Raw genomic sequence first — 43279 nt, forward strand, 5'->3', positions numbered from 1 at the left:
CGTGCCGGGCGCCGGGTTGCCGTAAGGCTAGGCGGCCGGTGCTGTTGCTGCCAGGGAGTCGAAGATGCCCTTGATCTGCTCCACGACCTCGGCGTCGTCCTTGGGGTGCACTTCAGCGAAACGCACCATTGAGCCGGGGACGGCAAGCTTGACGTCCTCGAGGACCCGGGCGCCGGCGATCCCGACTGCCTTGCGGGCCTCGTCCTGGGCCCAGACGCCACCGTACTGGCCGAAGGCGGTGCCGACGACGGCCGTGGGCTTGCCCGCCAGGGCACCTGCGCCGAACGGACGGGAAAGCCAGTCAATGGCATTCTTCAGGGCGGCGGGAACGGTGCCGTTGTGTTCAGGCGTGACCAGCAGGAGGGTGTCAGCCTCTTCGGCTGCCGCGCGGAGGGCTGCCGCAGCCGCCGGGACCTGGCCTTCGACGTCGATGTCTTCGTTGTAGAACGGGATGTTGCCCAGGCTCTCGTGGATCACCACGTCCACCTGCTCGGGGGCGTTGAGCTGGATGGCTTCGGCCAGCTTCTGGTTGGTGGATTCAGCGCGAAGGCTGCCGACGAGGGTAAGGACGGTGTTCTTGGTCATGGAAACTCCTGGCTAGGGGCGCGGCGGGGGCCGCGTTCGGTCAGACGTCAGGCTCATCAAGCCTTCACCAGACTAAACGGACCGCAGTCCGGTTCTATTCCCCGAGGCTACACTGTCGTTGTGAGTTCCATCCCAGTGCGGCCGGACATGACACCGGGGACGGCCGCCGAGCGCAGCGACGCCGCCCGGAACCGGGAACGCCTCCTGGTGGCTGCCCGCGAATTGATCGAACAGGGCGGGGCCGCTGCCCTGACCATGGACCGGCTGGCCGAGCAGGCCGGTGTGGGCAAGGGCACCGTCTTCCGCCGCTTCGGCAGCCGGGCCGGCCTTATGCTCAACCTCCTGAACGACTCGGAGGCAGTCTTCCAGGCCCGTTTCCTGTCCGGACCCCCGCCGCTGGGGCCCGGCGCCCCGCCGCTGGACCGGCTGATCGCCTTCGGTGCCGCGCGCATCGCCTACGTGGTGGAGTACGGTGACCTGGTCCTCGCAGCCGGACATTCCTCCCGGAGTAGGTTCGAAGTCCCCGCGGCGGCGCTGTGGACCCGGCACGTGGAGATGCTGCTGCGCGCGGCCGGTTCCGAGTCCCCGGAGCCATGGCTTCTGGCGGAATCCCTGACCGCCACCCTGGACCCCGAGCGACTGCTGCACCTCATCCGGATCCGCGGAGTCACCCCCCGGCGCCTGGCGGATTCATGGCAGGAACTTGTCACACGGGTGGTGGCGGCGGCATAGATTACGCGGTTCGCTGGCTCTCCGTCCAGTCACACCAACTTCACAGAACTATTCATAACGATCTGATACGGCGCGCCGGTTTTCGGTGGAAACGCGCCCTTTTCGCGTGGGGGCTTGTGATAGTTTCCTCTGGAATGTGACCCGCGACATAGTTCCACCAGGACCTGCCCTTGGGGCCGCGGGAGGCCAGCTACCCGCTGGTGCAGGACCCCGGTGGGGCGGGCACAATCCGTGCTTGGCCGGGGCAGACGGAAGGATCCAGCAGTGATGGTTGATGTGGCCAGCAGCATGGCGCTCCAGTGGACACCGACGTGTTCTCCCGCCCACCTCCCGGCGGCACTGCCGAAGAACTAGCCTCCATGCTCAAGTACCTCGCCAAGCGCGGCATCACTTACCTGGTGATGATCTTCCTCACCACATCTGCCGGCTACTTCCTGGCGGTCAGTTCGCTGAAGCCGGCTCTGCTGGAACAGGAACGCATCCCCCGTCCCACCCCGGAGCAGGTTGCCAACTCCATGCGGCTCAAGGGACTGGACCCTGACCTGAGCCCATGGGAACGCTACGTTAACTGGCTGACGGGCATCGTCACCCGCTGGGACTGGGGCCGGAGCCCCAACGGCGCCTACATCAACGCCGAGTTCGGTGACCGGGTGTGGATCTCCTCCCGGCTCTTCCTGGCGTCCATCATCCTCACCCTCGTCATTGGAGTGGCTCTGGGCGTCTACTCGGCTGCCCGGCAGTACAAGTTCCAGGACCGCGTAATCACGTCCTACAGCTACCTGGCTTACATCGTGCCCGCACCAATTGCCTACTTCCTGGTGCAGTTGGCGGCCATCAACATCAACGAATCGGTGGGGGACCGGATCTTCTTCGTTACGGGCATCACCACCCCCGGAGTCGCGGGCGGATGGCCCCAGTTCCTCGACCTGCTGGCGCACTACGTGGTCCCCACCGTCGCCATCACGCTCGTGGGCTGGGGTGCCTACCAGATTGCCCAGCGGCAGTACCTGCTGGACAACGTGAACGCCGACTTTGTCCGCACCGCCAGGGCCAAGGGACTGAGCCGGAACCAGGCCATCGCCCGGCACGCGCTTCGTGTCTCCTTCATTCCGGTGGCCCAAAGCATCGCGTTCACCATCCCCGCCATCTTCGCCGGCGGATTCTTCGCCGAAAAGATCTTCGCCTGGCCCGGCGTCGGCTCCTGGAGCATCGACGCCATCTCGCTCCAGGACGTTAATGCCGCCACGGCCACCCTGGCCTACGGCTCCGTGATCTTCGCCCTCGGCGCCATCCTGGCGGACTTCGCCACCACGCTTGTCGACCCGAGAGTGCGGGTGCAGTAGCAATGACCAACCTGAACGCTGTCGACCCGGCAGCCGTGGCGCAGGACGCGCACCTGGAAAGCGCGGACGTCGTCATTGGCAAGACCACCATCATCTTCCGCCGTTTCCTGCGGAACAAGACCGCAGTGGCGGGCCTGGCCATCTTCCTGGCCCTGACTGTCTTCTCCTGCATCGGCGGGTTCTTCGCCCAGTGGGACAAGGAAACCATCGACCCCTTTAACATTGGGATGCCGCCCTCCGCCGAGCACTACCTCGGCACGTCCCAGGCGGGAATCGACCTCTACGCCATGACGGTGGAGGGCACCAGGATCTCCATCCTGATCGGCCTGGTGGTGGGCCTCGTGTCCGTCCTGATCGCCGCCGTCTACGGCTGCACCATGGCGTACTTCGGCGGCAAGGTGGACAAGGTCATGCTGTTCGTCCTGGAAGCGCTGATCATGATGCCCGCCCTCCTGGTGGTGGCCGTCGCAACCAGCGGCGGAGGCGCCGGACTGAAACGCGACCTCCCTTCGTGGCTGCTGCTCATTATCGTGCTGCTGGTCTTCGGCTGGATGGGCACTGCCCGCCTGATCCGCTCCATGTCCATGTCGCTCATGCAGCGCGACTTCGTCAAAGCGGCCCAGTACATGGGGGTTCCTCCGCGCCGGATCGTCTGGCGGCACCTGGTGCCAAACATCGGCTCGCTGCTGATCCTGGACATCACCCGCGGCGTCACCGCCGCTGTCCTGGCCGAGGTGGCCTTTTCCTTCATCGGAATCGGCATCAAGGTTCCGGATGTGAGCCTGGGCGTGCTGATCGGCGGCGCCACATCCCAGGTACAGACGTTCCCCTGGATGTTCTGGGTTCCCCTGGCCGTCATGTTCCTGCTGACGGGGTCCCTGGCCATGATGAACGACGGGCTGCGGGATGCCTTCGACCCCAGTTCCAGCTCCACCGGCAAAGCCAGGAAATCCAAAGCCCGGACCCTCCGCGCGGAAAAGAAGACGGCATGAGCAGCGAAATCACCACCGGAGCAGCCGGGCCGGCACGGACCGATGCAGAGCGCCTGCACGTGGCAGGCCTGCACACGCCCGCCGATGCGGTCCTGTCCGTCCGTGACCTGAACGTCCGCTTCAACTCTGAAAACGGCGTGGTACACGCCGTCCGGGGCGTGGACTTCGACCTCATGCCCGGGAAGACCCTTGGCATCGTGGGAGAGTCCGGTTCCGGCAAGTCCGTCACGTCCCTGGCCATCATGGGGCTCCTGCCGCCCACGGCGCAGGTTTCCGGTTCCGTCCGGCTCAAGGGGCAGGAACTACTGGGACTCAGTGACAGGGCCATGTGCGGGTACCGCGGAAACGACCTCGCCATGGTGTTCCAGGATCCTCTCTCCTCCCTGACGCCCGTGTTTACCGTTGGCACCCAAATCATCGAAGCGTTGACCATCCATAACCCCTCCATGAGCAAAAGAGCCAAAGAAGTCCGCGCCGTCGAACTTCTGGCCATGGTGGGGATCCCCAGCCCCAAGGAACGGCTGAAGGCCTTTCCGCACGAATTCTCCGGCGGCATGCGCCAGCGCGTCATGATCGCCATCGCCATCGCCAACAATCCGCGCGTCCTGATCGCGGATGAACCCACCACCGCCCTGGACGTCACCATCCAGGCACAGGTGCTGGAGGTGCTGCATACGGCGCAGGAGGAAACCGGTGCCGCCGTCGTCATGATCACGCACGACCTGGGCGTCGTGGCGGGCATGGCGGACGACATCATGGTCATGTATGCCGGCAGGCCCGTGGAAACCGGGGCAGTCGACGATATCTACTACAACCCACGGATGCCCTACACCATGGGCCTGCTCGGCGCCGTCCCGCGAGTCGACGTCGCGGAAAAGTCCTCGCTCGTGCCCATCGAGGGCATGCCGCCCAACCTGCTCACCGCCCCCACCGGCTGCTCGTTCGCGCCCCGCTGCCCCTTGGCGTCGGATGCCTGCCTGGACGGCGAGCCGGCCCTGGCCCCGGTGGACCGCGGGTCGGGCCACCGGGCCGCCTGCATCAAATCCGAGTCATTGGGCGGAACCGTGGATGTCCGCGACGTGTTCGCCGCCCCGCCGGTCCCGGTCTCCCGCTTCGACGCGGTTCCCCGCACCGAGCGGACAACGGTGCTGCAGCTCAAAGACGTCCGGAAGCACTTCCCGCTGACCCGCGGCGCCCTGATCAAGCGCCGGATCGGAACCGTCAAGGCCGTCGACGGCCTGAGCTTCGACATCCGCGAGGGCGAGTGCTTCTCCATCGTGGGCGAGTCAGGATCAGGCAAGACCACTACGCTCCTGGAAATCATGGAGTTCCATCCCGACCAGGATGGCGAGGTGGTGATCGGCGGGCTCAGCAACAAGCAGGCCGCCGATGCAAAGACCAAGGGCAGGATGCGCCGGGAACTCCAGATGGTGTTCCAGGACCCCACCGGCGCCTTGGACCCACGGTTCACTGTGTACGAAGTCCTCGCCGAACCCCTGGAAAACGCGGGCATGGACAGGCAAGCGGTCAAAAAGCGGATCATGGAGCTGATGAAGCTCGTGGGCCTTCAGCCGGACCACGTCAACCGCTTCCCCAACCAGTTCTCCGGCGGCCAGCGGCAGCGCATCGGCATTGCGCGCGCCTTGGCCGTCAACCCCAAGCTGGTGGTCCTGGACGAGCCGGTCTCCGCCCTCGACGTGTCGGTCCAGGCCGGTGTCATCAACCTCCTGGACCACCTGCGCGCCGAACTGGGCCTGAGCTACCTGCTGGTGGCCCATGACCTTTCCGTGGTGCGCCACATCTCCAACCGCGTTGCGGTCATGTACCTGGGCAAGATCGTGGAAATCGGTGAGGTTGACAGGGTCTTTGACAATCCCCGCCACCCCTACACCCGGGCATTGCTCTCCGCCATCCCGGTGCCGGACCCGCATCTGGAACGCACCCGCGAACGCATCATCCTCCAGGGTGACCTGCCCTCGCCGCTGCAGGCGCCCAAAGGCTGCAATTTCGCCACCCGTTGTCCTGTCTTCGCGGCGCTGCCGCCGGCCAAGCAGGAAAAGTGCCTCACCCTGGAACCGCCCCTGGAAACCGCGGCATCCGCCACGGACCAGCAGTTCGCGTGCTTCTTCCCGGACGGTGAACTGGATGAGGACATGCTGGTGGTCCACGAAACGGCGGACCATGCCCCCTAGGATTTTTCGACCCCACAAGCACCACCACTCGCATCACAATGAAGGGAAAACCATGAGGAATCTGAACAGGATCGGCGGAGCTGCAGCCATCGCTGCTGCCCTGGCGCTGACGGCCTGCGGCGGTGGCGGTGCCAGTGGCCCCGAAACTGCCAAGGGACAGGAATCGGGAAGCGACCTGTCCAAGCTGATCAGCATCAACGAGAAGCCGGCCTCCGACCTCCAGCAGGGCGGCAAAGTCACCCTTCCGCTTGGCAATATCGGCCCGGACTTCAATGGGTTCTCCAACAACGGCAACAGCGCTGACAACTCCGCCCTGCAGATCCCCATGAACCCTGTCGCCATGAACAGCGGCGGCATCGGCGGCTGCTGGAAGGTTGACTTCAAGGGCAAGGTCACACCCAACACGGACTTCTGCGAGTCTGTGGACAGCGTGGTCAAGGACGGCAAGCAGACCATCACCATCAAGGTGAACCCCAAGGCCACCTACAACGACGGCACCCCCATTGACGTCAAGGCCTTCAAGAACACGTGGAACATCCTCAAGAGCGCCGACGCCGGTTACGACATCGTGAGCTCGGGAGCCTACGAGTTTGTGGACTCCGTTGAGGCCGGCAGCAGCGACAAGGAAGTCATCGTCAAGACTTCCCGTCCTGTCTTCCCGGTGGATTCGCTCTTCTTCGGACTCATCCACCCCGCCGTCAACACCCCCGAGATCTTCAACGAGGGCTTCAACGGCAACCTGCACCCCGAATGGATGGCCGGCCCCTTCAAGCTGGACCAGTACGACACCGCAGCCAAGACCGTCACCATGGTGCCGAACGACAAGTGGTGGGGCCAGAAGCCGGTACTGGCCAATGTGACCTTCCGCCAGCTGGAAACCAGCGCCCAGATCGCCGCGTTCAAGAACGGCGAGATTGATGCCATGTCCGCCAACACCATCTCGCTCTACAAGCAGCTGGACGGCACCAAGGACTCCGACATCCGCCGCGGGCAGCGCCTCTTCGCCGGCGGACTTAACCTGAATGCCCAGCGGATCACCGACGTCAACGTTCGCAAGGCCATTTTCGCCGCGGTCGACCGCGAAGCCCTGCGCAAGGTCCGCTTCAATGGCCTGAACTGGGAAGAGCCGAGCTCCGGCTCCATGATGCTCCTGCCGTTCTCGGACTACTACCAGGACAACTACCCGGTCAAGGAGACGGGTCCCGACGCGGCCAAGAAGGTCCTAACGGACGCCGGCTACACGGCCAACGCCAACGGCATCATGGAGAAGGACGGCAAGCCCGCCGCCTTCAAGATCAGCAACTTCGGTGACGATCCCACCACCCTGGCGGTAGCCCAGACCCTGCAGAAGCAGCTCCAGGCCGGCGGGATGGATGTGGGGATCGACCAGCGCGCCTCCGCCGACTTCGGCAAGGTCCTGGGCAGCCGTGAGTTCGACCTGAGCATCTCCGGCTACACCGTTGGCGCCGACGCCACCGATGCTGTCAAGCAGTACTACGACTCCAAGGTCAACGAGAACAAGCTGGGCGACGCCGAGCTGGACAAGAAGATCGCCGACCTCGCCTCCATCGAGGACAATGCTGCCCGCAACAAGGCGGCCATGGACGTGGAGAAGGAGCACATGGCCAAGTACTACTCCATGGGCGTGGTCTTCAACGGACCGCAGATTTCCTTCGTCCGCACCGGCCTGGCCAACTACGGCCCGTCCCTGTTCAAGAGCACCTCGCAGGTTCCGGACTGGACCACCATCGGCTGGGAAAAGAAGTAGCAACACCACCAGCGGCCTTGCCCGCGTAGCGGGGAGCCGGCACCACTGGATTACCAGCGGTGCCGGCTTCTTTAACCACGCGGGGACCGGCGGTAGCGTAGCTTCCATGACCGGAACCGAAGACAAAGCCCGGACCATCCGCACCGCCGTCGTGGGCTACGGGCTCGCCGGCAGCGTCTTTCACGCGCCGTTGCTGGCGGCGAACGCCAGCTACTCCCTGGACATGGTGGCTACGTCCGACGCCGGGCGGCAGGCGGCTGCCTCGTCCCGGCTTCCGGGAGTGGAGGTGGTGCGCGACGGCGCCGCGGTCCTTGGGCGGGCAACGGACCTTGACCTCGTGGTCCTGGCGACGCCGCCCATGACCCACTACCCGGTGGCAAAGGCTGCGCTGGAGGCGGGGCTGGACGTGGTGGTGGACAAGCCGTTCGCGGTCACCAGCGCCGAAGGGCGTGAGCTGGTTGACCTGGCGCAGCGGCTGGGCCGGGTGCTGACTGTGTTCCACAACCGGCGGTGGGACGGGGACTTCCTGACGCTGCGGAAGTTGCTGGCGGCCCAGGCGCTGGGCAGGGTGACGAGGTTCGAATCACGCTTCGAGCGCTGGTCCCCGGCCATCAGCAAGGTATGGAAGGCGCGGGCCACGGCCGACGACGGGGGCGGCGTGCTGTTTGACCTTGGCAGCCACCTGATCGACCAGGCTGTGCAGTTGTTCGGTCCGGCCACCGTGCTGCACGCAGAGCTGGCGGCACGCCGGTCCGACGAACGGGCGGACGATGACGTCTTCCTGGCCCTGGGGCACGAGTCCGGGGTGACCAGCCACCTTGCGATGAACGCGCTGTGCCCGCAGCAGGCGCCTCGCTTCCGGGTACTGGGCTCCATCGGCGGATTCACGAAGAACGGAGTGGACCCGCAGGAGCCCTATCTCGCGGCCGGGGGTAGCCCTCTGGACGGGGAGTACGGTGTGGAGGCACCTGAATGGGCCGGCCTCCTGGGCCGCGACGGCCACCTGGACCGGCTCCCCACAGAACGAGGGAACTACCCCGAGTTCTACCGCCTGCTGGCAGCCAAGATCCTGGACGGCGGGGCCAGTTCACCGTTGCCAATTCCCGTAGATCCCGAGGACGCGGTCGAGGTCCTGAGAATCATTGAGAGTGCAAGGGAAAAGGCCACGTTAGGGCCTTAACGCCGGAACGGCAGCCATCCAGAAAGCGTGCGTCAAAGCGACGAAGGAGCAGCACGCGTTGGATGACTGCCGTTCAGGCGGCAACAGGGCCTAGGCCGAAACCAGTTCGTGCCAGTCTGAAACGAGGGGCAGGCCGTGGGCCTCGGACACGGAGTGGTGTGCCACGTGGCCGGCAGCGATGTTGAGCCCGGCCGCGAGGGCGGGGTCGCGGTCGAAGGCGGCCTTGACGCCCAGGTTGGCCAGGGACACCGCGTAGCGCAGGGTGACGTTGGTCAGTGCGTAGGTGGAGGTGTTGGGCACGGCGCCGGGCATGTTGGCGACGCAGTAGAAGATGGTGTTGTGCACCTTGTAGGTGGGTTCCTGGTGGGTGGTGGGGTGGGTGTCCTCGAAGCAGCCGCCCTGGTCCACCGCGATGTCCACCAGGACCGAGCCGGGCTTCATCCGGGCCACGAGGTCGTTGGTGACCAGCTTGGGGGCCTTGGCGCCGGGGATTAGCACGGAACCGATCACCAGGTCGGCGTCCACTACGGATTTTTCGATTTCGTACTTGTTGGAGGCAACCGTCTTCAGCCGGCCCTGGTACTGGGCGTCCAGTTCGCGCAGGCGGTTGATGTTGATGTCCATGATGGTGACGTCGGCTCCGAGCCCCAGTGCCATGGCTGCTGCGTTGGTGCCTGCAACGCCGGCACCCAGGACCACAACTTTGGCGGGGCGGACGCCGGGCACGCCGCCCAGCAGGACGCCCTTGCCGCCGGCCGGGGCCATCAGCGAGGTGGCGCCCACCTGGACGGAGAGGCGGCCGGCAACTTCGGACATCGGGGCCAGCAGCGGCAGGGAGCGGCCCTCCTGCACGGTTTCGTAGGCGATGGCGGTGACGCCGGAATTAATGAGCTCCTTGGTCAGCTCCGGCTCGGCGGCCAGGTGCAGGTAGGTGAAGAGGATCAGGTCCTTGCGGAAGCGGTGGTACTCGGACTTGATAGGTTCCTTGACCTTCATGACCATGTCGGCCCGGGCCCAGACGTCATCGGCTTCGTTGACGATTTCGGCGCCTGCGATGGAGTATTCCTCGTCGGTAATACCTGAGCCGAGCCCGGCCCCGCGCTCCACCAGGACGGTGTGCCCGTGGGTGAGGAATTCGTGGACACCGGCGGCGGTGATGGCCACGCGGAATTCGTTGTTCTTGATTTCTTTGGGGACGCCGATGATCATCGTCTGCTCCAGTTTTAGGGGCCGGTGGGCCGGTAATGCGGAAGGGCTTTCGTGTTTCAACGATAAATCCGGCTGTGAGCCAGCTGACAGGATCCGCCGTTCCGGCCCAGGCAGGAACCGCGGAATTACGCGGATTTCTCCGACGACGGTTCGACAGCTGTCGAGCTATGGGGCGTCAGGTGTCGCCTCATGTCCGTTCGTCCTCCGCCGCACCCAGGCAGTAGTGTGGGCGCATGCAGCAGCAGGACGTGGAACAGCTCGTCGAGCAGGTGGCCCAGAAGCTCGGGCGCGGCCTCTCCCTTGAGGATTTGGACGGCCTGCTGCTCGCCTACAGCTCCAACCAGTCCCACGCCGACCGGGTGCGGGTAAATTTCCTGTTGAGCAAGAAAGTTCCGGCGGACGTGAGCGCGTGGCAGCTCTCGCATGGGATTGCCACCGCGGTGCGTCCCGTGGTGGTCCCCGCGAACCCGGACCTGGGCATGCTGGGCCGGGTATGCGTTCCGCTGATGGTGCGCGGCTTCCGGGTGGGGTACCTCTGGGTGCAGCAGGACTCCGTGGAGGAAAGCCCGACGGCGATCCTCACCCAGCTGCCCGGCGTCACCCATGAGCTTGAGCTGCTGTCCGGGCTCCTGCTCGACTCGAACACGGCCGAATCCGAATTCCGCCGGAGCCGGGAGCGCGAGTTCCTCTCCGCCTGCGCCGGCGAACCGAACGCCGTGGCGGCCGTCGCGGGCTGGAAGGAAGTCCAGGGCAGGGGGCCGTGGCAGATGGTCACTGTGCTTGACGCGGATGGCTGGGCCGGCGGGCCGGACCCTATCGCTTCCACCCTGATCCACCGGTCAACGGCCCTGCAGGCAACGGTGGGCATGGACGCCGCACTGTTCAGCGCCGGAACGGAAACCCATTCGGTGGTGCTGTTCCGTGATTCCACCGGCAGGGCCAACCATGCCCAGCTCCTGGTGCACTACCAGCTGGAGCTGGCCAAGCGCTCCGGCCGGCCGGTCCAGCGGATCATCCTTGGCATCAGCGAAGGCTTCGCAAAGACGCGCCAACTCTCCGAGGCGTACCGCCAGTCAAGGGTCGCGGCGCAGGCGGCCGCGGTGGATCCGCAGCTCGGCGAGCTGGTGGACTGCCGGGCCACGGGCGTGTACCAGCTGCTGGCCTCCGCCGGGGGAGGAGTGGGGGCATGGGCCGATTCGGGATCGGTGTACTTCCGCAAGCTTGAGGACCATGACCGCAACGGCGAGCTGATCCCGGTCCTGGAGCTGCTGTACGACAACGACGGGTCGGTCCAGGACGTGGCCGGCAAGCTCCATCTGCACCGCAGCAGCATCTATAACAGGCTGGGCCGGATCCGGCAGCTGCTGGGCGTGGACCCGTTGAAGGGGATGCCACGCTTGGAACTTCACGCGGCGCTCAAGATGCGCCGGTGGGCGGGCCGGCCCCGGATCTAGGGCAGGGCGGACGGGGCTGTTGTGAAGGACCTGATGGCATCCGCGACGGCGGCGGGGCGCAGGTGCTGGGCCACGTGGCCGGTCCTGGAAATTTCCACGAAGGTCCCCTGGGACGCAGCGCGGGAGAGCCGAAGCGACCAGTCCGGTCCGGCCACGGGGTCGTGGCTGCCGCGCAGGACCAGCACGGGGACATCGATGCCGGGCAGCCTCTTCTCCGTGGGGTAGGCCATCATGACGGGCAGCTCGGTGAAGTACCAGCGCGGCCCGCACCGGAAGTAGTCGGTAAGGACGATCCAGTTGGACGACGGGCTCTCGCGGAGGAGGAAGTCAACGAACAACGCCAGGCCCTGGCGCTGCACGCTGCGGTGGCGGGGGTCCACCACCGGGCCCATGAGGACGAGTTTCTGCATTTGGGCGGGCGCGTAGAGGGCGGCTTCGATGGCGAATTGCACGCCCATGGAATGTCCCACCAGGACATACGTGCGGATCCCGCTGACCTTTAATGCCTGGGCGATGAAGGCACCGTAGTCCTCGACGGACAGCTGCCGCCCGGGCTTGGGCGTACCTGCGAAGCCGGGCAGGTCCAGGGAGTACACGTGGGCCCCGCGGGCCAGTTCATGGTGCAGGCGCCGCAGGTAGCGGTGGGACACGCCGATCCCGTGGACCAGGATAAACGCGGGGACCTCAGCCGTTGCTCCCGTGCCGCTGCCCGGCGTCGGCGTTCCGTCGGCCCAGAGGATCCGGCCCGTCATCCCGTTGGCGTCCACGGCGGCTGACTGCAGTCGCGGGTCTTGGCGGGACCGCGCGCGCCCTCGGATCCGCACTAGGTGCCCGCGCCGGTGTCGCCATTGCCCGCGGCCTCCGTGGCGCGTTTCTGTGTCTGCGCCTCAAGCCAGGCCATGATGGCGGCCTGGCGGATCCGGCGGTGCGACCCCCGGTACTCCACGGGGATCTCGCCGCGGTCCGTCATATTGCGCAGGTAGGTGTGCGAGATTCCGGCGAGCTCGGCGGCCTGGGAGGTGGTGAGCATTTCCTCCACGCTGCTGACCGTCACGGTTTCGCCGCGGCTGAGCCGGGCCAGGAGGTCCACGACGGCGTCCCTCGCCTGGGCGGGCAGGCGGTGGACCGTGCCGTCCACGAAGACGGTGATGTCTGTGCCGCCGGTCAGGGCACGCGCAAGGCCGAGGGCCTCGTCCTCGGGCAGGCCGGCCGTAACGCGGGGTGCTACCAATGCCATGAAGGTAGCCTATCCCGCCCGCGCCGGCCTGCCCGGAAAGGCGTCAGAGGCCCAGCTCGTCCAGGACCGGCAGCTTCTCCCGCACCCACGCGCGCGCCTCGGTGGCACTCGGAGCGGACAGGGCCAGCTTGGCCAGTTCCTGCGCCTCCGAGAGGGTCACGGTCTTGAGCACCGCCGCCACGGCCGCGAGGGACCGCGCCGTCATGGACAGCGTGCTGACGCCAAGGCCGGTCAGGACGACGGCGAGGGCGGGGTCGGCCGCTGCCTCGCCGCAGACGCCCACCGGCTTGTTGTGGCCTTCCGCGCGGGATCCTTCCACGGTCAGCCCCACGAGCCGCAGGACGGCCGGCTGCCAGGGGGTGTTCAGGTTGGCGAGCGGGCCGAGCTGGCGGTCCGCGGCCATGGCGTACTGGGTGAGGTCATTGGTGCCCAGGCTGGCGAACCCAACCTCGCGCAGGATGGCTTCGGCGGTCAGGGCCGCGGACGGGACCTCCACCATCACGCCGGGGGTCTTAATGCCGGCGTCCGCGCACATCGATGCGAAGCGGGAGGCTTCCTCGGCCGTGGAGATCATCGGGGCCATGACCCAGACGTCCGCCTGGGACTGCTGCTGGGCCAGGGCGATGGCTTCCAGCTGGCGGTCCAGGACGCCGGGCGTGGTGAAGTCGGTGCGGTAGCCGCGTACGCCGAGGGCCGGATTGGGCTCGGTGGAGTCGGTCAGGAAGGGGAGGGGCTTGTCCGCACCGGCATCGAGCGTCCGGAGGACCACCTTCTTGCCGGGGAATGCGTCGAACACGCTCTTGTAGGCAGCGGCCTGCTCCTCCACGGAGGGCTCGGTGTCCCTTTCCAGGAAGCAGAACTCGGTGCGGAAGAGGCCTACGCCCTGGGCGCCCAGCTTTGCTGCCGCTTCGGCATCCTTGCCGCCGCCCACGTTGGCGAGCAGGGGCACTTCATGGCCGTCCGCCGTCGTACCCGTGCCACTGAACTCGGCCAGCAGCGATGCCGTGGCAGCCCAGGCCTCCGCTGTTGCGCGGAGGGATTCATCGGGATCGGCGGTGATGAGGCCTCCCGCGCCGTCCACGTACACTTCGGTGCCATCGGGCAGGTCGTCAACGCCAACGGCGGCAACCACTGCCGGCAGGCCCAGGGACCGGGCAATGATGGCGGTATGGGACTGGGGGCCGCCGCCTGCGGTGACCAGTGCCAGGACCTTGTTCGGGTCAAGGGTTGCCGTGTCCGCGGGGGCAAGGTCCTCTGCCACCAACACGAACGGGGTGTTGGAGGCGGGGATGCCGGGCGCGGGCACGCCCCGGAGCGCGGCGACAATTCGGGCGCGGACGTCCAGCACGTCGGTGGCGCGTTCGGCCATGTATCCGCCCAGGTTGTGCAGCATTTCCGACACGGAGGAGCCCGATTCCCAGATGGCGCGTTCGGCAGAAACGCCACGGGCCACCAGCTTGGCCGCCCCCTTGATCAGCATGGTGTCCTTGGCCATCAGTGCGGTGGCCTCCAGGACGGCCTTGCCGTCACCGATGGCGTGGGCGGCGCGCTCCTTCAACTCGTCGTGCACCGACTGCGCTGCCGCCTTCAAGGCTGCGGTGGCTTCCTCGGCAGTGGTGTCCGGAGCCAGCTGTTCACCGGCGGGAGGTTCACTGATGGGTTTGGGCATCTGCCGGATGGTGCCGATGACGCGGCCTGGGCTGACGCCTACTCCTGGGAAGTTCTGCACTGAAGGTCCTCATTCTCTGCCGGTAGACAGGCCCGCCAAGTTCTCCGGCGCCGTGCCGGGTCCGCCGGAGGACTGCTACGTCCAGGGGCGGGAAACGTGCCTGAAAAAATTGTATGTGATTCAGTTCATATAGCAACGCTATAGGTGCTAGGGTAGCGGTTATGAGTTTGGATGGCCAGCTTCCCCCAAAATTGCGACTGCTTCGTGCTGCCGCGGAACTGCTGGCAAAATCCGCGGGAGCTCCGGTCTCCACCCGCCAGATCACCCAGCTGGCAGGGGTTTCTGCTCCCACGCTGTACCACCACTTCGGTGACAAGGAAGGTCTGTTCGACGCCGTCGTCGCCGCAGGGTTTGAAGAATATGTCGCGGGCGAAAGGGATTTCGCCCCCTCCGGCCAGCCTCTTGAGGACATCCGGAGAATGTGGGACAACCACGTCCAGTTCGGACTGAACCAGCCTGAGCTGTACTTGGTGATGTTCGGCAACATCCGCCCGGAAAGCCGACCGGCCATTGTGGCCGACGCCGAGGCATTGATGGAGGAAATGCTGAACAAGGCAGCGGCGGCGGGCCAGCTGAACGTCCAGCCCCGGGAAGCGGCCAGGTCCATCCTGGCGGCCAACGTGGGCGTGACGCTGATGCTGATTGCGGAGCCCGCCTCCGAACGGAACCTCGAACTGTCCACCATGACCCGGGACGCCATGATCTTCGCGGTGTCAGCCGAGCCCGCCAGCGGCCCGGCGCCGGGCGGCACCGGGAAGTCCTCGGTGGTGGTGGCAGCGATTGCCCTGAACGCCGCACTTCAGGCCTCGCATTCTGACCAGCTTTCCAGCTCGGAACTCAAGCTTTTCCTCGAATGGCTCCACCGGATCTCCACCAGCCCCGCCGGCTAAGCCAGCAACCCGCACCACCCAGCACTACGTCGTCGTAATCATCAAACCAATCCTGCGGAGCAGCAGGAATGACGGTTAGGAAATCACCATGGCAACAGAGACAGTTGCGAAACCCCGCACCAGCGCGCGCGTGCACGTCCAAAAGTTCGGGACATTCCTGTCCGGCATGATCATGCCCAATATCGGTGCGTTCATCGCCTGGGGCATCATCACCGCCCTCTTCATCGAGAAGGGCTGGCTGCCCGTTCCGCAGCTCGGTGGTTTCGGTGAGACTGGCGGGAAGCCCAACATCGGCCTGGTTGGTCCCATGATCACCTACCTCCTGCCGCTTTTGATCGGCTACACCGGCGGCAAGATGGTCTATGACGTCCGCGGCGGCGTGGTGGGGGCCATCGGCACCATGGGCGTGATCGTTGGTGCCGGCATCCCTATGTTCATCGGCGCGATGATCATGGGCCCGCTGGGCGGCTGGACCATGAAGAAGATCGACTCGATCTGGGACGGCAAGATCCGCCCCGGCTTCGAGATGCTGGTCAACAACTTCTCCGCCGGCATCTGGGGTGCGCTCCTGGCCCTGGTGGGCTTCTATGGCATATCCCCCCTGGTGACTGCCTTCAGCACGGCCGCCGGCAACTTCGTCCAGTTCCTGGTGCAGAACGGTCTCCTGCCGCTGACCAGCATCTTCATCGAACCCGCCAAGGTCCTCTTCCTGAACAACGCCATCAACCACGGCGTCCTCACCCCGCTGGGCGTGCAGCAGTCCCTGGAGCAGGGGAAGTCCATCCTGTTCCTGCTGGAAGCCAACCCCGGACCCGGCCTGGGCCTCCTGCTTGCGTACACGTTCTTTGGCCGCGGCGCCGCCAAGGCATCGGCTCCCGGCGCAGCCCTCATCCAGTTCCTCGGCGGCATCCACGAGATCTACTTCCCGTACGTCCTGATGCGCCCGCTGCTGATCCTGGGTACGATCGCGGGCGGTATGACCGGCATCGCCACCCTGGCCATCACCAACTCCGGCCTTGTGGCACCGGCTGCTCCTGGTTCCATCTTCGCCGTGCTGGCCCAGACGTCCCGGGACAGCTACTTCGGGGTGATCCTCTCCGTGGTGCTCGCCGCGACGGTCTCCTTCCTGGTGTCCTCGGTCATCCTGCGCACCACCAAGCACAGTGATGAGGCGGACCTGGGCGACGCCACTGCCCGCATGGAGGCCATGAAGGGCAAGAAGAGCTCGGTTGCTTCCACCCTGACCGGTGCCGGGACTGCCGGTGCCGCTGCCGCAGGACGCGGCGGAGTGGGCGTGCTGGCCGGCCCGGTACGGAACATCGTATTCGCGTGCGACGCCGGCATGGGCTCCAGCGCCATGGGCGCCTCGGTGCTGCGGAACAAGATCAAGGCTGCCGGCTTCCCGGAGGTCAAGGTCACCAATGCCTCCATCGCCAACCTCAGCGACTCCTACGACGTCGTGGTCACCCACCAGGACCTCACCGAGCGCGCCAAGCCGGCCACCTCCAGCGCGGTCCACTACTCCGTGGACAACTTCATGAACAGCCCGCGCTATGACGAGATCGTGGAACTGGTCCGGGAAAGCAACACCGAAGGTGGAACGTCCGACGCCGGCAGCACCCATGGTGCCCACGCCGCCGACGCCCCGGTGGATGCAACGCCCGCTGCCGCCGGCACCGGAACTTCCGAGATCCTGGCCCGCGAAAGCGTGGTCCTGACCGGTACCGCCACCACCCGTGACGCCGCCATCGACGAGGCCGGGCGGCTCCTGCTGGCCCGGGGCGCGGTGGACGAGGGCTACATCGCCGCCATGCACGAACGCGAGGAATCGGTGTCCACCTACATGGGCAGCTTCCTGGCCATCCCGCACGGCACCAACGCCGCCAAGGACCACATCCGCAAGTCGGCGGTTTCGGTCATCCGCTACCCGGAAGGCATCGACTGGAACGGCAAGCAGGTCAAGTTCGTGGTGGGCGTGGCAGGCATCAACAACGAACACCTGCACATCCTGTCCTCCATCGCAAAGGTGTTCACCAACAAGGAGCAGGTGGCCCGGCTCGAGGCTGCCACCTCCGAGGACGAGCTCCTGGATCTCTTCGGAAAGGTCAACGCATAGTGAAGGCAGTACATTTCGGTGCGGGCAACATCGGCCGCGGCTTCGTGGGCCTGCTGCTGCACGACGCAGGCTACGAGGTGGTGTTCGCGGACGTGGCCGAGGAATTGATCAACCGGCTCAAGGAAGCGGACAGCTACGCGGTGCACGAGGTGGGCGAGAACCCGGCCGTGCGCACCGTGGACAACTTCCGCGCGTTGAACTCCAACGCCCAGGAAGCGGAGCTGGTCCAGGAAATCTCGACGGCGGACATCGTCACCACCGCGGTGGGCCCGCACATCCTGAAGTTCGTGGCGCCCGTGATCGCCAAGGGGATTGTCACCAGGGAGCCCGGCCTGGCGCCCCTGCAGGTGATGGCCTGCGAGAACGCGATCAACGCCACGGACATCCTGGCCAGGGAGGTGGCCTCCCAGCCCGGCGTCACGGCGGCCGTGCTCGATGGCAAGGCGGTGTTCGCCAACACCGCCGTGGACCGGATCGTGCCCAACCAGGAGGCCGGACAGGGCCTGGATGTCACCGTGGAAACTTTCTACGAGTGGGTCATCGACCGTACCGCTTTCGCGGATGCTGCTCCCGTGATCCCCGGGGCCACGTTCGTGGACGACCTCTCGCCGTACATCGAGCGGAAGCTTTTCACCGTGAATACCGGGCATGCCTCGGCGGCCTACTTCGGTTTCGAAGCGGGGCTGGAGAAGATCTCCGACGCCATGGCAGACCAGGATGTGGCCGAGGACGTCCGGTCGGTGCTCGAGGAGACCAAGCAGCTCCTGGTGGGCAAGCACGGCTTCAGCAATGACGAGCAGGAAGCCTACGTCCAGAAGATCCTGGTCCGGTTCTCCAACCCCTACCTGCCGGACACGGTGAACCGGGTGGGCCGTGCTCCGCTGCGGAAACTGGGCCGCCACGAGCGCTTCATCGGTCCTGCGGCGGAGCTGGCGGAGCGCGGTGTGGTGCCGGAGGCCCTGCTGGGTGCCATCGCGGCCGCCCTGCGCTTCAACGATCCCGCCGACGCCGAAGCCACCGAGCTGGCAGCCATCCTCGGATCCGACAGCCCTGCCGATGCCACGGCCAGGATCACAGGACTCGAACCGGACCATCCTCTCTTCAACGCCGTTGCCACCCTGGTGGAGGAGCGGCAGGCGGAGATGGCCGGAACCCCCGCCTGACCGGGCCCTGGCTCACTACGACGCCGGCACTTACCCAAGTGCCGGCGTCGTGGTGTTCCTGTGCAAAGCTGGGCGTGTGATCCCTGCCCAAGATGCCGCCGCTGCTTTGTTCACTGCCGACGTCGACGGCGGGACGTTCCGCCTCCGCCGCGCAACGCGTGCCGACCTGCCCGCCATGGTGCGGCTGCTCGCCGATGATGCGCTGGGCGCCGGGCGCGAAACCGCGCAGGACATGGAGCCGTACCAGCGGGCATTCGAAGCGATTGCGGCGGACCCAAACCACCTGCTGGTGGTGGGCGGGCTGGTGCCGCACGGCGACGCCGAGGGTGCGGCAGTTGCCACCTTCCAGCTGAGTTTCCTCCCCGGCATCTCCAGGCAGGGTGCCTGGCGCTCGCAGCTGGAGGGGGTCCGGGTGGATGCGTCGCTCCGCGGCCAGGGGCTCGGAAAGCTGATGGTGGAATGGGCCATCGCCGAGTCACGGCGCCGCGGCTGCAGCCTGATGCAGCTCACCACCCACGTCAGCCGCACCGCAGCCCACCGGTTCTACGAACGCCTGGGCTTCGAGGCCAGCCACGTGGGGATGAAACTCCCCCTTCAAGACTGAGGCAGCACGCTCGAGCTTGACCGTTAGGGCGCCTAAATGTTAGGCTACCTAACGATGAATGCGACAGAAGCCCAGCTGCAGGAACTCGCCAGTGGATTCCGCGAAGCCCTCCGCCACAGCGTCTATCTCGTCCGCCGCCTGGACGCCGACGGCGAACTCAGTGCCGCCCAGCTCAGCACCCTCAAGATGCTGCTCGAGAACGGCCAGCGGGTGGGCGAAATTGCGCGGAACCTCGGCGTCAGGGTTCCCAGCGCCACCGAGCAGATCATCAAGCTCGAACGGGCAGGGCTGGCCCGCCGCGAACCGGATCCCACCGACTCCCGTGCAGTCCGCGTCATCCTGACGCCCGAAGGCCGTGCCGCCGTCGACTCCGCCAATGCCCGGCGGAACCAGGTGATGGCCGGAATCCTCGGCACCCTCAGCGACCAGGACCGGGACGCGCTGGCCGCAGCCCTGCCGGTCATCGACAAGATCATCAATGCAGCCCAGAACAACTAATTACCCCACGACCTTAGGAGCACCCTCCATGGACGGCCAGCTCGCAGAAACCCTGCCGGCACCAGAATCAACCCTGCAGGCCGAAAAGGCCTCCTTCCTGAAGCAGCCAAAGGCGGTGTGGGCCACAGCCCTCGCCGCCGTTTTCGCTTTCATGGGCATCGGCCTGGTGGACCCCATCCTCCCCGCCATCGCCGCAAACCTGGATGCAAGCCCCAGCCAGGTCTCCCTGCTCTTCACCAGCTACTTCCTGGTCACCGCGCTGGCCATGCTGATCACCGGGTTCGTGTCGTCCCGGATCGGCGGCAAGAAGACCCTGCTGATCGGCCTTGCCGTCATCGTCGTCTTCTCCTCGCTGTCCGGCCTGTCCGGCAGCGTGGCTGAACTCGTCGGCTTCCGCGCCGGCTGGGGGCTGGGCAACGCCCTGTTCGTGGCCACCGCGCTCGCCGTGATCGTCGGCGTGGCCAGCGGCGGTGCCGGAACCGCCATCATCCTCTATGAGGCAGCACTGGGCCTCGGCATTTCCCTTGGCCCCCTGCTTGGCGCCCTCCTGGGCGGATGGCAGTGGAGGGCGCCGTTCTTCGGCACCGCCGTCCTGATGGCTGCCGCCTTCGTCGCCCTGATCGCCCTGCTGCCCAAAACCCCGCTGCCGGAGCGCAAGGTACGGCTGCGCGATCCCCTCCTGGCGCTGGGCCACAAGGGACTGCGGACGACGGCGGCCAGCGGCCTGTTCTACAACTACGGCTTCTTCACCATCCTGGCTTTCACCCCGTTCATCCTGGGCATGGACGCCTACGGCATTGGCGGCGTCTTCTTCGGATGGGGTGTGGCCGTGGCTGTGTTCTCCGTCTTCGTGGCGCCACCGCTGCAGGCCCGCTTCGGCGCCGTCAAGGTGCTCACCGGCACGCTGTTCCTGCTGATGCTGGACCTGGCCGGGCTGGGACTGGCAGCCGGGCACTCCGTTCCTGCCGTCGTCGTCCTGGTGATCGTTGCCGGCGCGCTGCTGGGCGTCAACAACACCATCTACACCGAACTGGCCATGGGCGTTTCGGACTCACCCCGCCCGGTGGCGTCCTCCGGCTACAACTTTGTCCGCTGGATGGGCGGCGCGCTTGCACCGTTCGCGGCGGCGCAGCTGGGCGAGCACTTCGGCCCGCAGGTGCCCTTCTTCGCCGGGGCGGTGGCCATGGTGGTGGCAATCCTGATTGCCGTGGGCGGCCGCAGCTACCTGTCCTCCCACGAACCGCACGTGGTCTAAACAGCCGCACAAAACAACAAACCCTCCATCACCCCAGGTGATGGAGGGTTTCTTGTTGTCCGGCGAATGCTGATGGGGCGCCGCTGAAGAACAGCGGGAGCCGATGGGGCGTCAGTTCGCCTTGACGGACCCCTTGGGCACGAACAGCGTCTCCGCCTGCTCCAGGGACATCCCGTTGGTCTCGGGCACCTTGAACATCACAAAGAAGAAGGATGCCGCCGCGAACAGGGCGTACATTGCGTAGGTCAGCGGCAGCGATCCGGCGGCCATCACCGGGAAGCTGAGCGTGATGGCGAAGTTGGCCACCCACTGGGCGGCCGCGGCCAGGCCCAGCGCCCGGGCGCGGATCCTGGACGGGAAGATCTCGCCCAGCAGGACCCATACCAGCGGGCCCCAGGACGCGCCGAAGCTGACCACGAACAGGTTGGCGGCCACCAGGGCCACCGGGCCCCAGGCGCCGGGCAGGGTGATGTCCTCGCCGCTGCCCGCCGCCGAGGAGAATGCAAGCGCCATGGCGCCCAGTGACACGGCCATTCCCACGGACCCGGTGAGGAGGATGGGGCGCCGGCCAACACGGTCCACCAGGGCGATGGCCACCAGGGTGACCAGGATGTTGGTGATGGACGTGGCCACCGAGATGGCCAGCGAGTCCTTTTCCTGGAAGCCGACGGCTTTCCACAGGGTGGTGGAGTAGTAGAAGATCACGTTGATGCCCACGAACTGTTGCAGCACGGACAGGATGATGCCCACCCAGACCACTGCCTGCAGCCCGAACGCCTTCCCGCGCAGGGAGCCCTTCTGCCCGGCCAGCTTGTCTTCCTCGATGGCTTCGCGGATGTCGCGGATGTGGCGGTCCGTATCCTCGGCAGGAGCAATCGAGTCGAAGACCTTCCGGGCCTCGTCCTCCTTGCCCTGGAACACCAGGAACCGCGGCGATTCGGGCAGCGTGAAGGCCACCCATCCGTAGACGACGGCGGGTATGGCCGCGGCAAGGAACATCCAGCGCCATGCCTCGATACCGAGCCAGAACGACTGGTCCGCGCCGCCGGCAGTGGTGGCCAGCAGAGCGTCCGACAGCAGTGCGGCAAAGATGCCCGTGGTGATGGCAAGCTGCTGCAGGGACGCCAGCCGGCCACGGACCTTGCGCGGCGAAATCTCGGAGATGTATGCCGGGGCGATCACGGAGGCCAGCCCGATGCCCAGGCCGCCCACCAGCCGCCAGAAGACCAGGTCCCACACGCCGAAGCAAAAGCCGGTGCCAACGGCGCTGACCAGGAAGAGCAGGGCCCCGAGCTTCATGGCAGGGATGCGGCCGTAGCGGTCTGCCACCTTTCCGGCGAGGAAGGCCCCGGCGGCGCAGCCCAGCAGGGCGATGGCAACGGCGAAACCGGTAACGGCCTCGGAAAGGGCAAATTCTTCCTTCATCGCGTCCACGGCACCATTGACGACCGATGAGTCAAAGCCAAAGAGGAATCCGCCCACCGCCCCCGCGAGGGCCAGCCAGATCACCCGCCGCGGTATGCCGGTTGTGGTCTGCTCCTGTGCAGTGGGCATGGTTCTCCCTGGGTTTGGGGGTTTATGGATGCGGTGCGGACGTCGTCGGCTGCGGTACCGGCCGGAAGGGCCGGCGCACACGCGCTAAACAGTGTGGCACGTCACCGCCGCAGGTTCCACTTGGCACCTTCCGCCCCCTTAACGCCGGATGACGACGGCGGGACGTGCCGCCGTCGTCATCCGTTCCCTGCGCTCCGCTTGGTTGTTCGGGGCTAGTGCGCCGGGATTTGCATGCCGTCCTTGTCCTGCGGGGACGCCTTCTGGTCCGTCAGCTTCTTCCGCGGGAGGGCGAAGCTGATCAGGAACGCCAGGCCGGTCAGCACCGCAGCCGTCAGCATCACCGCGTCGATTGAGGAGGCGAAACCTTCGGTGATGGGCCGGGTCAGGGTGCTGTTGGCGGTGTGCAGCCAGCTGGTGTCGTTAAGGGAATCGTTGGAGGCGCCGTTCTTGAAGAAGTCGTACAGCTTGGCGTTGGCGGGGTCAGAGGCGACCGCCGGGTCCTTCAGGACGGCGAGGTAGGCGGGGTCGGCAGCGGCGGTCTTCATGCCGTCGGCAATCTTGTCAGCGGCCAGGCTGAACAGCATGGAGATGAAGACGGCGGTTCCCACGGCACCGCCCATGGAGCGGAAGAACGCGGCCGAGGAGGTTCCCACACCCATATCCCGCGGCGGCACCGAGGTCTGCATGGCCAGGGTAAGCGGCTGCATGCAGAAGCCCAGGCCCACACCAAAGAACACCGCAATCAGGCCCGGAACCCAGAGTGCCGTGTCCACCTGGAGGGAAAAGCCCATGACCAGGGCGGCCGCAGTCAGGATGCCGGTGCCCATGATGGGGAAGATGCGGAATGTGCCCGACGCCGAGATGGTGCGGCCGGCGGTGATGGATCCGAACAGGATGCCCACGGTGAACGTGATCATCATCAGGCCCGCCTGGGTGGGGGTGAGGCCCTTGACCAGCTGGAGATACATCGGGAGCATGGCGATGGCGCCGAACATGCCGATGCCGATGATGAAGTTCAGCAGCGAGGACAGTCCGAACGTGACGTTATGGAAGAGCCGCAGCGGGATGAGGGCGTAGTCGCCGGCACGCTTTTCCGCCAGCAGGAACCAGGCAATGCCCACCACGCCCAGGCCGTAGCAGAGGAAGGAGTTCGTTGAGGTCCAGCCCCAGCTGCGGCCCTGTTCAGCCACCAGGAGGAGCGGGACGATGGCCACGGTGATGGCGGCGGCACCCCAGTAGTCGATCTTTTGCTTCAGGTGCTTGGCAGGGAGGTGCAGGAACAGGAACACCACGGTCAGCGCTGCCAGGCCGATGGGGATGTTGATGAAGAAGACCCAGCGCCAGCCGTCAAAGCCCAGGATGTTCGCGGAACCTGCGAACGCGCCGCCCACCACCGGGCCCAGCACCGAGGAGATGCCGAAGACGGACATGAAGTAGCCCTGGAACTTGGCCCGGTCCTTGAGGGAGACGATGTCGCCGATGATGGTCAGCGCCAGGGCCAGCAGGCCACCGGCACCCAGGCCCTGGATGCCGCGGGCAATGGCCAGTTCGGTCATGGAGTGCACCGATCCCGCGTAGAGCGACCCCACCAGGAAGATGGCGATGGCTGTCAGGTACAGGGGGCGGCGGCCAAAGATGTCGCTCAGCTTGCCGTAAAGCGGCGTGCTGACGGTGGAGGTGATCAGGTAGGCGGTGGTGGCCCACGCCTGCAGGGAGAGCCCATCCAGGTCATTGGCGATGGTGTAGATGGACGTGGACACAATGGTCTGGTCAAGGGATGCCAGGAACATGCCCAGCATCAGGCCCACCATTACGGTGACGATCTGGCGTTGCGTCAGGGTTTCTCCGACGCCGGGCGCGGCAGCGGCTTTGGACATGGGTGCTCCAAGGGGAAGAAAAGGATATAAGCAGCGATAGTTGCTTTCAGTAACTATCTTACCCGCACTTCTATTCCCCGCCCAGCAACGTTTCCCCCGCCCGGCAAAGCTGGCCCGGCCAGGTTGTCCGCTACGGCTCCACGAGGATGCCGTCCGGATCGCACCAGATCGTGGCTCCGGGCCGGAACGTTACGCCGTCGATCACCACGTCCACGTCAACTTCGCCAGCTCCGGCCTTCAGGCTCTTCTTCGGGTTGCTGCCCAGGGCTTTCACGCCAAGATCCAGTTCGGCAACCGCGGCGCGGTCGCGGATGGCGCCGTTGATCACGACGCCGGCCCAGCCGTTTGCCACGGCGCTTTCGGCAATCATGTCCCCCATCAGGGCCGTCCCCAGCGAGCCGCCGCCGTCCACCACCAGGACCGCCCCGTTGCCCGGCGACCCGAGCGTGGACTTGACCAGGGCGTTGTCCTGGAAGCAGCGGATGGTCCGGACCGGGCCGCTGAAGTGGGAGCGTCCGCCCAGGGACTGGAACTGCAGGGACACCGAGGCCAGTTCGTCGCCGCGCTCATCGTAGAGATCGGCGGTGTTTACGGCTGGAGCGGATCCGTTTCCTGCTGTTGTTGCCACGTGGCTCTCCTCGCGTAGTGGTGGATTGTGCACATCCTGCGCCTGCCGCGGGGCGGCGCGTTACCGCCCACGATAGTCTGATCCAACCGCCAACCGGCCGCACCAGGGGGAGCATGCCATGAGTCTGTCCAACACGCCTGCCCCGGACGGCGCTGCCGCAGGTGAGGGTACGGCGGCGGCGCTCGCCGAGCCGGTGGAAAAGGTTACTGCCCGCTGGGTGACAGGCCTGGTGCTGGTGAACGTGGGCATCAACGCCGCGTTCTTCGGCCCCATCAACGTCTTCATCGGCCAGCAGGCCATCAGCATCGACGCGCCCGCCAAGGAAGCCATCCTGTCCCTGGTCACGGCCTGCGGCGCGGCGGTGTCCCTGGTGGCCAACCCCCTCTTCGGCGCCTTGTCGGACCGGACCACGTCACGCTTCGGCCGGCGGGCGCCGTGGGTTCTGGCCGGGGCAGTCCTGGCCACTGCAGCGCTGGTGGCCATGTCCTTTTCGGCCGCGGTGGCACTGATGGTGCTCTTCTGGTGCCTGGTGCAGCTCGGCGCCAACGCTGCCTACGCGGCCATTACCGCCGCCGTCCCGGACCGGGTGCCCGTCATCCAGCGCGGGGGAGTGGGCGGGCTGGCGGCAATGGGCCAGACCCTCGGCATCCTCACCGGGGCGGTCTTCGGAGCCGTGGTCTCAGGAAACTTCATGGTGGGTTACTGGCTCTGCGCGGCCGCGCTGCTGCTGTCCGTGCTGCCGTACCTCTTCCACCCGGACGACCCCGCCCTGTCCAGGAATGAACTCGAGGCCTTCAGGCCGCTCACGTTCATCCGCGGCTTCTACATCAGTCCGCGGATCTACCCCGACTTCGCCTGGGCCTGGCTCACCCGCTTCCTGGTCAACGTGGGCAACCAGCTCACCATCGTCTATCTGCTCTTCTTCCTGCGGGACATCATCCACCATGAGGATCCCGCGGCCGGGGTGCTGGTCCTGACCGGCATCTACGCGGTCATGGTGATGGTCACCGCCGTGCTGGCCGGTCCCTGGAGCGACAGGGTGGGCCGCCGTAAGCCCTTCGTCATCGCTTCGTCCGCCACCATCGCCATGGCCGGGGCCATTATGGCGTTCTTTCCCGTCTGGCCGGGCGCGCTGGCAGGCGCCGCCGTGCTGGGCATCGGCTTCGGCGCCTACCTGGCCGTGGACTTTGCCCTGCTGACCCAGGTCCTGCCGTTCGCCGTCAACCGGGGCAAGGACATGGGGGTCATCAACGTGGCCAACTCCCTGCCGCAGGTGGTCGCTCCGGCCCTGGCTCTGCTCGCCGTCACCCACGGGGGCGGCTACCGGACCCTGTTCCTTACCGCGGCCGTGATCGGGCTGCTCGGCGCCGTCTTCGTGGTGAAGATCAAGGGCGTTGACTGACTCCGGGGGCCGGTTGATAAGGCCGCTGACTAATTAGGGCACGTGCCTGTGCCGTATAGTTGAACCGGACTGCAGGGCGGTATGGAAATGGGGGCGCTCCTGGCCGCAGTTCCTCAAATCCAACCCCGGAATGCTGATGACCGAGACATTTTCAGACCATCCGCCCATGGCCGCCCGGCCTTCCGCTCCCCGCCAGCGCCTCCGCTATGCGCGGATCCTCGATACCGCCGCCGGCTTCGCCCGCACCGGCCTGGATGCCGTCGAGCTGCCGCAGGTGGCAGAAAAAGCGGACGTTCCCCTCGGCACGCTCTACCGCTACTTCCCGTCCCCCACCCACTTGATGCTCGCGCTCTACAGGCAGCAGCTGGACGAACTGCAGGCAGGCGCGCGCGGCTCGTCTCCCCGCTTCCGGGGCCGGGCCCTCTCCGGACTGCTCATGGAGATCTTCCACATGCGCGTCATGCAGCCGGCCGTGGAGCAGTGCCTGAGCCGGGGCGTATACCAGCCCGGAAAAGACACCACGGACCTCCTTCGTGAGATTGACGTGCTCAGCGAGAAACTGGTATCCGGCGCCTGCGGCGATGCCGTGGGAGCCCGTGTGCTCCTCCTCACCGTCACTGGTCTGGTCCAGTCCGTCAGGAACCGCCGGCTCTCCCTCTTCGAAGCCGAAGAGGACCTCAAAAAGGCCTGCGGGCGGCTCTCACCGCAGGTGGAGTCCAGCTTCACAGTCGGCAAGTCAGCGTAACTGGCCTAGACCAATAGCCAATTAAATACGCCATAATGCCGTGACGTGGATCACTAAACGGTGTGATTAACCGTTTTGGCACCCGAACATCCTGTCAAGGCGGGCCTCGGGGCGCTTTCCGGGCTGCCTACCATGGGGGCACAGGAGCGGCAGGGCGGAAACATCCCCGGCGTTCCCCGCGGACCCGCCACCCCTGGGTTTCCTGTCGCACTACCTTCCACGCCCGCCCGGCAGGGCCGGGTTCCGATGTGCCGTGTGCCCACGGCCAGCACCAGGAGACAACGACGTGTCCATTGACGCAATCACCGCCACCGACGATTCAGCAGCCACTGCCCTGACCGAAGAGGAAATCTTCAGCGCCCACCAGGGCGGCAAGCTCTCCGTAACCAGCACCGTTCCGCTGTCCAACAAGAGGGACCTGTCCATCGCCTACACCCCCGGTGTCGCCGAGGTCAGCCGGGCCATCCATGCCAAGCCGGAGCTGGCCCGGACCCTGACCTGGGCCGAGCGGCTTGTGGTCGTCGTCAGTGACGGTACCGCGGTCCTGGGCCTGGGCAACATCGGTGCCAGCGCCTCCCTGCCGGTCATGGAGGGCAAGTCCGCCCTCTTCAAGACCTTCGGTGATCTCGACTCCATTCCGCTGGTCCTGAACACCACGGACGTGGACGAGATCGTGGAAACCCTGGTCCGCCTGCGCCCCAGCTTCGGTGCCGTGAACCTGGAGGACGTCTCCGCGCCGCGCTGCTTTGAGCTCGAAGAAAAGCTGATCGAAGCCCTCGACTGCCCGGTCATGCACGACGACCAGCACGGAACCGCCGTGGTGGCCCTGGCCGCCCTGACCAACGCCGCCAAGGTGACCGGCCGCGGCCTCGAGGGACTGAAGGTGGTGGTGTCCGGCGCAGGCGCGGCCGGCATCGCCGTCGCCGAAATCCTCCTCGCAGCCGGCATCACCGACGTGGTCCTGCTGGACTCCCGCGGCATCATCACCGGCGGCCGCGCCGACCTCGCAGCCGACCCCGCCAGCAAGAAGGCGGACATCGCCGCCCGCAGCAACCCCCGCGGCCTCACCGGCGGCCCCGCGGAAGCGCTTGCCGGCGCCGACGTCTTCATCGGCGTCTCCTCCTCCAAGCTGGACGAGGCGCACCTGGCCACGATGAACCAGGATGCCATCGTGTTCGCCCTGTCCAACCCGGATCCCGAAGTCCTGCCCCAGGTGGCCGTGAAGTACGCCGCAGTGGTCGCCACCGGCCGAAGCGACTTCCCCAACCAGATCAACAACGTCCTGGCGTTCCCGGGCATCTTCCGCGGCGCCCTTGATGCAGGGGCCCGGCGCATCACGCCGGCCATGAAGCTGGCAGCGGCGAGGGCCATCGCCGAACTCGCGGCAGAGGACCTGTCCGCCGACTACATCGTGCCGAGCCCGCTGGATCCGCGGGTGGCCCCGGCGGTCACCGCCGCGGTCGCCGCAGCGGTAGAGGCCGAGTAGGGACTCTTTCCCCGGAGGCCATGACCTTCGGAAACCGCGACGGCGGTGCCTCCTTGCGCTCAAGGAGGTACCGCCGTCGGGCTCTAAGCACCGGCCCTAGACTGGGGCCATGAGCTCGGAGACCGTGGTGACCATCCTGTGCGGCCTGGCGATCCTGGTGGGGGTGGCGGGCACCATCATCCCTGTGCTGCCCGGCAGTATCCTGATCGGCGTCAGTTTGTTGGCGTGGGCCATCTGGGGCGGAGCCGGGACCGCGGGGTGGGTTGTCTTTGCGGTGGCCATGGTTTTTGTCGCCGCGGGGATGGCTGCCGGTGCGGTCCTTACCGGCCGGAAACTCAAGCAACATGCCATTCCCAGCCGCAGTATCGTGGTGGCGCTCATCGCGGGCGTGGCGGGCATGTTCATCATCCCGGTCGTGGGCCTCTTCGTCGGCTTCGCCGCCGGCCTGCTGGCCAGCGAGTTCCTCCGGACACGGAACCTCTCAACCGCTGCCAGGTCCAGCTGGGCCGCCCTGAAGGCTACGGGCCTGGGAATGCTTGCCGAATTCGGGCTCGCCTGCCTGGCCGCCAGCACCTGGGTCATCGGGGTGTGGATAGCTGCCGCGAACGGCTGAACCCGTTGCGCCAGCGCGTTCCTGCGGATACAACCGGGGTATGACCCAGCCAGCTTCAAACCAGGACCCCGCCCCGGCAAAAGACCTCGTCCACGCCTGGATGGAAAAATACCAGGCCGCCTGGACCACCAACAGCGCAGAGGACATCAGGGCCCTGTTCACCCCCGACGCCCTGTACGAGACGCGCCCCCGCGATCCTGACCCGTGGAGGGGCCAAGACGGGATCGTGGCAGGGTGGCTCGCGGCCCGCGACGAGCCGGCCGACTGGTCGTTCAGCTGGACACTGCTCGGCTGCGACGGCGGCACCGCCTTTGTCCAGGGCGTCACCGCCTACTCGGGCGGCCGGCCCACGTACGACAATCTTTGGGTCATTACCTTCGACGGGTCCGGCCGCGCCAGCTCCTTCACCGAATGGTTCATGGCACGCGCTGACTGACCGCGGTCCGGGTCCTCCTGGGGTCCCTGTTCCTAGAGGCCCAGTCCGCCCAGCTTGTCGCCCAGGCCGCCCGGCAGTTTGTCCCCGAGTCCGCCGGGAAGCCTGGAGAGCAGTTCGGCCGGGTTGATGCCGAGTTGGGACAGCAGACCGGCGTGCTGTTCGGTGTCCACCTGGTCCGGCAGCTCCTTGTCCGCCTGCGAGGCCTTTTCGTGGTCTCCCTGGGACCGGAGGAGTTCAAGGATCTGGTTCTTGTCGATCTGCATGGCGTTCTCCTTGCCGGGATTTATTTACTAAGGATGCTTACTACCTTTCCTGAAAATGATGTTCGGGACAAGGCCTTCGGCATGGCTCTGCCCAGTAATGCAGCGCAGCGAGCAGGTAACAGCCGCCGGTTAGCATTTAAGGATGAGCGCCGGGGAGACTGCACCGATTTACTGGGACAGCCGCGACCTCACTCCTTTCGGGCAGGCCCAGCTGCGCACTCCTGTCCATGATCTTGCCGGGGGAGTGGGTGGCCTGCTGACCGGCGTCCTGGGCGGACGCAACCCCGCACTGCTGTCCATCGACGGCGAAGTGCCCCGGCTCAAGCGGCTGCCTTCCAAGCCCGCCAGGGCCGTCCACGAAGCCGTCTTCACCAGCCGGGAGCCGGAACGCCTGATCACCCTGGCCCGCGCCTACCCCGGATGGGCCGGCCTCTGCTACCTGATGGCCGGGCTGCTGGCGTACAAGCACGGCGGCTATCTCCGTGCTTCCGAGCTCCTCCAGCGTGGGCTCACCACCAGGAACGACGATGAAGCCAACCGCTACTCATCTACGTACCTCACCAGGATCGTCACCCGGATCGAGCTGGCCGAGCGGGTGGAAATCCCCGTGCTGTTCAGCGAGGAATCGGTGTTCCTTGCCCTGGCCCATTCGCTGCGTGAGACCGGCCGCACGGAAGCGGCGCTCGATGCGCTGACGGGGCTGCCGCCGTCGCTCCCCATGGCCCTGGCACGTTGCTCCCTGGCCCTCAGCCTGGGCCGAAGCCGCACGGTCATCGACTGGACGGAGGGACTGCTGAACGCGGACGACCTCTCCGCTGCCCTGCTGCTGGTCCGTGCCCGCGCGCTGCGCAGGGAAGGCCGGCTGGACGCGGCGCACCAGGCGATCGCCGAGGTCCTGCGCCGCCGCAAGACGCACCTTGCCCTGCGCAATGACGCGTTGACGGACCGGGCGCTGCTGGTCCTGGAATCGAGCCGCCGCTCACTGAATCCGCGGGACTGGGGACGCCGGCGCGGGGACCCGGAACCCCAGCGGGAACTGGAGGCTCCGGCGCCCATCCGTAAGGACGAGGAAATGCGCCGGATTTGGGAGCAGGACTGGAAGGAACTCAGCGGGGATTAGGGCCCTGTTTGCCTACGAGTGGCCGGCCAGGAACGGCAGCAGTTGCTCGCCGAGCAGCACAGTCCCCAGCACCACCATGATGATGCCGCTGGCCAGGGTCACCGCCCGCGCTGCGCCGGGCCTGCTCTGCAGCAGCGTGCGCGACAGCAGGGCCACTACCGTATAGACCAGGCCCGCCAGCGCCACGAACGTCATCCCCAGGAGGCCCGACTGCAGCGGTACGGGCAGGGACGCATCGGCGCTGACGAACTGCGGAATGAGGGCCACGTAGAAGAGCAGGCCCTTGGGATTGATGCCGCTGGTGCCCATGCCCTGCAGGAAGGTGCGCAGCTGCGTTCCGGGACCGACGGCGGCATCCGCGCTGAAACTCGCGCCCCGCCAGGACCGAAGGGTTCCCACCCCAAGCCAGAGCAGGTAGCCGGCCCCGGCCAGGGTGATCCAGCCCAGGACCCCGGGCATTCCGGCCAGCACCGCAGCCAGGCCTGCGACCAGCAGGAGCGTGTGGAGGACGTAGCCGCCGCAGAGCCCTGCGACCGCGGGGACAAAACTGCGCTGCCGGAGACCGGCCGCGATGGTGTAGGCCCAGTCCACTCCCGGCGTGCAGGCCAGGGCGGCGGCCACCACCAAAAAGGCCAGGAACAGCTGCGGATTCATCGGTTTCTCCTGTCGAACGGCTTTCAAGAGCAACCATAGGGAGAATCACACCAAAAGTGCTGTCCTGTTTTCGCCCGCCCCGCGGCAAGGGCAGTATATTTATTGCGTGCTGGATCGAATCGACAGAAATATTTTGCGCCACCTTCAGGAGGATGGCCGGATGACTGCCACCGCCCTCGCCGCGAAGGTAGGCCTCACGGTGGCCCCGTGCCACCGGCGGCTCCGTGACCTGGAGCAGTCCGGAGTCATCCGCGGGTATAAGGCGGACGTCGACCCGGCTGCCGTGGGACTGGGATTCGAGGCGATCGTGTTTGTCACGCTCCGCCAGGTGGACCGGCCCACCATGGAGATCTTTGAGAACCGGGTGGCGGAGAATCCCAACATCATCGAGGCGCAGCGGCTGTTTGGGTCACCGGACTACCTGCTGAAGATCATTGCGGCAGACCTGCCGGCCTACCAGCGCTTCTACGACACCGAGCTCACATCCCTGCCCGGTGTGGAGCGGCTGACCTCAACGCTGGTCATGAAGAACCTGAAGTCCAACGCCGGGCCGCCAGTTTAGAAAAAGTTGGACCTTCCTACGTCAGCGGGTGGACGTGGACGATGATGACCTGGACGTCCTTCGAGCCGTCATAACGGAGGTCGTAGTTCACTTCCAGCCCGGTGCTGGTGCCGGACGTGATGGAGAAATCGCTCTTGCTGCCGGGATTGCCCTCTACGCTGCTGATCCAGCGCTCGGCGGACGCTGAATCCACCCCATACTTCTCCACGCCGTCCCGGATCAGTCCGATATATTCGCCCAGCGACGTGGCGGTGAGGAAGTAAGTGACCTCCCGGAAGTCCGGCCGCGACTGGGTGGTGTTGAAGCGGATGCGGTCCGTTTCGCCTTGGATGTCTCCGGACGGACCGGCGATGGTCAGGGATATCTTCCCGGTGTCCCGCGTGTTGATCTCCGGGCCGAAGCTGTCCTCGGTCAGCCGCACTGATGCTTTTTGCAGCGTTCCGGACCGCATGTCCAGCCGCGCGGTCCTTCTTTCCCGGATGGCGTCCACGCCGGCGGCGTCGAGGGTGGAGAATTCGTAGGTTTTCACGGTGCTCCCTGCGGAAGGTTGAAGGGCGGACGTTGGGCTGGCCGGTGTGGGGGCGGCAGGCGCGCAGCCGGCCAGGGCAAGGCCTGCGAGAAGGGCAAGGCCTGCACCATGGGCAATGGCGACGGCGGGACGCTGCCTGCATGTCCGGGCGGGGACAGGACGGGGCGCCGTCACTGGTGGACCTCGGCGTCGAATCCGTCAAGGAACCGGTCCATGATGTGGGGGATGTTGTTGGTGGGCCGGTACTGGTCCACCCTGCCGTCAAAGTCCGAGCCGATGATCTGCGCGGCGCGGGCCGGATCGGAAGCCAGCAGCTGTTGGTAGGCCGGGAGCGTGTCCTGCCGGATCAGTTCCCACCGCTGGTCTGCGTTGGCGATGTTGCCGTCGGGGAACCCGGTGGTGAAGTCGGTGCGGAACTGCGCGGGGTTGTCCCATGAGGTGAAGGGAATGTTCTCCGGGCCGGGGCTTTCGACGCTGAAGCTGTATGGGAACACCTCCGGGTAGCTCCTTGCCCCGGGGATGGAGGGTTCGCCCGCGAGCGTCACCATGTACGTGACCGCTTCGCCGCCGGGGTGCGCGCGCATGTTGTCGTAGTCGTCCGCGATGATGTCGTTCTGCTCCCGGTACAGCAGTGCGGTGTTGCCCTCCTGCACGCGGCCAGGGTCCCCGGAGTCGATGTCGGCCCAGGCCCGTGCGGTATCCGGATCAATGGCACCGGAGTCGCGGAGCCGGTTGATCTGGTCGATGCCGCCAGTGAGGTAGGCCTGGTGCTGGCGGGCCTGGTCAAGGAATATCTCCTTGTTCATGTCCAGCATGCTGGTTTCGTAGAAGCGGATTTCCTGGTCGGACATGCCGGCAAGCTGTTCCAGCTGGTCCAGGACGGGCAGGGGGACATCTGCGGCGGGGTTGTTGGTGATTTGTTGCGCAAGGTCGCGAAGCATGGCCATGTCGCGGAAGCCGCCGGCGAAGGACGGGCCGATCATGTTGGCCATTCCCGCCCACTGCAGGTCCGGGTTGGCGAGGTAGGCCTGGCCATAGAAGTCGTAGACGCTGCGGATGGTGTCCCAGTTGTATTCCGTGCCCTTGGCCGTGTCCCAGTCCGAGGGGTCAATGCCCAGCTGCTGCATGGCCTGGTTGTTCCAGTAGGAACTGAGGAAATCGGCGTATTCCGGGGATTTCTTATCGATCAGCCCCGAGTCGGCGGCAGCATCCATGGCCGCCTTGGCTGCAGCCGGGTTCTGGAGTGCCCATTGTCTGAATGCGTCGCTCTGCAGATATTGGCGCCGCTCCGCGGGTGTCATGGAGGTGAGCAGGTCTGTCAGGTACTGGGACGTCCCTCCACCGGAGCCGGCTGTTCCCGCACCTCCGGAGCCGCCAGCGCCGCCGGATCCGCCGCTGCTGGCCCTTTCCTGTTCATCGGCATTGGCCAGCAGGGCCTTCGCCGCCGATTCGAGCCCTGCAGTGGCCGACTTCAGCAGCTTCGCATGCGAGGAGGTCCACTCATTGCGGAACCTGTCGCCGTCCCGCCCCTTCCAGAGCCCGGAACCAATGCTGCTGCCGAGCTGCTGGCCCAAGGCGTTGAGCCTGTTGGCGCCGGCGCCAAGGTCTTTGGCGAGCTGCCGGAGCTGCGCTACATCGCCGCCGTAAAAGTTCCCCGCCATATTTCCCCCCGTTAGGATCTCCTGGGCCAGCCTAGCCCGCCTTCCACGGAGGGGCGATGGGTAGGGCTATCCCTCGAGCAAGCCGGTGGTGCGGTACGGGATGACCTCGCGCAGGAACATGCTGGTGGACGTCCGGACAATGCCGGGGCAGAGCCGTATTTCCTCGGAGACGCGGTAGAGGTCGTCGGGGCTTTTAGCCACCACGCGGATGAGGAGGTCGGTATCACCGGCCGGCGCGTGGCACTCCAGGACTTCGGGGATCTTGCGCAGCGCTGCGATGGCCTCGTTGAGGTGGCTCTGGTCCAGTTCCGCGCTGACGGCGGCCGCCACGCCTCGGCCGAGGGCCGCCGGGAGTACCCTGCTGCTGTTGGGCCGGAGGGCCCCGGACGCCGTCATTCGCTCCAGCCGCGACTGTACGGTGCCGCGTGCCAGGCTGAGCTTCTGTGCCAGCACCATGATCGGGACGCGCGGGTCTTCGTCCAAAGCGTTCAGGATGCGCTTGTCCGTGGCGTCCAGTTCCTGCAATCTGATCACTCCCTGCCTGCTTCATCGTCAGGACTTGATCAGAATGACTAATCCAACTCCTGCTTGTTGTTCCAACTGTATGAGGTCTGCTCAAATAGTGGCAACAAGGGAAAAGCTACCGCTGCAACCCCCAGGCTTACAGGTTTCCCGGCACACCACCCGGCGCCCTGGACACCGCTTCCCGCAAGGAGGCCGCCGCTGAATGAGGCTTGTTCACACCATGCTCACTCTGCAAACACGGCAAGAGCCCCTGAGCTACCGACGTCGGATTTCCGCAGTCATCGGTAGCTGAGGGGCTCTTGTGTTGTTCGGTCTAGGGTTGCTTTATGACCTCCGCCGGCCGCTTTGCCCCCAGCCCCTCCGGTGAACTGCATGTGGGAAACCTGCGGACGGCCATCCTCGCCTGGCTCTTCGCCCGCTCCACCGGACGCCGTTTCCTGCTGCGGGTGGAGGACCTGGACCGCGCCCGCGCCGGCGCGGAGGCGGTGCAGCTGCGTGACCTCGCGGCCGTGGGTGTCACCTGGGACGGCGAGGTGGTGCGGCAGACGGAGCGCGGGCCTGTCTACGCCGGGGCGCTCAGCCGGCTTGAGGAGGCGGGCCTCACGTATGAATGCTTCTGTACCCGCCGGGAAATCCAGGAGGCGCCATCCGCCCCGCACGCTCCACTGGGGGCCTACCCTGGCACCTGCCGCAACTTGGACCGGGCGGAACTCGACTACAAACGGTCCACCCGGCCTGCCGCCATCCGGTTGCGGGCGGACGTTCATGAATACACCGTGGAGGACGTCCTTCACGGGACGTTCACTGGCGTCGTGGACGATTTCGTGCTGCGCAGGAATGACGGAGTAACCGCCTACAACCTGGCCGTTGTGGTCGATGATGCCGCGCAGGGCATTGACCAGGTGGTCCGCGGCGACGACCTGCTCCCGTCCACTCCCCGGCAGGCCTACCTGGCCTCCCTCCTGAACATTCCCACACCGGAATATGTTCATGTTCCCTTAGTGGTGAACCGCGACGGCGTGAGGCTGGCAAAGCGTGACGGAGCGGTCACGCTGGCCGACCTCGCCCAAGCCGGCGTAACAGCCCCGGAGGTGCGGAACCGGCTGCTGGGGTCCCTGGGATTGCCCGCCGGAACGCTGGACCAGGCCATGCACGCCCTCGACCCGGCACAGTTGCCACGCGAACCCTGGGTGTGGCCGGGGATGGAGCGTCCGCCCGCTGGGTAAGCTGGGTAGATGTCAGACGAGCAGGTTCCCGCCCAGGGCGGGACGCCAACATTCACGGTGGAGACCGCCAAAGTCCTCGCCGAGGTGGCCCACAACCGGCAAAAGGACAAGCTGAAGCGGCCCTACCGGGACCATGTCCTGGCCGTCGGAGATGCCCTGGCGGACTTCGACGACGAGATCCGGATCGCGGGCTACCTCCACGACATCGCCGAGGACACACCGATGACACGGCAGGCCCTGCTGGAGATGGGTGTTCCTGAGCGCTCCGTGGACATCATCGAGCGTGTCACCAACCGGCTGCACAGCAACCCCGACGATTACCAGTCCAGCATCCGTGAGATCGCCGAGGACCATGACGCGGCCTTGGTCAAGATCGCCGACAACGCGCATAACTCGCTGCCGGAGCGTGTCGAGGCGCTGGCGGCGAAGTGGCCGGAGAAGCCTCCGGTGACCAAGTACCGGGATGCCCGGCCAGTGCTCTATGCCGCCGTGGAGGTGGACGAGGTCCGCAAGATCCTGGCGCGGGTCAATCCCTGGCTGCTGGATGAATTCGACGCGCAGCTGGACGAGGCGGACGACACTGACTACGAGAACCTCCGCTACGACACCGGACCCGGATTCCGCTCCACGTAGACCAGGAACTCCTCGGCGAACCGCCGGACGCCGTCCCATTCCGTATAGATGTAGTCGCGGCCGGTGTCGGTGTCCTGGCTGCCGTGGCCGCTGACGATCTTCTTCATCATCGTGCGCTTCAGGAACCCGTACTGGGTGTACAGGAGGGCGCCGCCGAACATTGCCACCTTGTCCGGCCGCCATCCGGTGCTGTCCTCGAATTCCGCGACGTATTTTTCCGCGTCCCCGGGGTCGCCGTGGGCTGCGAGGCTGACCGAGAACAGGGCGGCCGGCAGGTTCTGCAGGGCGGGCAGGTTCCTGCGGACAAAATCGGCCACGTATCCTTCGTGTTTTCCGGCATGGACGGAGGCGCCCACAATGACGGCGGCGTAGCCGTCCGGAAGGTCGTGGTCTGCGTGCTTGAGGTCCAGGGTGTCGGCCTGGTGGCCGTGGGCCTGCAGCACGTCGGAGATGTAATCGGCGATTCGGGCCGTCTGGCCCTCCGAGGTTCCGTACGGGATCAGGATCTTTGCCATGGCCCCACTTTGGCGTGGCCCAGGAGCCGGGCAAAGAGGCAAAGGTCCCGCCATGCCCCGGGCGGAAAGCCGGCTGGCTACACCCGCCCCAGGGCCTCGATGTCCTCCAGGAAGTCGGCCTGCACCTCGGGGCTTACGGTGGTCCGGGTCTCCCCGATGGCGTCCAGGTAGTCCTGGGTGGAAGGCCCCTTCCTGACCGCCTCACGGACCGAGACCTGGCCCCCTGACGCCAGCCCGCCGTCGTCGTACACCGCCTTTTCCAGCGCCCGCTGCGAGGCGCTGCGGGCCGCGTACTCGATGTCCGCGGGCGAAAACCCTTCGGTGCGCTCCACGAGGAGTTCCACGTCCACGCCGTCCACCACGGCCGCCGGGATGAAGCGCTGCCACATGGCCTCGCGGGCCTGCCGGTCCGGCAAGCCGATGGGGATGACGTAGTCGAACCGGCCGTGGCGCAGGAAGGCCGAGTCCAGGGCCCGGATGAAGTTCGTGGCACATACCAGGAGCCGGCCGGGCTGCTCGCGGAACGCCGGGATGATCTTCAGCAGTTCGTTGGTGACGCCCTGCAGGGGCGACGGTGGGTCCCCGGCGCGCTGCGAGGCGATCTCCTCCACCTCGTCAATGAACACCACGGCGTGTTCCAGTTCCGAGATCTCCAGGAAGGTTTCCCGCAGCGCGCCGGCCAGGCCCTTCGGATCCCCGGCGAGCCGGGATGGGAACACCTCCACGAACGGCCATTCGAGCCGGGAGGCGATGGCCTTGGCGAAGGTGGTCTTGCCGGTGCCGGGAGGGCCAAAGAGGACGACGGCGCGCGGCGGCACCACCCCGAACTCATCGGCCAGGTCTGCCTCGGCCAGCGGCAGAACCAGGCGGCGTTCGAGCAGTTCCTTTTCCTTGCGCATGCCCGCCACGTTCTCCCACAGGTCGCGGGCCAGCACGCGGCCGCCCAGTTGCCCCAGGGCGCCCAGTTCCTGGCGCTGCACGGGGATGGTGCGTTCGAAGTAGCGCAGGTTCTTCTTCAGCGCGAAGCCCCGGCCCAGGAACGCCTCGACGCGGGTTTCCGATTCGGGCATCAGGGCGGAAAGCTTGTTCAGGCCATGCGGGGCCATGCGGTTTTCGACGGCGGCCAGCAGCGAGGTGCCGATGCCCCTGCCGCGGTACTCGGGAAGGGTGGCCAGGAACACGATCCAGCCCTGGTCATGGGCGGCACGCCCGACGGCGGCACCCACCACCTGCTCGCCCAGCACCGCCACCACGGCGTGGTCCTTCTCGCACGAGGCAAGCACCTCGGACAGGGCGTAAACCGGCTCCACGTTGTTCGCCTTCAGGGTTTCCCACAAATGCAGGATCCCGTCCAGGTCCGCCGAATGGAAATCCCTGATCCGCCAAGTGGTCATAAGTTGCTCCTGTTGGTTCCGCATTGAGCCAGCGTGGATGTCTCAGGTGAGCATATGTGAACCAGGTGCCGGAGAGGGTTGCAGCGGCGTTGCATGACGCCGGCTCAAACCCCTAGCTTTGCCATGGTGGTCCGCAGGGTCTCCGCCGAATGCTGCAAAGCTGCCAGCTCGCCGTCGTCCATGGGCGTTTCCAGGACCCGGTGCACCCCGCCTTTACCCACCACGCTGGGCAGGGAGAGGGCCACCCCGGAAATCCCGTAAAGCCCCGACATTACGGTGGATACGGGAAGGACGGCGTTGTCGTCGCGGAGCAGCGCCTCGACAATGCGCGCGCCTGACAGGCCAATGGCATAGTTTGTGGCGCCCTTGCCGGCGATCACCTTGTAGGCAGCCTGGACCACCTCCCGCGCGGTCTCATCCAGGTATTCGGATGTGAAGATGCGTTTCCCGCCGGAGGTCCAGTCCCGGATGGGGACGGGGCCGATTGTTGCGCCGGACCACAGGGGGAATTCCGTGTCCCCGTGCTCGCCCACCATGCTGGCGTGGACGCTGGTGACTGAAACGCCCGCCCGCCGGGCCAGCAGCCAGCGCAGCCGGGAGGTGTCCAGCACCGTCCCCGAAGAGAAGATGCGTTCCGGCGGCAGCCCCGAAATGCGCTGGGCAGCGACCGTCAGGACGTCACAGGGGTTGGTCACCAGCACATAGACGGCGTCAGGCGCCCGTTCAAGCAGCGGCGGCATCAGCTGTTCCAGGATGCGCACGTTGGTGCCGGCAAGGTCCAGGCGGCTTTGGCCCGGGTTCTGCTTGGCCCCCGCCGTGATAACCACGACGTCGGCGCCTTCAGTTACGGCGATGTCCCCGCCTCCCGTGACGGTGGCCGAGGCCGCGGCGAACTGGCTGCCATGGGCCAGGTCCAGGGCTTCGGCCTCCGCTTTGGGGGTGTTGACGTCATACAGCGCGATGCTGCTGGCTGAGCCGCGGATCAGCGCGGCGTAGGCCAGCGACGTCCCGACACTGCCGGCGCCCACTACTGCGAGCTTGGATCCTGCCATGGTGCACTCTCCCTTTCCGGAGCCGTTGAGTGTGTCCTACCCGAAGAGTAGCGTGGCCCACATCACTCAAACCCCCACTTAGGAGCCACCATGCCACACCTTGGACGCCGGCTCGCAGCTGTTACCGCAGCGCTGGCCATGAGCGTGACCACCGGGGCGCTTAGCCCTGCTTTTGCCGATCCCCGGCAAACCGACAAGAACCCTACCGCCACCGGCTACGGCGGGGCGGTCAGCACCGTGGATCCGGAAGCATCAGCGGCGGCCATCGACGTCCTCCGTCACGGTGGAAACGCCGTGGATGCCGCGGTCGCCGCGGCAGCCACCCTCGGCGTTACCGAACCGTACAGCGCCGGAATCGGCGGCGGCGGCTATTTCGTGTACTACGACGCGAAGTCCGGAAAGGTCCGCACCATCGACGGCCGCGAAACCGCACCGGCGGGGATCACGCATGATGCCTTTATTGATCCGGCCAGTCCCAAAGACAACCCAAAGCCGTACAACTTCACCCCCGAGCTGGTCACCAGTGGTGTTTCAGTGGGCGTTCCCGGAACACCCGCAACCTGGGAACGGGCGCTCGAGCGCTGGGGAACCCTGAGCCTCGGGGATGCGCTGAAGCCGGCCATCAAGGTGGCCGACCGCGGCTTCGTGGTGGATGACACGTTCCGCCAGCAGACGGCGGACAACCAGAAGCGCTTCGAAGCCTTCACCTCAACCAAGGACCTGTACCTGCAGGACGGCAAGCTGCCGGAAGTGGGATCGGTCTTCAGGAACCACGACCTCGCCGACACCTACCGGCTGCTTGCCCGGGAGGGCATGGACGCGTTCTACAACGGACCGCTGGCCAAGGAAATCGCCAAGACGGTGCAGAACCCGCCCAAGTCCAAGGACACCACCCTGCCGGTCCCCGTCGGTTCCATGACCGAGGAGGACCTGGAGCACTACAAGGCGGTGGAGCAGGATCCCACCCACGTGAACTACCGCGGCTATGACGTCTATGGCATGGCACCCTCCAGCAGCGGCGGCACCACGGTAGGTGAGTCGCTGAACATCCTGGACGTGTTTGACCTGCCCGCGCTAAAGAAGGACCAGCCGGCCGTGCTGCACCACTACCTCGAGGCCAGCGCGCTGGCTTTTGCGGACCGTGCGAAGTACGTGGGTGACCCGGCCTTCGTGAAAGTGCCCACCAAAGCGCTGACCGATCCTATTTTCGGGAAGGAACGCGCCTGCGAACTCGATCCCGCCCACGCCGCGGCCAAGCCGGTGCAGCCGGGGGACGTCGCATCCTACGACGGCACGTGCCCCCTGAAACCAGCGGCGCTCGCCGATGAAAAAGACACTGAGAACATCTCCACCACCAACATGACCGTCTCGGACAAGTGGGGCAACGTGGTGGAGTACACGCTGACCATCGAACAGACCGGTGGATCCGGCATGGTTGTTCCCGGCCGCGGGTTCCTGCTCAACAATGAACTCACGGACTTCTCCGCCGTCTACAGCGCCACGGATCCGAACCGGATCGAGCCGGGCAAGCGGCCGCGGTCGTCCATGTCGCCCACCATCCTGCTGGAGGACGGCAAGCCGTTCCTGGCCCTGGGCTCCCCGGGTGGCTCCACCATCATCACCACCGTGCTGCAGACGCTGGTGAACCGCATTGACCTGGGCATGAGCATCCCGGACGCCATTGCAGCTCCCCGAGCGTCCCAGCGCAACACCGCCAGTGTCACCGCTGAGCCTGCTTTCATCGACAAGTACGGCGCGGCCCTGACGTCCCGCTTCGGCCACACCCTGACTCCATCGGGCGACTCCTTCACGTCGGCCTCGGAGATCGGGGCGGCCACCGCCATCGAGTTCCTGGAGGGCGGACGGACCCTTGCGGCCGCCGAACCCGTCAGGCGCGGCGGCGGATCAGCCATGGTGGTGACGCCGTCAAAGTAGAACAGCAGGTGCCTTAAACGCCCGACGGCGGCACCCAGGTCCCGGGAATCCGGAACGTGGGTGCCGCCGTCGTTAAGGGCTGTTACTTCTTGAAGGTTTCCGCCGGCGCATTGGCGACCACTGGCGATGTGCCGGTGTAGCCGTCGCGGGTTTCGGCGATTTGGCGGATGCGGGTGCGGCAGGCGTACCAGCCGGCGACCATGAGGATGCAGGCGATGGCGGTGACGAGCATGGTCAGGGGTGAGTCGATGAAGACCATGATGAGGACCCCTACCAGGAAGAGCAGGGAGAGGTAGCCGGTGTAGGGGGCGCCGAACATGCGGAAGGAGGGGCGTTGGACCCAGCCTTTGTCGGCCCAGCGCTTGAGCTGGATCTGGCAGAGCACGATGGTGGCCCAGGTCATGATGATGCCCACGGAGGCGATGTTCAGCACGATTTCGAAGGCGTCGGCCGGGACCAGGTAGTTCAGCGGAACCCCGAGGAGGGACACGACGGCGGTGATGGCGATGCCGCCGTAGGGGACGCCTGCCTTGTTCATGCGGGAGGCGAACTTGGGGGCCGAGCCGTTGACGGACATGGAGCGCAGGATCCGGCCGGTGGAGTAGAGCCCGGCGTTCAGCGAGGACAGGGCCGCGGTGAGGACGACGAGGTTCATGATGACGTCCACGCCCTGGACGCCGATGGAGCCGAAGAACGTCACGAAGGGGCTGACGCCTTTTTGGTAGGAGGTGAAGGGCAGCAGCAGGGCCAGCAGGATCACGGAGCCGACGTAGAACACGGCGATGCGGAAGACCACGGAGTTGATGGCCTTGGGCATGATTTTTTCGGGGTTTTCGGTTTCGCCGGCGGCGGTTCCGACGAGTTCGATGGAGGCGTAGGCGAACAGGACGCCCTGCATGAGGATGATCATGGGCAGCAGGCCGTTGGGGAAGATCCCGCCGTTATCGGACAGGAGGCTGATGCCCACCGGCTGGCCGGAGACGGGGGTGCCGAAGATGACGAAGTAGGTGCCGATGATCAGGAACGCGACCAGGGCTGCGACCTTGATCAGGGCGAACCAGAATTCCATTTCGCCGAAGACTTTCACGGAGACCAGGTTCAGTGCCAGGACCACGATGAGGGCGGTCAGTGCCCAGGCCCACTGCGGGACGTCGGCCATCCAGGGGATGTAGTTGCCGAAGAAGTGCATGTAGAGGGCGGCGGCGGTGATGTCCACGATGGTGGTGGTGGCCCAGTTGATCCAGTAGAACCAGCCGGAGACGAACGCGGCTTTTTCGCCGAAGAATTCACGGGCGTAGGAAACGAACGAGCCCGAGGAAGGCCGGTGCAGGACCAGTTCGCCCAGGGCGCGCAGGATCAGGAACGCGAAGAACCCGCACACCGCGTACGCGATGACCAGGGACGGGCCCGCGGCGTTGAGCCGGCCGCCGGCACCCAGGAACAGGCCGGTACCGATCGCACCGCCGATCGCGATCATCTGGATCTGCCGCGGCTTGAGGTTCTTGTGGTAACCCTTGTCCTC

At 66.2% G+C, this 43279-nt stretch carries 40 protein-coding genes; 23 read left to right on the forward strand and 17 right to left on the reverse strand.

Features of this window, described 5'->3' with window-relative positions; genetic code table 11:
• Positions 1–27: 27 nt before the first annotated feature.
• A complete protein-coding gene (locus ACTJK0_RS06915; RefSeq protein WP_440744719.1) occupies positions 28–585 on the reverse strand; it encodes an NAD(P)H-dependent oxidoreductase in 558 nt (185 codons plus the stop codon).
• A 120-nt stretch (positions 586–705) separates the two neighbouring features.
• On the opposite strand from ACTJK0_RS06915, the gene ACTJK0_RS06920 reads away from it, so the two are divergent.
• The 6 genes from ACTJK0_RS06920 (at position 706) to ACTJK0_RS06945 (ending at position 8792) form a co-directional block, all read left to right on the forward strand.
• Positions 706–1317: a TetR/AcrR family transcriptional regulator gene (locus ACTJK0_RS06920; protein ID WP_440744720.1), complete on the forward strand. Its 612-nt coding sequence runs from the start codon at positions 706–708 to the stop codon at positions 1315–1317.
• Between the two features lie 359 nt (positions 1318–1676).
• On the forward strand, positions 1677–2660 hold the full coding sequence (locus tag ACTJK0_RS06925; protein ID WP_440744747.1) for an ABC transporter permease: 984 nt from the start codon (positions 1677–1679) through the stop codon (positions 2658–2660).
• A 2-nt stretch (positions 2661–2662) separates the two neighbouring features.
• Positions 2663–3652 carry an ABC transporter permease gene (locus ACTJK0_RS06930; protein ID WP_440744721.1) on the forward strand — a complete coding sequence of 330 codons (990 nt, stop codon included), beginning with the start codon at positions 2663–2665 and terminating at the stop codon, positions 3650–3652.
• A complete protein-coding gene (locus tag ACTJK0_RS06935) occupies positions 3649–5844 on the forward strand; it encodes a dipeptide ABC transporter ATP-binding protein (RefSeq protein WP_440744722.1) in 2196 nt (731 codons plus the stop codon). The genes ACTJK0_RS06930 and ACTJK0_RS06935 overlap by 4 nt, the downstream gene beginning before the upstream one ends.
• Before the next feature lie 52 nt (positions 5845–5896).
• Complete coding sequence (locus ACTJK0_RS06940; protein WP_110545459.1) at positions 5897–7612, forward strand: ABC transporter family substrate-binding protein; 1716 nt, start codon at positions 5897–5899, stop codon at positions 7610–7612.
• A gap of 106 nt (positions 7613–7718) precedes the next feature.
• Positions 7719–8792 carry a Gfo/Idh/MocA family protein gene (locus ACTJK0_RS06945; RefSeq protein WP_440744723.1) on the forward strand — a complete coding sequence of 358 codons (1074 nt, stop codon included), beginning with the start codon at positions 7719–7721 and terminating at the stop codon, positions 8790–8792.
• Between the two features lie 90 nt (positions 8793–8882).
• On the opposite strand, the gene ald is transcribed toward ACTJK0_RS06945, so the two are convergent.
• Entirely contained in the window at positions 8883–10001 is a 1119-nt protein-coding gene (gene ald / locus ACTJK0_RS06950) for an alanine dehydrogenase (RefSeq protein WP_110545457.1), read from the reverse strand.
• Between the two features lie 233 nt (positions 10002–10234).
• Between ald and ACTJK0_RS06955 the strand changes: the two genes are divergently transcribed.
• Positions 10235–11455: a PucR family transcriptional regulator gene (locus ACTJK0_RS06955; RefSeq protein ID WP_110545455.1), complete on the forward strand. Its 1221-nt coding sequence runs from the start codon at positions 10235–10237 to the stop codon at positions 11453–11455.
• Here the strand turns inward: ACTJK0_RS06955 and ACTJK0_RS06960 are convergent.
• From ACTJK0_RS06960 to ptsP, 3 genes are all read right to left on the reverse strand, one after another.
• Positions 11452–12207 carry an alpha/beta fold hydrolase gene (locus tag ACTJK0_RS06960; RefSeq protein WP_440744748.1) on the reverse strand — a complete coding sequence of 252 codons (756 nt, stop codon included), beginning with the start codon at positions 12205–12207 and terminating at the stop codon, positions 11452–11454. The two genes, ACTJK0_RS06955 and ACTJK0_RS06960, sit on opposite strands and share 4 nt — an antisense overlap.
• Before the next feature lie 71 nt (positions 12208–12278).
• On the reverse strand, positions 12279–12692 hold the full coding sequence (locus tag ACTJK0_RS06965) for a helix-turn-helix domain-containing protein (RefSeq protein ID WP_440744724.1): 414 nt from the start codon (positions 12690–12692) through the stop codon (positions 12279–12281).
• Positions 12693–12735: 43 nt separating this feature from the next.
• Positions 12736–14421: a phosphoenolpyruvate--protein phosphotransferase gene (gene ptsP / locus ACTJK0_RS06970; RefSeq protein ID WP_110545824.1), complete on the reverse strand. Its 1686-nt coding sequence runs from the start codon at positions 14419–14421 to the stop codon at positions 12736–12738.
• Positions 14422–14582: 161 nt separating this feature from the next.
• Here ptsP and ACTJK0_RS06975 point away from each other — a divergent pair, with 161 nt between their 5' ends.
• From ACTJK0_RS06975 to ACTJK0_RS07000, 6 genes are all read left to right on the forward strand, one after another.
• Positions 14583–15311: a TetR/AcrR family transcriptional regulator gene (locus ACTJK0_RS06975; RefSeq protein WP_110545823.1), complete on the forward strand. Its 729-nt coding sequence runs from the start codon at positions 14583–14585 to the stop codon at positions 15309–15311.
• An 88-nt stretch (positions 15312–15399) separates the two neighbouring features.
• A complete protein-coding gene (locus tag ACTJK0_RS06980) occupies positions 15400–17427 on the forward strand; it encodes a PTS mannitol transporter subunit IICBA (protein ID WP_440744725.1) in 2028 nt (675 codons plus the stop codon).
• Complete coding sequence (locus tag ACTJK0_RS06985; protein ID WP_440744726.1) at positions 17427–18590, forward strand: mannitol-1-phosphate 5-dehydrogenase; 1164 nt, start codon at positions 17427–17429, stop codon at positions 18588–18590. Before ACTJK0_RS06980 ends, ACTJK0_RS06985 begins: the two co-directional genes overlap by 1 nt.
• Positions 18591–18696: 106 nt before the next feature.
• Positions 18697–19194, forward strand: coding sequence for an N-acetyltransferase family protein (locus tag ACTJK0_RS06990; RefSeq protein ID WP_440744749.1), 498 nt, complete (start codon positions 18697–18699; stop codon positions 19192–19194).
• A 54-nt stretch (positions 19195–19248) separates the two neighbouring features.
• Entirely contained in the window at positions 19249–19692 is a 444-nt protein-coding gene (locus ACTJK0_RS06995; protein WP_440744727.1) for a MarR family winged helix-turn-helix transcriptional regulator, read from the forward strand.
• A 28-nt stretch (positions 19693–19720) separates the two neighbouring features.
• Positions 19721–20947 carry an MFS transporter gene (locus tag ACTJK0_RS07000; protein ID WP_440744728.1) on the forward strand — a complete coding sequence of 409 codons (1227 nt, stop codon included), beginning with the start codon at positions 19721–19723 and terminating at the stop codon, positions 20945–20947.
• 111 nt (positions 20948–21058) lie between these two features.
• Here the strand turns inward: ACTJK0_RS07000 and ACTJK0_RS07005 are convergent, their stop codons facing one another.
• From ACTJK0_RS07005 to rraA, 3 genes are all read right to left on the reverse strand, one after another.
• Entirely contained in the window at positions 21059–22501 is a 1443-nt protein-coding gene (locus tag ACTJK0_RS07005; protein ID WP_440744729.1) for a sugar porter family MFS transporter, read from the reverse strand.
• Positions 22502–22713: 212 nt separating this feature from the next.
• Positions 22714–24378 (reverse strand): MDR family MFS transporter, encoded by a 1665-nt coding sequence (locus tag ACTJK0_RS07010; protein WP_110545811.1) that lies wholly within the window; start codon positions 24376–24378, stop codon positions 22714–22716.
• A gap of 130 nt (positions 24379–24508) precedes the next feature.
• Positions 24509–25006 carry a ribonuclease E activity regulator RraA gene (gene rraA, locus ACTJK0_RS07015; RefSeq protein WP_110545809.1) on the reverse strand — a complete coding sequence of 166 codons (498 nt, stop codon included), beginning with the start codon at positions 25004–25006 and terminating at the stop codon, positions 24509–24511.
• 118 nt (positions 25007–25124) lie between these two features.
• Between rraA and ACTJK0_RS07020 the strand changes: the two genes are divergently transcribed.
• The 5 genes from ACTJK0_RS07020 to ACTJK0_RS07040 all read left to right on the forward strand — a co-directional run bounded on the left by ACTJK0_RS07020 (position 25125) and on the right by ACTJK0_RS07040 (position 29688).
• Entirely contained in the window at positions 25125–26408 is a 1284-nt protein-coding gene (locus ACTJK0_RS07020; RefSeq protein ID WP_110545807.1) for an MFS transporter, read from the forward strand.
• A 136-nt stretch (positions 26409–26544) separates the two neighbouring features.
• On the forward strand, positions 26545–27153 hold the full coding sequence (locus tag ACTJK0_RS07025) for a TetR/AcrR family transcriptional regulator (RefSeq protein ID WP_440744730.1): 609 nt from the start codon (positions 26545–26547) through the stop codon (positions 27151–27153).
• A 286-nt stretch (positions 27154–27439) separates the two neighbouring features.
• Entirely contained in the window at positions 27440–28639 is a 1200-nt protein-coding gene (locus ACTJK0_RS07030) for an NAD(P)-dependent malic enzyme (protein ID WP_440744731.1), read from the forward strand.
• Positions 28640–28748: 109 nt separating this feature from the next.
• Entirely contained in the window at positions 28749–29252 is a 504-nt protein-coding gene (locus ACTJK0_RS07035; RefSeq protein WP_440744732.1) for a DUF456 domain-containing protein, read from the forward strand.
• Positions 29253–29292: 40 nt separating this feature from the next.
• Positions 29293–29688 (forward strand): nuclear transport factor 2 family protein, encoded by a 396-nt coding sequence (locus ACTJK0_RS07040; protein ID WP_440744733.1) that lies wholly within the window; start codon positions 29293–29295, stop codon positions 29686–29688.
• A gap of 32 nt (positions 29689–29720) precedes the next feature.
• Here ACTJK0_RS07040 and ACTJK0_RS07045 read toward each other — a convergent pair whose 3' ends face one another.
• Positions 29721–29951: a hypothetical protein gene (locus tag ACTJK0_RS07045; protein WP_440744734.1), complete on the reverse strand. Its 231-nt coding sequence runs from the start codon at positions 29949–29951 to the stop codon at positions 29721–29723.
• 142 nt (positions 29952–30093) lie between these two features.
• Between ACTJK0_RS07045 and ACTJK0_RS07050 the strand changes: the two genes are divergently transcribed.
• Positions 30094–31071 (forward strand): hypothetical protein, encoded by a 978-nt coding sequence (locus ACTJK0_RS07050; RefSeq protein ID WP_110545798.1) that lies wholly within the window; start codon positions 30094–30096, stop codon positions 31069–31071.
• Between the two features lie 12 nt (positions 31072–31083).
• Here the strand turns inward: ACTJK0_RS07050 and ACTJK0_RS07055 are convergent, their stop codons facing one another.
• Entirely contained in the window at positions 31084–31725 is a 642-nt protein-coding gene (locus tag ACTJK0_RS07055) for a LysE family translocator (RefSeq protein WP_110545796.1), read from the reverse strand.
• 106 nt (positions 31726–31831) lie between these two features.
• On the opposite strand from ACTJK0_RS07055, the gene ACTJK0_RS07060 reads away from it, so the two are divergent.
• A complete protein-coding gene (locus ACTJK0_RS07060; RefSeq protein WP_110545795.1) occupies positions 31832–32287 on the forward strand; it encodes an Lrp/AsnC family transcriptional regulator in 456 nt (151 codons plus the stop codon).
• A 16-nt stretch (positions 32288–32303) separates the two neighbouring features.
• Here ACTJK0_RS07060 and ACTJK0_RS07065 read toward each other — a convergent pair whose 3' ends face one another.
• From ACTJK0_RS07065 to ACTJK0_RS07075, 3 genes are all read right to left on the reverse strand, one after another.
• Positions 32304–32816 carry a hypothetical protein gene (locus ACTJK0_RS07065; protein ID WP_440744735.1) on the reverse strand — a complete coding sequence of 171 codons (513 nt, stop codon included), beginning with the start codon at positions 32814–32816 and terminating at the stop codon, positions 32304–32306.
• A 170-nt stretch (positions 32817–32986) separates the two neighbouring features.
• On the reverse strand, positions 32987–34477 hold the full coding sequence (locus ACTJK0_RS07070; protein ID WP_440744736.1) for a WXG100 family type VII secretion target: 1491 nt from the start codon (positions 34475–34477) through the stop codon (positions 32987–32989).
• 66 nt (positions 34478–34543) lie between these two features.
• Positions 34544–35002: an Lrp/AsnC family transcriptional regulator gene (locus ACTJK0_RS07075; RefSeq protein WP_181422535.1), complete on the reverse strand. Its 459-nt coding sequence runs from the start codon at positions 35000–35002 to the stop codon at positions 34544–34546.
• A gap of 326 nt (positions 35003–35328) precedes the next feature.
• Here ACTJK0_RS07075 and gluQRS point away from each other — a divergent pair, with 326 nt between their 5' ends.
• Together gluQRS and ACTJK0_RS07085 are read left to right on the forward strand one after the other, a co-directional pair.
• Positions 35329–36228, forward strand: coding sequence for a tRNA glutamyl-Q(34) synthetase GluQRS (gene gluQRS, locus ACTJK0_RS07080; protein ID WP_440744737.1), 900 nt, complete (start codon positions 35329–35331; stop codon positions 36226–36228).
• 9 nt (positions 36229–36237) lie between these two features.
• On the forward strand, positions 36238–36861 hold the full coding sequence (locus tag ACTJK0_RS07085; RefSeq protein WP_440744738.1) for an HD domain-containing protein: 624 nt from the start codon (positions 36238–36240) through the stop codon (positions 36859–36861).
• Here ACTJK0_RS07085 and ACTJK0_RS07090 read toward each other — a convergent pair.
• The 3 genes from ACTJK0_RS07090 to ACTJK0_RS07100 all read right to left on the reverse strand — a co-directional run bounded on the left by ACTJK0_RS07090 (position 36828) and on the right by ACTJK0_RS07100 (position 39822).
• On the reverse strand, positions 36828–37376 hold the full coding sequence (locus tag ACTJK0_RS07090) for a flavodoxin domain-containing protein (RefSeq protein ID WP_440744739.1): 549 nt from the start codon (positions 37374–37376) through the stop codon (positions 36828–36830). The genes ACTJK0_RS07085 and ACTJK0_RS07090 overlap by 34 nt on opposite strands.
• A gap of 77 nt (positions 37377–37453) precedes the next feature.
• Positions 37454–38770: a GNAT family N-acetyltransferase gene (locus ACTJK0_RS07095; protein ID WP_110545786.1), complete on the reverse strand. Its 1317-nt coding sequence runs from the start codon at positions 38768–38770 to the stop codon at positions 37454–37456.
• 104 nt (positions 38771–38874) lie between these two features.
• The gene (locus tag ACTJK0_RS07100; protein WP_440744740.1) at positions 38875–39822 is read right to left on the reverse strand and encodes an L-lactate dehydrogenase; all 948 of its coding nucleotides are present in this window, start codon (positions 39820–39822) and stop codon (positions 38875–38877) included.
• A 90-nt stretch (positions 39823–39912) separates the two neighbouring features.
• Here ACTJK0_RS07100 and ggt point away from each other — a divergent pair, with 90 nt between their 5' ends.
• Positions 39913–41757, forward strand: a complete 1845-nt coding sequence (ggt, locus tag ACTJK0_RS07105) for a gamma-glutamyltransferase (RefSeq protein WP_440744741.1) — start codon at positions 39913–39915, stop codon at positions 41755–41757.
• An 82-nt stretch (positions 41758–41839) separates the two neighbouring features.
• Here the strand turns inward: ggt and ACTJK0_RS07110 are convergent.
• Positions 41840–43279 (reverse strand): amino acid permease (locus ACTJK0_RS07110; protein WP_440744742.1); only part of this gene is annotated, 1440 nt, incomplete at its 5' end.

Source organism: Paenarthrobacter sp. 22069, from assembly GCF_052046035.1.
Classification (GTDB): Bacteria; Actinomycetota; Actinomycetes; order Actinomycetales; family Micrococcaceae; genus Arthrobacter.

Excerpts from the sequence above, each read along its gene's own strand:
- ACTJK0_RS07040 (WP_440744733.1), top strand. The coding sequence starts at position 29,293 with ATGACCCAGCCAGCTTCAAACCAGGACCCCGCCCCGGCAAAAGACCTC.
- ACTJK0_RS06925 (WP_440744747.1), top strand. The coding sequence starts at position 1,677 with ATGCTCAAGTACCTCGCCAAGCGCGGCATCACTTACCTGGTGATGATC.
- ald (WP_110545457.1), bottom strand. The coding sequence starts at position 10,001 with ATGATCATCGGCGTCCCCAAAGAAATCAAGAACAACGAATTCCGCGTG.
- ACTJK0_RS06955 (WP_110545455.1), top strand. The coding sequence starts at position 10,235 with ATGCAGCAGCAGGACGTGGAACAGCTCGTCGAGCAGGTGGCCCAGAAG.
- ACTJK0_RS06935 (WP_440744722.1), top strand. The coding sequence starts at position 3,649 with ATGAGCAGCGAAATCACCACCGGAGCAGCCGGGCCGGCACGGACCGAT.
- ACTJK0_RS07025 (WP_440744730.1), top strand. The coding sequence starts at position 26,545 with ATGACCGAGACATTTTCAGACCATCCGCCCATGGCCGCCCGGCCTTCC.
- ggt (WP_440744741.1), top strand. The coding sequence starts at position 39,913 with ATGCCACACCTTGGACGCCGGCTCGCAGCTGTTACCGCAGCGCTGGCC.
- ACTJK0_RS07020 (WP_110545807.1), top strand. The coding sequence starts at position 25,125 with ATGAGTCTGTCCAACACGCCTGCCCCGGACGGCGCTGCCGCAGGTGAG.
- ACTJK0_RS07035 (WP_440744732.1), top strand. The coding sequence starts at position 28,749 with ATGAGCTCGGAGACCGTGGTGACCATCCTGTGCGGCCTGGCGATCCTG.
- ACTJK0_RS07055 (WP_110545796.1), bottom strand. The coding sequence starts at position 31,725 with ATGAATCCGCAGCTGTTCCTGGCCTTTTTGGTGGTGGCCGCCGCCCTG.
- ACTJK0_RS07045 (WP_440744734.1), bottom strand. The coding sequence starts at position 29,951 with ATGCAGATCGACAAGAACCAGATCCTTGAACTCCTCCGGTCCCAGGGA.
- ACTJK0_RS06960 (WP_440744748.1), bottom strand. The coding sequence starts at position 12,207 with ATGACGGGCCGGATCCTCTGGGCCGACGGAACGCCGACGCCGGGCAGC.
- ACTJK0_RS06995 (WP_440744727.1), top strand. The coding sequence starts at position 19,249 with ATGAATGCGACAGAAGCCCAGCTGCAGGAACTCGCCAGTGGATTCCGC.
- ACTJK0_RS07085 (WP_440744738.1), top strand. The coding sequence starts at position 36,238 with ATGTCAGACGAGCAGGTTCCCGCCCAGGGCGGGACGCCAACATTCACG.
- ACTJK0_RS06915 (WP_440744719.1), bottom strand. The coding sequence starts at position 585 with ATGACCAAGAACACCGTCCTTACCCTCGTCGGCAGCCTTCGCGCTGAA.
- ACTJK0_RS07070 (WP_440744736.1), bottom strand. The coding sequence starts at position 34,477 with ATGGCGGGGAACTTTTACGGCGGCGATGTAGCGCAGCTCCGGCAGCTC.
- gluQRS (WP_440744737.1), top strand. The coding sequence starts at position 35,329 with ATGACCTCCGCCGGCCGCTTTGCCCCCAGCCCCTCCGGTGAACTGCAT.
- ACTJK0_RS07005 (WP_440744729.1), bottom strand. The coding sequence starts at position 22,501 with ATGCCCACTGCACAGGAGCAGACCACAACCGGCATACCGCGGCGGGTG.
- ACTJK0_RS07090 (WP_440744739.1), bottom strand. The coding sequence starts at position 37,376 with ATGGCAAAGATCCTGATCCCGTACGGAACCTCGGAGGGCCAGACGGCC.
- ACTJK0_RS07100 (WP_440744740.1), bottom strand. The coding sequence starts at position 39,822 with ATGGCAGGATCCAAGCTCGCAGTAGTGGGCGCCGGCAGTGTCGGGACG.
- ACTJK0_RS07050 (WP_110545798.1), top strand. The coding sequence starts at position 30,094 with ATGAGCGCCGGGGAGACTGCACCGATTTACTGGGACAGCCGCGACCTC.
- ACTJK0_RS06965 (WP_440744724.1), bottom strand. The coding sequence starts at position 12,692 with ATGGCATTGGTAGCACCCCGCGTTACGGCCGGCCTGCCCGAGGACGAG.
- ACTJK0_RS06945 (WP_440744723.1), top strand. The coding sequence starts at position 7,719 with ATGACCGGAACCGAAGACAAAGCCCGGACCATCCGCACCGCCGTCGTG.
- ACTJK0_RS07010 (WP_110545811.1), bottom strand. The coding sequence starts at position 24,378 with ATGTCCAAAGCCGCTGCCGCGCCCGGCGTCGGAGAAACCCTGACGCAA.
- ACTJK0_RS07095 (WP_110545786.1), bottom strand. The coding sequence starts at position 38,770 with ATGACCACTTGGCGGATCAGGGATTTCCATTCGGCGGACCTGGACGGG.
- ACTJK0_RS06980 (WP_440744725.1), top strand. The coding sequence starts at position 15,400 with ATGGCAACAGAGACAGTTGCGAAACCCCGCACCAGCGCGCGCGTGCAC.
- ACTJK0_RS06930 (WP_440744721.1), top strand. The coding sequence starts at position 2,663 with ATGACCAACCTGAACGCTGTCGACCCGGCAGCCGTGGCGCAGGACGCG.
- ACTJK0_RS07000 (WP_440744728.1), top strand. The coding sequence starts at position 19,721 with ATGGACGGCCAGCTCGCAGAAACCCTGCCGGCACCAGAATCAACCCTG.
- ACTJK0_RS06940 (WP_110545459.1), top strand. The coding sequence starts at position 5,897 with ATGAGGAATCTGAACAGGATCGGCGGAGCTGCAGCCATCGCTGCTGCC.
- ACTJK0_RS06975 (WP_110545823.1), top strand. The coding sequence starts at position 14,583 with ATGAGTTTGGATGGCCAGCTTCCCCCAAAATTGCGACTGCTTCGTGCT.